Raw genomic sequence first — 56,049 nt, forward strand, 5'->3', positions numbered from 1 at the left:
TTTTTCTTCAAATGATTTGCGAGTTATTAAAGAATTAATAAATAGCAGCCCATAGAAAAGCGTTACTACGCCTAACTATCGGTGCTTCCGCTACGCTTCGAGATCGCTTACGCGACTCTCGCTCGGGCTATGCCACATTTTGCTTTGTCACTCGTCTTGCTAAGCAAGCCTCGCGCCAAGTCCTTCGGACGCGCAAAACGTCGGAACACCTTGGACGTTAGACGAAAGTCAGGAAAATTTTATGGATTACGAAAAAATAAAAGACTATTTTAATTCGAATGAATGGGAATTCGCAACCTTTCTCGATAATAGTAAACTTGTATTTCGCAAATTTGAGGATTTGGAATCTTTCATAAGGAAGGAGCGTACGGCTTGGTCATATTTTGAGTCAGGAAGGCTTAGTGAAATATGGAACTTTTATAGCAGTCTCGAAAACGGAATTAACGCGATAAGCCAATATATTATTCAAAATAGATTCGATATGGTTCAGAGCCAATTATCAAATATACGTAATCAACTTTTATCTCCTTCTTATCAAAAGATTGTTTCAACTTCGAAACTTGGGTCATTTTTGTTTACGTTTGATAAAACTGACCACTATGGCATGAGCGGTGCTATAGATTGCTTAACTGGTATCTTTAATGGGTCTTCAAAAGAATATTTTTTCGGTTACCTTAAAACTTTATTTTTTCTTAATCCAAAGATTCTTAATGAAAAGTTTGACGAGGTGTTAAAAAAATATGACGCGAATTACATTCATTTTCAAGAATTAATTACTAAATATAGATTGGAAAGCACAAAGGAACTTTCAGAATTCAAAAAAGATATTCAATCGAATAAAGATAACTATGCTGCTGAATTTACTAAATTTAAATCTGATGTAAATCAGGCAAAAGAAGTCGAAGTCGGCAAATTCGTTGATTTGCGAAAACTTTATGAAGAAAAAATCCGAATAGAGGGTCCTGCAGCATATTGGCAGGAACTTGAAACGCATTATGAAAAAAAGGGAAAACTCTGGAGATGTTGGGCAGTTTGGGTCTCTACTTTATCTGTCGGTTTTCTTACCTTTATATTTTTCTTCTATCCGGAAAAGTATCTAAATGCGCAAAATGGGTTTAGCTTGGATGGTTTAAAAGGGACCTTGCTGCTCGGAGTTATTATTTCGATTTTGATATACTTGGTCCGATTCTTTATTAAGCTTTCCTTAAGTAGTTATCATCTCTCTTTAGATGCAAAGGAAAGATATCAACTTAGTCATTTCTATCTATCTCTTATCAAAGAAGGGACCTTACAGAAGGAGGAAAGAAACTTGATTATTCAATCTTTGTTTGGAAGAGCCGATACTGGTCTACTGCAAGGTGAAAGTGCTCCTACTTTGCCAATAGATATCGGAATTTTTAAAAAATAGTATACGTCCTGACCTTCGTCTAACTTTCGGTGCTTCCGCTACGCTCGGAGATCGCTATCGCGACTCACTCGCTCGGGCTACGCCACATTTGCTTCTGTCACTTCGTTTGCATGAGCAAACTCGTGCCATTGCAAACGTCGGAACACCTTGGTCGTTAGGCGCAATCAAATTATGGAATTAGATCTTCATAAACAATTGTACAGAATTATTGCTCATGAAGATAGTTTTTCATTGGGTACAAAATACTTTGAATTTATAAATAATAAGGGTTATATATCGAAGGGGAAATATTATCATTATACGACTTTAGATACATTTAAGTTGATTCTAAAATCTGAATCTCTCTTGTTTAGTAATATCAGCACGATGAATGATCCGTATGAATTCTCTTACGGATTACATTTGGCTAAAAATGTGCTAAAAGATGTGTATAAAGATACTTCAATAGGAACCGCGAATCGAGCTATATATAAAGGCTTGTTGGATCTGATTGATATGGAACTTGTTAAGGTTAAGAAATCCTTCTACACTGTATCGTTTTCAAATATGCCTGACTCTCTGCCACAGTGGATTGCTTATGGTGATGGTGGCGGAGGAGTCAGTATTGGAATCACGCCGAATACACGATCATTCATAAACTTGGATAAGCTGATATTCAATAAAGTAATATATAATCGTGAAATTCAGTCAGAATTAATCGATTATTCTCTAAATTTCTTTGAGAAGTACATTAGGGGATTTAGCTTAACTTCCTTTTTCGCAGAATTACAAGCAGATATTTATGTTAGTAGAAAGAAATTATATACAAAGTATAATTTTGAATCTTTTTCAAAGGAATTACTTAGTAAATTATCGATATTGCTAAATTATATGAAGATAGATCATTACTCACACGAAAATGAGTTCCGATGGTTATTGAAAACTGAAGCTATTCCTAAAAGTTATGGTCTCAAAAGTGGTTTTCTTAGTAAAGATATAACTGGGAAGAGACTTCCAATAAAAGAAATAGTGTTAGGGCCAAAAATTGCTAATTCGACACTCTATTGGAAAGAAATTGAGAGGCTCCTAAAGAAGAGTGGATATAGCGATGTAAAGATTAAGTTTTCGAAAATCCCTTTTCGATAATAATTTGACTGCGCCTAACTATCGGTGCTTCCGCTCCGCTCGGAGATCGCTAACGCGACTCACTCGCTCGGGCTTCGCCACATTTGCTTCTGTCACTTCGCTTGCAAAGCAAACTCGTGCCGTTGCGAACGTCGGAGCACCTTGGTCGTTATGCGCAATCGCCTAAAATTATTTTATTTATAAAGAACAAAATTTGCAGAACTTCTTAGGGATTTTTGGTTTCACGAGTTTGTTTTGAAATTCGATGCATTTGCTTAATCAGAAGAATTAATCAGTAAATGGACTTTTTTTACTTACTAAATTTTCCTTATGTTCAAGACTCTCTTGACCTTGCAGATTTTTTCATTTGAAGCTTTAGGTGCGGATGATAGCTTATTGTTTTGAGCTAGTGCGGCGTGCTATGATAGTGGTTAGGCAAGTATCTGTGTGTGAAATTTGCTGTTTAATCCGGGATCCATTTTGGGATACTTTTTGACCTTCTGTATTACAATAGGCGACTCCGCATAACTTACGGTGCTTCCGCTCCGTTCGTGGATCGCTAACGCGACCACTCACTCGGGCTACGCCACATTTGCTTCTGTCACTCGTCTTGCAAAGCAAGCCTCGCGCCATCGCAAACGTCGGAACACCTTGGTCGTTAGGCGAACAGCTCTGCACGACATTCTTTTTAAGTTTTGCGGGCTTCCGTGCCCGCCTTATCTACGAGTTCTTAATTTTTAAATACACATAAAAATATGCATAATTATATGTATTGACAAAGATTTAGCCAGTGCCTATTCTCTATATAGATGGAGTTTGAATGGGACCCTGCAAAGAACGAAGAAAATCTGCGGAAACATGGACTTGATTTCTTTGAGGCACAACGGGCATTCTTGGACCCAAACAGGGTTATTACTTTAGATGTTACTCATTCTTCTGAATCTGAAAAGAGATATTATTGCTTTGGTCTCATTGATTCGCATGTTTCGACAGTAAGATTTACTGTTAGAAATAACAAGATCAGAATTTTTGGGGCAGGTTATTGGAGACAAGGTAAGAAAGTTTATGAAAAAGAAAATAAAATACACTGATGCGCCAGTATCTATATCATCTTCTATCAAATCTTCCATAGTAGTTGATGATTTTCTACCTCCTCCGAGTAAGCTTGTTTTGAAAGAGGACAATTCCAGAATAACTATAGTCTTAAGTAAAAAGAGCATTTCGTTCTTTAAAAAGGAATCTAAAAGATCTGGTGTGCCTTATCAGACGATGATAAAAAAGGTTCTGGATTTATATACGGAGCATTATGCTCATAAATAATTACTAACGCCATCCGTGGCTTAATTTTGTTGTATTAGCTGCAGAGCCGTCGCCTAACTTACGGTGCTTCCGCTCCGTTCGTGGATCGCTAACGCGACCACTCACTCGGGCTACGCCACATTTGCTTCTGTCACTTCGTTTGCAGGGCAAACTCGCGCCATCGCAAACGTCGGAACACCTTGGTCGTTAGGCGAAACGATTTGAATCTTTTTTAATTATGAAATTAATTTTCTCAAAATATTCAGCTTGCGTATTGGATGCTATTTGTTTGTTTTTGATAGCGATATGCATACGAATATTTTCTGATAAGCTATTTGAAGAGATTAATAATGATTTATTTAATTTTCTATTATTCCTGCTCTTTCCGCTTGTGATTTTCATATTGTTAACGATTCGATTAAACTTCGAAATATTGCCAATCGGCAAATACGCATTTTATTCATTCTTAACTTATTCACTTATTAATTTCATCTTCTTTCTTATTTCTCTTTCATCAGTGATTTATCGATTATTTAATAGAGAAGCTTATGCGAGAATAATAATTGTCTTTTTAATCATTTTATTATTGCTGCTTCTTAACCTAAAGATGATAAGCTCAATTATAGGACTTTATCAGAGGAAGTTAATTTTCTCAGAAGTAAGAATGAATATAAATAAGTATTTTGGATCATTATTGCTGATTAGTTTGGTTTTGGTATTTCTTTCTTTAATTTCTAAAGGCTAAATTTAAAGAAGCTTCCATCAACGTAATGGTATTAGTGATTTAGGGAAGAATCTAAGAGCAAATCGCATCGCCTAACTAACGGTGCTTCCGCTCCGCTCATGGATCGCTAACGCGACCACTCGCTCGGGCTTCGCCACATTTTGCATTGTCACTCCGCTTGCAGTGGCAAGCTCGTGCCAAACGCAAAACGTCGGAACACCTTGGTCGTTATGCGCCATTATCAATAAAAAATTAGAAGGAAAATCATAGAAAATGTACTACAAAATATTTTCAGAAATACGTTTCCCTGCCGCGACAGATTTTTTTGACGTTAAAGGGAAGATGCTAAAAACTTATTGGCCAGAAAGTTTTTCACATTTCCAAATGGATGACAATTCGACTATTCTTAGATTTCATAATGCACAAGATATGACTTTTACGGGTCTGTTCCTTAGTAATGATATATTAGCTATTAGTTTTAAAAATTTTGTTTTCAGCGTTGAGGCCCCTCCTACTGAGAATTATTTTTTGGATAAATATAAAAAACATATCAAAGGATTTACCAAAATTATCGATCTGGGGAAAATAATTCGTTTGGGACTACGTGGTGTATTTTGTATAAATGAAATAGATTTTAAGACGGTTGTTTCGAGGGTAAATAAGGGTAAGATATTTCAGCCAAATCTTATCAACTCACTTGGCGAGGGATTTCAAATAGAAGATTTCGCTATAACATTTCAGCAAAAAGATAGCAGAATTCAAGCAGGACCTATGAAAAAGTCTCAACAGCATCCGAGCTTACTCAATAATTTTGCGTTTATTGATAAGGTCCCTGAAGAATTTCTTTATCTAGATATAGATGTTTCTGTTCGAAATATTGAATTTCAAAAATTAAATTCCCATTTACAAGCTCTATCGAATGATCTTTGGTCAAAGATGGAGGGTTTTAAAAATGAACTGTTAGAGGCTTCTAAGGATTAAAAAATGTCAAAACGTAAACCGATAGACCGCGGTTACAAGCCGTATACTCAATCTGCTTATGAAGATATAATTGATGCGAAAAAGAAAAAACAACAAGATCCTGAAGACGACTTTACGAATAAACCAGGGCATATTCCACGCGATGACGAATACGAACAAGAAGGTTTGTCAACTCCGCTAAAAAAGGATATTTTAGAACGGTTAGCTAGTAGGCAGTCTGTCGTTCTGGCAATTTGGGTGGGTGTAATCTCTGCGTTAGTTTTCTTTATTACAATAAGTTTTTCAATTAACACTTTTCTTGCTGAAGTCAAGAGCTCTATTAATAGCGTCGATTCAAATACTAAGAAGTTAGATTTAGCGATTGAGAAGGTAAATAATAGGTTAGATATGTTAATTGATAAAATATTTTATTCATCAGCCGAAATCAAGAAAAAACAATAACGGCGCATAACTTACGGTGCTTCCGCTCCGTTCGTGGATCGCTAACGCGACCACTCACTCGGGCTTCGCCACATTTGCTTCAGTCACTTCGTTTGCATAAGCAAACTCGTGCCATTGCAAACGTCGGAACACCTTGGTCGTTATCCGACATTCCAGCCAAAATTAGTTTTTTGTTTGTTTTTTAATTTTGAAGTTTTTGTTCGTTAAACTCGAGCATCTGGTAATTTGCAAATAAATTAGCTGCTTTTTCTTAATAGCCGCCATATTTTGAAGTGCATCTTTCGATTCCGGCTTTTCACTCCGTGTGGTCTGTGGTGTTTGATGATAGCGTAGAGAGGCGGACAGAGTTCGTCTTAGTAAATCCTTCAGCTCCGTAGGGTCTGAATTTTTTTAGTAATAGTGGCTGAAACGTCGGATAACTTCCGGTGCCTCCGCTCCGCTCGGAGATCGCTTCGCGACTCGCTCGCTTGGCCTTCGGCACATTCGCTTCCGTCACTTCGTTTGCAAAGCAAACTCGTGCCGTTGCGAACGTCGGAGCACCTTGGTCGTTATCTGCCATGCCGCGCCCCTTTCATTTGAGCGCCTGCCGTCCGTGGCAGGCTACTACTTCATCAAATCGTTTATATTTAAAACTAATTCAAAGAGAAGACAAATGACAATTATAAAATCTATAGAAATAACCGGTTCTCCATTTTTCATTGATTCAAAAATGGAGTTATCTCCAAATTTGAATTGTATAATGGGAGGTAGAGGAACTGGTAAAACTACAATATTAAGTTTTATTAAATCAACAATATATGAGAATTCAGAAAGCGAAAATAATATTTCTAAGATACTAAAAAGCAATCTTGGTACTGGAAAGATCGTAATTGAGATACAAAGTTCTGATAATATCACGTATAGAATAGAAAAATCCTTTAACGATACCCCTCAGCCATACTCAATGCCGGATTTGGAATACGTTGAAATCGAAAAAATACTACAATCAATAGAATGCGATATATATGAGGCAGGAAAAATCGAAGAAATCGGAAGAAGCAGTCTTGATCGATTGAATCTTATAGATAAAAAAATAAAAATTCAAATTTTAGATTGTGAATCAAGAATTGAAAAGATTCAAATAGATTTAGATTCCAATGCACAAGATATAAAAACCGAAAATCGACGTATCGCCCAATTCGACACATTGCTTGAACAATATGTCGGTATAGATAAAGAATTTGAGGCACATAAAGAAAAGCAAGTCGGTGGGTTTACGGAAGATGAGCGTAAGGAATTTGAAGCAGCAGACGCAAAAGAAAAAGTTAGGAAATTAGAAAAAAGGTTCTTAAGTAAAACTATAGATTCCTTAGTTGATATACGAAATTTCAATAGTAGAAGAAAAGAGGAATTTGTTGAGCACCAAGCTGAACTATCTGAAGACGCTAATTTATACTATAATAAAAATATAATAAATAAAGCAATCCAGACGGCGAATGAGGCGAAAGAAGAAGTAATAAAAAGTTATGAATCTCTTGATAGAAATTTACTAAAGTTTCAAGAAAAAATTTCTTTGATGTCGGGCGAATTGGGGAAACTTCACGAATCGCAGCAGGCAGAATTTATAAAACTTAAGCTAAAATACGAGAGCAGTAAGGAGTATATCAACAAATATCAGGAATTATCGAAGAAATTAAACGAACGAGATACTGTAGCAAAAGACAAGAAAGAACATCAGAAAAAAATAAAGAAGATAAAAAAAGAAAGAGCAGAATTATTAAAAAAGTTCGGCGAATTAAAAACTGAAATATATCATGCTCGGCTTGAAATCGTTAACGAATTAAATAAAGAATTTGGCAAAGATATAGTAATCACGCTTACTTATGGAGGTATCACTGACGATTTTCAAGAACATTTAAAGAGTGCCTTACGTGGCTCTAGGATGAGATATAATGAACTAGTTCCTAGGATTGCAGAAAGCTTTGGTAATACGAAATTTGCTGAAATAATTCACAAAAAAGATGCCGAGAGTCTTAAGTCTATTCCCCAAATTGATCAAGCACGAGCAGAAGCTTTAATCGATACCTTATACGAAACTGATGAAATTTATGCAATAGAAAGTCTATATTGCCAGGATTACCCAGAATTCTTGCTAAAAGTAGCTGATGATTCAGATACTAAAGAAGATAACTACAGAAGCACGGACGAGCTCTCTATGGGGCAACGTTGTACAACTATTCTTCCAATAGTTTTTGCCGTATCGAATAACCCACTGTTAATTGATCAACCGGAAGACAATTTGGACAATAAATATATTGCGCAGAGTATTCATAAGTTGATCAGAAGACAGAAATCCGATAGACAACTAGTTTTTATTACTCATAATCCGAACATCCCGGTACTTTCAGATGCTGAAAAGAATATATTCTTAAAGTATGAGAATAGGACAGCTGAAATTGAAGCTTCCGGTAAAATTGATGAAGTAAAAGACCGCATTGTAAATCTTCTTGAAGGTGGTGAGGAAGCCTTTAGACGTAGATCGGAAATATATGGGTTGGATAAATGATTCATATGAAAGAGGTCGATAAGGAAAGAATTAAGACAGAACTAGAAAGTTTGCAAAAAATAGCGTTTGAAGGTACCTCAATAAATATTGGCGCAATAGAGGAAATCTACGATCTATTAAGAAAAATTCCCATAAGTCAAAGAGACCACTTTGAAAAATATTATAACGCTATTAAGAACGACCTCTTCGCGCGTGGCGCTGATATCAAAGGACTTCCCAATAACTACTTTAGAAAGACTGATTCTTCTACTGAAGAAATTAACAAAAAGGAGAAAATTCAAGACAATATATTTGTTTCAGAAGTTAAAGAAAACACAATTAACCGGAAGCCTCTAGATTTTTTAAAAGACTTTGTAGAGAAATGTTCAAAGGATTTTAATAATCTTCGAGAATATTATATATTAAAACTTATTTCTGAAGAATATTCAGAGTTTAAAATACTATTTATTCATGACGGAGATAGTTACTTTCAGTCGTTCAAGAAGAAAGTCGAGGTCCACTTTGGTAATATTGAAATAGAATCAATTTCTAATTGGAAGGATAGAATTGATAAAGGGGATTATGAGGGGTCAAGTTATATAGTGATCCTCTTTTTATCGCACAAGAAAGTTGAACTCATAAATGATATTGTGGCCAGTATCAAAAGTGCGATAATGAGTTTTGACACCTTTAGACATGCGAAGCTTCGCTTTAAAGAGAATTTGCTAAAGCCAGAAATAATTGAGCACAATGATGTGGATGAGTTTATCGATATTTTGAAATGTAATTCTTCCATAATGTTAGTTAATTCAGAATTATCTAATGATGAGGTCGGCCTGATAAAAAAGCTCTTTAACTCCGTCGGAGGCGAAAGTTTGGACTATAAGGTAATTAAGTCAGGAAAAAGCGGGGCCAAAGTTCTTGAAGTTAGGCCGAAGAAGTCATATGCGGAAGATTCGGCAAGACGATACGTTGTAAAGTTCGGAAAACGAGATGAAAGTAAGAAGATATCTATCGAGTCAGAAAGATTTGCTAAGCATGTTGAACATTATAGCTTAAAAAATGAATTAACTCAACATTATGATAAAAATACCAATTATGAAGGCATAAAATATACTTACGCATCTAGTGATAACATTCAAGAATCGATTTCATTTTCCGAAATAATTTCGGATGATAAGAATTCCTACTTTGCAGAACTTAACAAAATTACAGAAGAATTATTCGAATCTAAACTATTTGAAATATGGCAAGAATCTGTAGAAGAGGCTAAATTTAAGATAAAAGATGTATATAGTGAATATATAAAAATAGAAAAGTTATACTCTCAGGTAAGAAAAATTAAGAACTTAGATAATTTAGACAAAGACACCTTTATTAATATTTTCGATAAGATTTACAATTTGGAAATAGATTTGAAAACGAAAGTTTGTCACGGTGATTTACATACAGAAAATTTTTTTAAAGATGGAGAGGGGATCTATTTAATAGATTTCGGTTTTACGGACAGAAGGCATGCATTAATTGATCACGTTTCTTTAGAATGTTCGATTAAATTTAGACATATACCTCGATATATTGATCTCAATGTTTTGGAGACATGTGAGCGAGAACTTTTAAATGATTCTTCTTTTAACAGTGCAGCGCCCTTCTCTTCGGTTAGAAAAGATTTACAAGTATATTTTAGTTTGATCAAGACCATTAGGAGTAAGTCATTTAATTTGATGAAGAATAATTCGACATATTTAGAATACTTTGTTTCACTGTTTATTATTACCAGTCGGCAGATTCAATACGACGATTTAAATCAGTTATATGCTTTGAAATCCGCCGAGATAATAGGAAATCATATTTTGGAAATTCTGAGTAAATAGTAATGAAACTATTTAAATCAATTGAAACGGTTCATTACGAGCCGATGTTGCCCGAACGCTTCGCGATCGGGACGCTAAACCCTTAGTAATCTCGCTCCGAATGCCCTCGTTAAAACTGCTTCGCAGATTTTACTCGGGCTTAATCTATCTGTTCAACAAGATCACTTTTGATAAAGGCTGAATAGAAATAGATAGTTGGCTTTCCATAAAGCTTATATAAAACTAAAAACTCATCCATAAATAATCGCCTTTGTCCTAATTCAATTTTAGAAATATGACTTCGACTTCGTTTTAATTTCTTAGCTACTTCAGCTTGAGTAAGCCCAGCTTCCTTCCTTGCGGCTTTCAAAGCTCGATAAAAGAATTCTTTGTCTTTCTTTGAGACTTTCCATTGCGGAAGGGCACTAGCAAACATTGTGACCTCGGAATTTGCTAGCTTTTGGGCATTCGAAGGTCTTAGAATCGGTCTTTTTCTGCTTTGCGTATGAGGTGATGCCATAGAAACTAATTCTGCGCCCGTTTATCGGTAAATACATTGATACACCATAAGTGAATTAATGTCAACGAAAAATAAATTATTAGTGTATTTTTAATGACCTCAAAGAAAACTGAAAAACTAATTGGAAAGAAGGTACAAACAGTTATAGAAGATCATGGTGAAAGCCAGAAAGAAGCAGCTCCTGAGCTAAATATTTCTCCAGCAGGATTGAACAATATTATCCAAGGTAGAGTAGAATCGCTTTCTCAAGCATTTCTAACTACTTTCAAAGAAAGATATAAGGTAAACCTCGACTGGCTTTTAGATGATTCCAAACCTATTAAACCTGTTCTGTATTCTTCTTCTGATGAAGGGCAGGTTTTTCAGATGGATGAGGATAAAGTTTTATTCAGTAAGATCAAAAGCACAAAAGGCGTGAAAGAAATCGTAAAGACACTCTTACAAATTTCACCTGATCAGAGAAAGATCATTGCTGATGTAGCTTCTGAATTTGCAAAAAAGAAGTAATCTTTCAAATCTTAAATAACAATTCTATTGGCATTCCCTAACCGGCTACGCCTTCCGTGGCTTCGCTCGGTTAGACATTAGGGGCGCGGCACAGCAGATAACTTCGGCTTATCGCTTCGCTTCGGGGTTCACTTCGTTCACCCTTGCTCGGGCTTCGCCACATTGGTCTCCGGCACGCTTATTTGCAAAAGCAAAAAGCGCGCCGACGGTAACGCCTGCATAGCAGGCTCACCTACGACCAACGTCGATAAGCCTTGGGTCGTTATGCGTCATTTTTATAAGTCATTTGCAAAATGAATAACTTAAATTTTCTAACAATATTATATACGATTGGAATAGTTTTAATAATAACAATTCCAATCGTATATCTGTTCTTTAGGTTGATGTATTCACAGTTTTCAAGCGCAATAATTGCAGAAGTTCTTAAGGATCAATCACATCGACAGTTGAGCGACGATCTTAAAAATAGTATTTTAGATAATGAAAAAACAATTTCGGAACTAAATTATTCCTATGATCAAGTATCAAGCATCGTGCAAAATGAATATGAGAGATACATCCAGCAATATAAAATCAATAAGAATGCAAGATTACTTCTGGGTTATTATCAGATTATGTTCATGCATTTTTTTAGGATAGTTACTCTATTCAATAGAACGAAAAATAGATTTAGAAGAGCCGAAAATATTAAGTTCGAAGAAGTAAATGATGGCATATCCTTAATCTTGAAAGAACTCAAACTCGATTTTCCTCATTTTATGAGGACAATAAGATCAGTTCGTCGATATGACCGGTCTATAAGGGGCAGTGATACAACCTTCGAGAATATACTTGTTGAAAAACTCTATTTAGATACTTATACAAACCTTGAAGTGTATTTGCAAAATATCGCATCAATATTACTCAGTTGCTTCCCAGTATATTTGACTAAAACTGAGTTAAAGCTAAAAGTAGAGAATGTATTTCGCGATGATGTTGAAAATATTCAAGATCTAAAAAGCTTCATTATCCAAGAAGAAATATCTTCGATTTTTCATTCCAAAAATATTGCAGATGTCGTTCTTCTGCTTTTGAAGAAGTTTAAGATTGATTTTCAAAATGAATACGGGAACAGTTTAAATGAATTGTTCTTTTACTCAAAGATTAGAAATCATATAATTCATTCTACTGGTCTTATTAATAAAAAGTTTTTAGCTGATTTAAGCTCTAGAAAAATTGATCATGAATTAGCGGAAGGTGAAAACTTGAAGACTATTTTAAAATCAAAAATCGAAGTCTTTGCAGATGTTTCGCATCATATAATGCGAACTACAAATTCGTTAGTTTATAAAGATCTTCATAGAATGTATAACCATAATCGATCAAATAATAAAAACGACGCATAACTGTCGGTGCTTCCACTCCGCTCGTGGATCGCTAACGCGACCACTCGCTCGGGCTACGCCACATTCGCGTCCGTCACTGCACTTGCTTGAGCAAGTTCGTGCCGTTGCGAACGTCGGAACACCTTGGTCGTTATGCGACAGTCCAAAAATCGACAGGAAACGTTAAATATATAGGGCAAGATGTAAAAAGTATGATTAGATTATTTATTAGTATAGTTGCTTTCATATCGACGATTAGTTGTTCTCAAGAAAATGAAAAATTTGACTCAATTTTCAAATTGATCCTGTCTGATAAAGTAATTTCAGAAAGTGACTTATCGAGCTACACGAAATCTTCTGATCTTCGAATAATTAGAAATTCAATTTTTGCAAAACATGGCTATATATTTAAGTCTGATGAACTCAAAGATTTTTTTGCAAAGAAATCGTGGTATAAAGTTAGATTTCATAATGTGGATAACTTGCTATCTCAAAACGATAAGAGAAACATAGAGTTAATTTCCTATAAAGAATCAAATTCGGAGATTCAAGAATTTATAGCAGTTGATGCTGACGTTAAACCTTCCCAAAAAGATGAAATGTACTTCGGATTTTGGCATGACTCTCCTGTTGTCGCTTCGGGTTGGGGCGATACGCTATCGTTGTTTCCAAATGGAAAGATAATTACTAGATTTAATACGATGGATTGTGCAAAACGAGTGATGGCATATGCCGGGTCGTGGGTAATCGAAAAAAATATTCTTATCATAAGGTATTCTCTCAAACAACATATTGAAGGCGGAGAATTCGAAACTGCTTCTGGCTCTTGCGGTTCTGATAAAGAGTTGGTCAATGGACAAGTTAAAGTATTAAAATTAAGTCCTAGCATGAAAGTTGAATATAAAGTATCTAGTGTGTCAATTGATAATAATGATTATTCCCTTCAGGGTTTGCCGGTCATTTCTGTTGAAGATGCGAGATATTGGAAATTGAATGACAATCCGAATTATTACTAAATAACTTTGGACCGTCGCATAACTGTCGGTGCTTCCGCTCCGCTCGTGGATCGCTACGCGACCACTCGCTCGGGCTTCGCCACATTTGCTTCTGTCACTCGCCTTGCAGTGGCAAGTCTCGCGCCATCGCAAACGTCGGAACACCTTGGTCGTTAAGCGAAAGCGTCATTAAACTTATTTAAAGTATAAAATATGAGCACAACACAATATTTTTATATCGATCCGAAAGTGTTTTTAAATCTCCCAGGGTTGTTCGCCTCAAAAAGAAGTGGTGTTCAGCTTGTTTTTAATGAACCTGCTTATGGATATGTTCGTTATTTGGAATTGGAAGGCTATATTCCTTCAGGATTTTCGAATTTTATTCAGAAATCAATTCAAGATAGAATCATAATCTATACTGATGACATATTGAATCTGCGACCGTATTCCGACTCGGAATATATTCAATTTTTTCCCTTGTCGATTGCTAAATCAAAAAGCAATTATCCTGGCATTACGCTGGTTACAGACGATTCGATATTCAATGACCATCTACCGCTGTATAATATAAAGACAATCGGGTCAAAGGAGTTTAGTAAGAAATTTCTAGACAACGAAATTGAAGGACCAAGAAATAATGAAAAAGAAAGTATCGATTTATCAAGGAAAAAATCGATCGGTTCAAAGTTAACTTTTCTATATGGGTTATTGGTAGGAATATTTTTTGGATTTTCTATGTTCATTTATCATTGGATTATCCTTAATGTAAATAGGATTGTTCTGATATTATGCGCATTGTTACTTTCATATTTAATGTTCGTCTTAAGAGATCGCAAAAGAAGGGCTTACGGTGTTGCTGAAGTAGTCGTTGGTTTTTCGACGATTCTCACTTCCTTTCAATCTATATCGGATATTAATGCATCTACAAGTTCAGTTTTATCTGCGTTAGCAGGAATTTATGTCATAATACGAGGACTTGACAATATTGATGGAACAATGAAATATTCGAGTCTAAATTCGTTTTGGAATTGTTTCTTTTTCCGAAAGAAAAAAGTGCAAGAATGACGCCATCGCTTAACTGACGGCTCTGACGCTTCGCTTCGAGATTGCTGCGCAACTCTCGCTCAGCCTTCGGCAAATCGCCTCGGTAACTCAAATTGCAGAGCAATTTTCGTTCCCGTCTTCACTTCGCTCAGCACGGCGACTTCGTCAAGCCTTGGTCGTTATGCGCAATGCGGCTACGAAGGACTTGACGCTTTAACAATACTCATCTGATACTATGCAATTTATAAGGTGGCAATCTGAGATGCAGTTAGTAAAGATTCTATTGAGTACTTTGGCCTACTTTGTTTCAAGCTTTCTCATACAGGGGGTTCTTGCTGCTATAATTGCTTCAGATTATTTTAGTAATATCCCAGTATTCCGGATTGAGCCAATATTTTTATTTGAGTATGGGCTCTACTTTTCTAAGCGGAATTGGTTTCACTGCTCTTTTCCCAATCACCCATTTTACAGGTTCATGGGTGATTAAGGGACTAAAATATGGACTTCTTACTGCTCTTATTATAGTTCCATTTATTGCGTTCGATTTGCCTGGTCGTTTTGCAATACCAAGCACTGAAAAATGGATTCTTATTCAGGGTTTATTAGGCCTAACACATTCCTGTGTCGCAGGAGTTTTAACCAGCTTGGTTTATAGAAATAATTGAATGGATGGTTAGTATCGGCTCCATATAGCGAGCCGCACTTCGCATAACTGTCGGTGCTTCCGCTCCGCTCGTGGATCGCTAACGCGACCACTCGCTCGGGCTACGCCACATTCGCGTCCGTCACTGCACTTGCTTGCGCAAGTTCGTGCCGTTGCGAACGTCGGAACACCTTGGTCGTTATACGCCATAAACAAAATATTTATTAGAGTGATGGAAGGACTCGTTTTGAAGAGCAGAGAAAAAATTATAGAAGAAATCAACAATTTAACTATTACTGCTGCAGAAATAGAAGAATTAATCGAAATAGAAAATACAAAATTCATTTTTGCATATCAAACTTGGTATTCCTCGGCTCTAAAAGTAGTAGAGTTACTTGCACCCGATAGATACGATGAATTCAGATCTTATTATGAAATAGATCCGAATAGAAAGACATTTGGTTACGGCACTTATGTAATTCAAGATTTCATTAAAAATATCGTACCTGCAAAGATAGCAAATTTTGATTTCATCTTGCGAACAAAAAATAATTTTAATAATCAACATGCAATACTTCTATCTATCAAAAAAAGAGCAAATTCTATTATAGATAATATTAATTTAGCTCTCTTAAGTGAGTTACAAGATGAGGAATTAGAAAATGCCAGAAAAATATTACTGGTAAGTCCTAGGGCAGCAGGGGCATTAGCTGGAGTAATAATAGAATATCATCTACAAAAAGTTACAGAAAAAAATAATATCGAAATTAAGAAGAAAAATCCAACCATAAGTGACTTAAACGATCCTTTAAAAAATCAAGGTATTTATGATACCGCGTCGTGGAGAAAAATTTCATATCTTGCCGATATAAGAAATCTTTGCTCACATAAAAAGGAAATTGAGCCTACGAAAGAACAAGTTGGAGAACTCATTGATGGTGCAAATTGGCTAATAAAAAACATTCAATAAGTTTGTTTACGGCGTATAACTATCGGCTCTGACGCTGCGCTACGGGATGCTTCGCACCCTTGCTTGGCCTCCGGCACATTTCGCTTTGTCACTCGCCTTGCAGGAGCAAGTCTCGCGCCAAGTGCTTCGCACTCGCGAAACGTCGTCAAGCCTTGGTCGTTAGACGCCATATTCTTCAATAAAATCTATTAAGGGAAAAATGCTCAAAATGGAAAACGCGTTTAATAAATGGGATTTAAACATTTACCTAACTTATATGAGAAGTGATTCAGCCTCTTCGGATGCTTCAATAGTCGCCAATTTATTTCTTGTATTATCTAGTATACTTTATGCTACCACTCTGAATTCACTTGGAAGATATAAATTGTTCGAAACTCATCGAATTTTTTCTCTAAATTTTTCAGGTAAATCGTTCTTAAGATTTTTAGTAGGAAATATTATGAATTTTGTAGGAATTGTAGTCCTGATTACAGGGTTATTATTTTTCTTAAAATTGAAAACATCTTTTGGAAATCTTTTCGCAGCGTGCATATGGGCGTTCTCTATTTTTTCTATTCCGAGGTTTATTCACGCTATTTGCGCTACGTCTTTATTAAACACTTTCTATGGCGAGACTTTAGCTCAAGAAGTGAGACGGAGATATGATAGACAACATTCTGGTACTTTCTTATCTCATTTTATACCAGCCTTTCTGTATTTACCTGGTCTTCCTCTTCTCTCAATACTCATTTCAAGTTAAAGAATACGGCGTCTAACTATCGGTTCTGACGCAGCGCTTCGAGATCGCTACGCGACTCTTGCTTGGCCTTCGGCACGTTCCGCTTTGTCACTCGTCTTGCGAAGCAAGCCTCGCGCCAAGTGTTTCGCACGTGCGGAACGTCGTCAAACCTTGGTCGTTATGCGCAATCGCCTAAAATTATTTTATTTATAAAGAACAAAATTTGCAGAACTTCTTAGGGATTTTTGGTTTCACGAGTTTGTTTTGAAATTCGATGCTTTTGCTTAATGAGAAGAATTAATCAGTAAATGGACTTTTTTTACTTACTAAATTTTCCTTATGTTCAAGACTCTCTTGACCTTGCAGATTTTTTATTTGAAGCTTTAGGTGTAGATGATAGCTTATTGTTTTGAGCTAGCGTGGCGCGCTATTATAGTGGTTAGGCAAGTATCTATGAGTGAAATTCTGACGTTTAATCGAAGATCCATTTTGCGATACTTTTTTACCTTCTGTATTACAATAGGCGACTCCGCATAACTGTCGGTGCTTCCGCTCCGCTCGTGGATCGCTAGCGCGACCACTCGCTCGGGCTACGCCACATTTCGCTTTGTCACTCGTCTTGCATAGCAAGCCTCGCGCCAAGTGCTTACGCACATGCGAAACGTCGGAACACCTTGGTCGTTATGCGACATGACTGAATGTCTTATATGAGATTAATATGTTGATAAAGAAAATTGGAATTGAAAATTTTGGATGTTATAGAAAGGAAACTAAGTTTGCTTTTAACGACGGATCTTTCCTTATAGGTGCAAATAATTCAGGGAAGTCTTTTGTTTTAAAGGCAATTGAAGTATTCTTTGACAGTGATAAATTTAATTCTGACTTAATAAATAAATCCGAGTATACAAATAAAGGAAAGAACTATAATAAATCACGAATTGAAATTGAATTTAATTTGGGAAAAATTAAATCCGATGCCTTAAAGAAAAGGTTAAGAGATCTTCTCGGTAAAAACGAAAAAATCGTAAAAACTTTTACCTTTCGTGAAGTCTCAAAGACAATTTTAATTGAATATACGATACAGAGTAAAAAGTATACTGATGAGAATTTACATGAAGACATTAAGAAACTCTTAGGCTCTATTTCTATCTCCTACATACATCCCCAAGAAGGTAGAGAGATTCTACTCAATGCTCAAGCAAAATTAAAGGAGCGTTTGCTTGCAAATTGGGGGAGACATTCATCGATCTCTGAAAGTATTGATCAGCTTAAAAATTCTTGGTTGGAACTCCGCGAAAGAGCGAATTCCTACTTATCAAGTTCGTTAACGGCAAATTTGAAAAACATATGGCCTACTTGTGAAATTAAAATTAACCTCCCGCAAAATATTGAGGAAGTATTGGCCATTTCTGACATAGAGTTTCGAGGAGATCCGACTTTGCCAGAGATAAACATTACTTCTCAGGGGACAGGTGCGCAAACGACTATACTTTTCCAAACTCACTTCCTTTTGGATAGTGATAGAAGCTTGCATCGAGGTGAATATCATCCGGTTTGGCTGTTAGAAGAGCCTGAGTCTTTCTTGCATGCTGATATTACGATAAAACTAGGAAAATTACTCAATTCAAGCGAATGGCTAAAAAATATTCAAATTATTACCACTACACATTCTCCATTGTTGATTGCTACTTCGAATATCAATTCATCAAATATTAGATGGAGCTTATTGGAAAAAGCTGAGATAGTGAAAACGGAAACTTCTGATCGGTGGTCAGAGTCTGATATAAAAGAAATGGGAAAGATGCTTGGCGATTCCAATTTTCTAACATATTTCGAAACTATAAATAAAGATAGCGCATTATTCATTGAAGATACTCGAAAAGAGACTATCGAAATGTATTCGAGTGTGGGTATAGAAATTAAGAAGGCTTTAAATGGAATAGGAGAAGTAAAGAAATATATTGAAGTAATTGAATCATATTCTGACCATCTTAATAGCCCGATTTTTTTCCTTGTTGATTGCGATGAAGGAAAGTCGCAAATAGAAATTTTCCTAAAAAATCAAAAAAGTGAAAGAAAAGGAGTGAAACTATACGAGTATAGAAAAAATCTATTTATAATACTCTTACCCCCCACGTTTGCGATTGAAAACCTTTTCGAAGAATATGATTCGATTGTAAAAAGAGGAATTGCGCATATAGTTGATTCTAATCTTAAACCTGTTCAAGTGGTAGCATCAAATTTCTCTCGAGCCCATGGGCATATGAGAGGTAAAAAATACACAAATGAGCAGGAGGTAATACTAGATCTTAGAAAACAGCAAGATTTTAAAGACTATTTTTGGGCTGAAGTGAAAAAGAATGCTTTAACTATTTCAAATGATTATGTTGAAATTATTAAAGAGTATTTATCTTATCGTTAGTCACGTCGCATAACTGTCGGTGCTTCCGCTACGTTCGTGGATCGCTAACGCGACCACTCACTCGGGCTACGCCACATTTCACTACTGTCACTCGCCTTGCAGAGCAAGTCTCGCGCCAGTGTGAAACGTCGGAACACCTTGGTCGTTAGACGAAACTATCGGAAAATTATGACAAAAAATAAAATCACGTATTATTTAGGCGCGGGTGTGAGTGTTGATACTATTCCAGTAGTGGAAAAGTTTACCGATGATATGGATTCGATTGCTGGCTTAATTGATCATTTTATACACGGCGGTAAAAGCCATTCAGCAAAAGACCCGAATTTGTATTTCAAAGAGGACGGTAAAAGCCGCTATAAGCTATATGAAGATTTGAAATCTCTAAAATCGATTTTAAGCGAACATGCATCCTTTGATACCTATGCAAGAATTCAGTATCTTAGAAAAAACTATCAAGACTTAAAACGGCTTAAGTATATGCTCAGTTTGTATCTAATCTTATTGCAATTAATGAAGAAAACAAACAAGCGATATGAATCGTTCTTAGCTAGTATCGCAGAAGTAGATGATAATAGCAGTAAATTGAGTCTTCCAGAGAACGTAAATTTTATATCCTGGAACTACGATATGCAGCTTGAAAAGGCGATCACTGAATTAATGGGGCACGAGGCTCATAATACTGTTTATCAAATATTAAATGTAATGCCTTCGATATACAATGTCCTTAAAGAAGAAAATCCGTTTCTCATTAAGCTTAATGGGACGGCTTCCTTTCACTATATTTTTGACCAATCGAGAGATTTTGTAGAATATCTATTTTCAAAGAGAAATTTTAACGGTATTAAGGAATTGCTAAATTATTATGAAGATATAATTGCAAATCCCCTAATGAACGCTCCTTTTGCATTTTCTTGGGAAAGAGAAGATTCAATGGTAGAGAGTTGCAGAGAAAAAGCTAAAGAATTGATGTCGCAGACAAATATCTTAGTTACTATTGGTTATTCTTTTCCTGTTTTTAATCGCAAAATTGATCGTGAATTACTCAATATGGGAAAAAATATAACTAAAATCTATGTCCAAAATTTAGATAATTCCGGTATTATTGTTCGACTTTCGAGTTTAATTGATCGGCCAATCGATATAGTCTCAATAACTGACGTTAGCCAATTTTATATTCCATTTGAACTTGTGTAAGATCCGATAGCTTCGTCTAACTGTCGGTGCTTCCGCTCCGCTCGGAGATCGCTAACGCGACTCACTCGCTCGGGCTACGCCACATTTGCTTCTGTCACTCGTCTTGCAGTTGCAAGCCTCGCGCCATTGCAAACGTCGGAACACCTTGGTCGTTATGCGAAATGTGGGGTAAAATTGCCCCCTTTCTCATAAGTACTATTGGTAGTGTTTGCCTTTGATTTCAAGATTATTTTTACAAAAATGGACAATATTTAAACTAGAATCTTTGTATTGACATTAGGCACACGTCTAATAGTATAGATAGGTGATCTTTGATTGGGATAATGACAAGAACGAAACCTTAAAATCTGAGCGAAATATAAGCTTTGAGAGGGTAGTTGTTGAAATTGAATCCGGATCAGTTTTAGAAATCTTAAAGCATCCGAATAAGAAAAAGTATCCTAATCAAATCTTACTAATTGTGGAAATTGATAATTATGCTTGGGTAATTCCTGCAATTGAGAGCAAGGATACGTTCTTCTTTAAAACAGCATATCCTTCAAGGAAATACACTAGTATATATTTACCGGAGGCAAATTTATGAAATATAAACTTAGCCAAGAAGAAAAAGATTTAGAATCTTCTATTGAGAGAAATGAATGGAAGCCGGTTGATAATAAAGCTCAGTATTTAAAAAAATTCAAATCTGCTGCCAAGAATACTTTGTTAAAAGATAAAAGAATGAATATCAGGATAGCTGGAAAAGATATTCAATTATTGAAAACCAAAGCATTAGAAATTGGAATTCCTTATCAGACTTTGGTTTCAAGTATATTGCATCAGTATGTTACTGGTAAATTAACAGAGCGCTAAACAAAACCCCACACTTCGCATAACTATCGGTGCTTCCGCTCCGCTCGGAGATCGCTAACGCGACTCACTCGCTCGGCCTTCGGCACATTGGCTCAGTCACTCGAATTGCAGAGACAATTCTCGCGCCTGTCTTCGCTTTGCTCAGCGCGCCAACGTCGTCAAGCCTTGGTCGTTAGTTGCAATTCTGGCTTAAAGACGATTTTGATCCGAAAAACTTAAAATCAAATATGAAATGAATCCATACTTAGTTTTTTCAAAGATTTAATGAATTCTTGATCAAAAGTAACAATTCGCGCTTCTAATACTTTACCGGCAGCAGCCAAAACTCCATCGCCATAATCTTTAATATTTTTTGGCCACAATGATAGTATTATTTCTGGATAATACGCCGCCTCAAAGGTAACGCCTGGATTTGCCAAAAGATCTTGAACTATCTGGTTTATTTCTTTTTGCTCAATAGAATAAATACTTTTGAAAACAAAAACAATTTCTGAAATATTATGAGAGGTTAGAATGACCTCATATTCTAATCGCGAGATTCTTTCCCAAAATAAGACCATTTTTTCATGTTGTTCTTGGTTTCTCTTATTTAAGAATGATATATAACAATTAGTATCTAGAATGAGTTTCATTTAGAGTATTTCTTAGCTCTTTCTCCCCAGGCTTTCTTAATGTCTGATTTAATATCAGCGGATCCTTTATTGAGAAACCCTTTGTATTTAAGAAATGGCTTATTTGCCGATTCTATATGGATTCCTTGCTCATCAATAGACCATTCAATAACATCTTCCATAGAGAGTTTCAGGGAATCTCTTATTTCCTTAGGAATTGTTATTTGGTATTTTGAAGTGATTTTGGACCTAAGCTTCATGTCCTTACAATAAGATAAAAGGTAAGGAATTGTCAAGGCGAAAAAGCCAGAACTGCAACTAACTGTCGGTGCTTCCGCTACGTTCGTGGATCGCTAACGCGACCACTCACTCGGGCTACGCCACATTTTGCTTTGTCACTGCGTTTGCAGAGCAAACTCGTTCCAACGCAAAACGTCGGAACACCTTGGTCGTTATGCGAAAGTGGCGGGTAATGTATTCTTTGCGCGCAATGAAGAAGTTCATTTAAGAGTTTGAATTCTGTATTGAAAACTTTCGAAAAGAACTTTACATATATATAGCTATTTTTATGCTTAAAAAGTGCGCTTTGAATGGGATGTCGAAAAAGAGAAAGTAAACCTTAAAAAGCATGGTCTTAGTTTTACTGAAGCAGCTTTTGTTTTTACCGACGCCAAAACAATCTATTTACCCGACCCAGATCATTCGATAGGTGAGGAAAGATTAGTTGCTTTAGGCAAAATCAGAGATTTGACCATTGCCGTTGTAATTTTTGTTGATAAATCGAAAAATGATGAAGAAATTATAAGAATAATTTCGGCAAGAAAAGCTACTAAGTCTGAAGAGCAACAATATTATTCTAGCGAAATTGATTGATATGAGAGAAGAATACGATTTTTCCAAAGGCAAGCGCAATCTTTACACAAGATCTTTGAAAGATCTTCATTTTCCGGTGTATTTGGATCCGGCATTAGAAGAATACTATCAAAAGATCGCGGCGAAAAAGAAGAAAGATTTAAGTTCGATTATTAATTCCATTTTGCAAAAGGAAATGGAATTACATGATTCTTTATCATAGTAAGCAAATCTTATAATTCATCTTCTAAATCCGCCACCATCGCATAACTAACAGCTTGTCGCTGCGCTTCGGGCCTGCTTCGCAACCCTCGCTTGGCCTTCGGCACATTGGCTTCTGTCACTCGTCTTGCAGGGCAAGTCTCGTGCCAGCCTCTAACGCCTCCTTCGGGGCTCAGAGTCGCCAACGTCGGCAAGCGTTGGACGTTATGCGTAATCGCCTAAAATTATTTTATTTATAAAGAACAAAATTTGCAGAACTTCTTAGGGATTTTTGGTTTCACGAGTTTGTTTTGAAATTCGATGCTTTTGCTTAATCAGAAGAATTAATCAGTAAATAGACTTTTTTTACTTACTAAATTTTCCTTATGTTCAAGACTCTCTTGACCTTGCAGATTTTTTATTTGAAGCGTTAGGTGTAGATGGTAGCTTATTGTTTTGAGCTAGCGCGGCGTGCTATTATAGTGGTTAGGCAAGTATCTATGAGTGAAATTTTGACGTTTAATCTAGGATCCATTTTGCGATACTTTTTTACCTTCTGTATTACAATAGGCGACTCCGCATAACTGTCGGTGCTTCCGCTCCGTTCGTGGATCGCTAACGCGACCACTCACTCGGGCTACGCCACATTTGCTTCTGTCACTTCGTTTGCAGGGCAAACTCGCGCCATCGCAAACGTCGGAACACCTTGGTCGTTAGGCGAAATTTAGCTAATTGCTGTTATAAAACTAAAAAACAATGAAGGAAATGAATGAAAATGAAGTATAAAGTATATATATTGATAGTTTGGGTGACTATGGTTTCTTGCGTTAAGCATTTCTATAAAGAACCTAAGATAGTCAACGATAATAGCCTACAGGAAATTAAGAAGAATCGTATAGCTCTCGTTGGATTCCTTCCGTTTGAGGAAACGGGGGGAAATAGAGTTAGAATTGCTTCATTAGATTATAAAAACTCTTTAAAAAAATATGTTAAAATAGGAACCCCGATTGAGCAAATTACAGAGAATGGTATCGATTTATCTGTACCAGCAGAAAATGTAAATAGATTTGCCAGTTTGTATCTTGAAGAAGTTAAAAAGACAGGTTTAGATGAAATAAACAAAGTGTTGCTTATTAAGGAATCTACTAATGGTAATAAGCAAGGATTTCTAAGAAAGCGCGATGTGGATTTTTACGTAGTTGCGATTCTTGGGCCTCCATTTGCTAGACCATCTGTCTCCGGTTACTTCCTCAGTTTGTTAACGTATGTTCCTTTTTTGCTTTCATTAGGCACAGTTCCAAATTGGGGAATCATGGAAAATAAGTCTACATTCTTAATATTCGATTCAAAATTAGAACTTCTGCAAAAGAAGGAATATGACTCTTCATATCATTATTTGATTTCTTGGTTTGTTCCAAAGGAGGGCAATAGAGCCTTTGATGATAATTCCAGGGCGATAGAACCATATCTCGCAGACATTAGCGAATTTGAAACGGAATTTTTGGCTGATATTCAAATGCGCAAAGGGAGTGATTAGAAAAACATTTTATTTAATACAGCTAAACTTCGCCTAACTATCGGTGCTTCCGCTCCGCTCATGGATCGCTTCGCGACCACTCGCTCGGGCTACGCCACATTTTGCATTGTCACTGCGCTTGCAGTGGCAAGCTCGTGCCAAACGCAAAACGTCGGCAAGCCAACGTCGTTAGGCGCCATAACGCTTGAAACGTATGCCGGACATCCTTGTCCGGCTTGATTTAAAGGATTTTATTTCCAAGAAAGATCAATTTTTTTATGTTTAGAAGCGCATTCAGCTAAATATAGATTAATTAGATTTTGGTATGGAATGCCTGTTTGATCTGATAAACCTTTGAAATAACCTATCGTATCTACATCGACTCTGATGGTAATAGGCTTTTTCAATTTCTTTAAATAAGGATTTTTCTTGGACTTTGAAAAGTCATATTCTTTTCTCATAAAAATGTCTCGTATTGTTTAGATTCAGATTTTGTAGCTTTTCGTGCAGAAATAATTCGTATGATATCTTTTGACGATCTATAGCAATGAGAAACCATTAATAGATTAAGCTTGTAGCTAAATCCTAAAATAATGAATCTTTCTTCCTCTTCGGAATGTTCTGGATCATTAATGACCCTGGCATTTTCATCAAAGAAGACAGTTTTAGCTTCTTCGAATGAAATTCCATGCTTTCTTTTATTAGATAGGTTTTTAACTGAATCCCATTCAAAGTCAATTTCTGACATATGTATATTATCAATATACTATACATATATACTGCGTCAATAAGATTTATGAGGAAAGAATAAAGGTTAGGGGATCCTCAGAGCGCCATCCGTGGCGCATTTGAAGCGTTACGGCTGCCTAACTATCGGTGCTTCCGCTCCGCTCGTGGATCGCTAACGCGACCACTCACTCGGGCTATGCCACATTTGCTTCTGTCACTCGCCTTGCAAGGCAAGCCTCGTGCCATCGCAAACGTCGGAACACCTTGGTCGTTAGGCGTAATAAACCTTGCAAACTACTTTAATACCTCCCGGACATCCATGTCCGGGTATGAAAAATTTATCATTTTTTGAGATTGACTATACTTACAATTTCTGTAAGTATAGGTAAATTGATTAAAAGTTTTGAGAATAAGGATACTGAAAAGATCTGGAAGGGTTTATTCGTTAAATCAATCCCAAATCAAATTTCGGAAATAGCTCTTAGAAAACTGAGGATGATCAACAACGCTCAAAGTGTTGAAAATCTGAAATCGCCGCCAGGAAATAAGTTAGAATTACTTTCTGGAAATAGGAAAGGGCAGTATAGCATCAGAATAAATGATCAATGGCGAATTTGCTTCCGATGGGATGAAAAAGATGCCTATGACGTTGAGATTGTCGACTATCATTGAATTCTCTAGTTTGTTTTTATATAGGAAATTAATAGCATGAAGAAATGGATAAAAAACCCGCATCCAGGAGATATTCTTAATGAGGAATTTCTTAAACCTTTAGGTTTGAGTGCTTATCAACTCTATAAGGATACCGGTATTCCTCAGTCACGTCTTAGTGAAATAATGCATGGAAGAAGAAGTATTTCTGCAAATTATGCATTAAAGTTAGGTAAGTATTTTGATCTTCCTCCTCAGTTCTGGTTAGGTTTACAGAATGATTTTGATCTTTTGGAAGCTGAAAGAAAGATTCATAGTCAGTTATCAAAAATTAAGAAATATACGGCTAAAAAAGTTAAGACGCCATCCATGGCTTAATTTTCGCTACAAGCCCAAGGTTTACTACGCCTAACTATCGGTGCTTCCGCTCCGCTCGTGGATCGCTAACGCGACCACTCGCTCGGGCTACGCCACATTTGCTTCTGTCACTTCGTTTGCATGAGCAAGTCTCGTGCCATCGCAAACGTCGGAACACCTTGGTCGTTAGGCGTCAGTTTTTTGAAGCGGCATCATATTGTTTGAAAGAATTCTATTTTTTCGAGTTTTGTATTTAGCAGGAAAGGATGAACATTACAGACGATTAGTGTTTGACAATCATCTGATAAATGTGTAAATTAGATCTGTGAGTTCAAATCTATTAAGTCGGATCACTTTAAATCCTGAAGTATGCCATGGGAAACCTACCATCCGGAACCAACGGTATACTGTTGAGCTTATACTTGACCTTTTATCTTCTGGAATGTCTGAAGATGAGATTATTTCGGATTACCCATCTATTGAAAAAGAAGATATCTTAGCTTGTCTTGAATATGCTTCGAATTTGGTAAAAGTTAAATCAATATATAAAGCTTCTGCATGAAGTTCTTTATTGATGCTCAACTTCCTTTTAGCTTAATTCATTTATTCAAAGAAAAGAATTTTGAAGTCTTTCATACTGAGCATCTCCCGTTAGGAAATAAAACTTCCGATTCTGATATCATTTCATATTGTGATTCGAATGATTTAATTTTAATCACAAAAGATTCAGATTTCTTAGACTCTTATCTTATAAGAAAGAAGCCGCGCAAGTTATTAGTAGTAACTACTGGGAATATAAAAAATAGAGAACTGTTTTCACTATTTCAGCAATTTTTATCGAAAATTGCGGAAGAGTTTGATGATAGCGATTGGTTGGAATTATCAAACAAAGGCTTAATAGTTCATCAGGATTAGATTTGAACCGCTTCAAAAAACCGCTGCGGCCCTTCGGGCACGCCTAACTATCGATGCTTCCGCTCCGCTTGTGGATCACTACGTGACCACTCGCTCGGGCTACGCCACATTTGCTTCTGTCACTTTGTTTGCAGAGCAAACTCGTGCCATCGCGAACGTCGGCTAGGCTTGGTCGTTATGCGACATCAGCCAGAATTTGTTTTTTTCATTTTGAGGTGTTCGTTCGCTAAATTTGAATGGTTGCTTGCTTGGTAATTAATTAGTTCCTTTTTTCTAATAGCCGCCATGCTTTTAAAGTGCATCTTTCGATTCCGGCTTTTCATTTCGTGCGGCTTGTGGTGTTTGAGGATAGCGTTGCGAGGCGGACAGAATTCGTCTTAGTAAATCCTTCAGCTTCGAATGGTCTGAAATTTTTAGGAATAGGGCTGAAACGTCGGATAACTTCCGGTGCCTCCGCGCCGCTCGGAGATCGCTTCGCGACTCGCTCGCTTGGCCTTCGGCACATTCGCTTCCGTCACTTCGTTTGCAAAGCAAACTCGTGCCGTTGCGAAACGTCGGAACACCTTGGTCGTTAGGCGTAATGCCCGTGCATCTGTCTTTATTCAAGGGAAACGAAATTTCTGCAAATTGATAGAATTTTTAATTGACCCAGGTATAACTCGAGTTATACTTATTTTATGAAGACTGCTGTCTCAATTCCTGATGATTTATTTAAAACAGCGGAAAAAACCGCCAAAAGGCTGGGGATTCCTCGAAGCCAACTTTTTGCAAAGGCATTAGAAGAGTTTATTCAATTACATAGTAAAGAATCAGTGACCGAAAGATTAAATAAAATTTATACAAATAGAAAAGATAGCTCGAAAGACAGTATCAATAATCTATCTGTTGAATCACTGCGCAAGAGTTTAAAGAATGATTCGTGGTGAAATTTGGTGGGTGGATTTAGGAATTCCATTCGGCAGTGAACCTGGCTTTAAGCGTCCTGTTTTAATAGTACAAGATGATTCTTTTAATGAAAGTAACATTAATACAGTAATTGTAGTTTCAATTACATCAAATTTGAATTTAGCAGAAGCTCCTGGGAATGTAATTCTATCTAAAAAAGATTCTAATCTTTCAAAAGACTCAGTTGTAAATGTTTCTCAATTAGTAACTTTAGATAAGGAACGATTTCTTGATAAAGTTGGTAAATTGAAAGCAGGCAAGATGGCTGATGTTGAAGAAGGGTTGCGGTTAATTATTGGCCTAAATTAACGGGCACTGCGTATAACTAACAGCTTGCCACTGCGCTTCGGGCTTGCTTCGCAACCCTCGCTTGACCTTCGGCACATTGGCTTCTGTCACTCGCCTTGCAAGGCAAGTCTCGTGCCAGTCTCTAACGCCTCCTGCGGAGGCTCAGAGTCGCCAACGTCGGCAAGCGTTGGACGTTATACGCCATGCTTTAAATATCATTTAAAGCAATAAAATTCATTAGCTCTGCACTTGACAAGATTTGTAAAATTTTATAGAAATTTATAAATAATGGTGATTGACACCAGTGGTGACCAGCGCTATTATAGGTTGTGATTCTATCATTCTACGATAAAGAATCTGAAATTATTTGGTTAGGTAAGTTTTCTAAAAAGTTTCCGAAAGAAATTCAGAGAACAGCTAGAAGGAAATTAATTCACATAGATAGCGCAAAGAATATTGAAGATTTAAAAATTCCTCTCGGAAATAGACTTCATGCATTGTCTGGGGATAGGCAAGGCTAAGTATAAATATGCAATATCGGATATGCTCTTCTTGGGAAAATGGGAATGCTTCAAATGTTGAGATAGTCGATTATCATTAGGCAGAATAAGTGATGAATAAAGAATTAATGAATATCCATCCCGGCGAAATCTTGTTAGAAGATTTCTTGAAACCCATGGGAATAACTGCCTATAAGCTTGCTCAATCAACTCATATTGATCAGAAACGAATTAGTGAAATAGTTCATGGTCGTCGTTCTATTACTGCAGACACTGCACTTAGATTTTCTAAATTTTTTGGTAATTCTCCAGAGTTTTGGTTATCAATACAGGCCCATTATGATTTAGAAATTAAGCAGTATGAGCTTAAAAGTGAACTAAAAACGATTAAGAAGTTTCAAGAACTTCAAGCTAGTTAATAAATAAAGCACGGCGTATAACTGTCGGTGCCTCCGCTCCGCTCAAGGCTGCTTCGCACCTTTCGCTCGGGCTTCGCCACATTCGCGTCCGTCACTTCGTTTGCAAAGCAAACTCGCGCCGTTGCGAACGTCGGAACACCTTGGTCGTTATACGAAAGTGCCAAAAAAATAATTCTGCATATATAAAATAGTTTAAAGAAGATAGGCAGTGTTTGATGACTAATAAGTCGTCTAAATTCTATTTGACAATAATTGATTGAAAGCCTAAATATAAATCATGTCTTCGACAAAGCAACAGGCTCTTAATCTTATCGAGAATTTGCCAGATGATTCATCATTTGATGATATCATGGAGGAGCTTTTTTTCTCAAAGAAAGTTCAGGAAGGCTTATCAGATTTAGATAGCAATAAAACGATTTCGCATAAACAAGTTTTAGAAGAAATAACTAAATGGCGAAAGAGATAATTTGGTCTTATAGGGCCAAATCGGATTTACAAGATATTTACGATTATATTGCTAAGGATTCTGAAGTTTACGCGTTAAACGTTGTAAATAAAATAATAGATGTTGTAGAGAATATACCAACCTTTCCATTAATGGGTAGGGTAGTTCCTGAATTCAATATTGAAAATCTCCGGGAACGATTTTCTGGAAATTATAGAATAGTCTATAGAGTTGGCAATTCCCAAAATATTGAAATTGTTACTATTCATCATTCAGCTCGATTATTAAAATAATCTACTTAAATATGTTGGCACCTTCGCATAACTGTCGGCTCTGACGCGTCGCTTCGAGATCGCTTTCGCGACTCTCGCTCGGGCTACGCCACATTTACTTCCGTCACTTCGTTTGCAAAGCAAACTCGTGCCGTTGCGAAACGTCGGAACACCTTGGTCGTTATACGAAATTGGGCAAAGACTTTCTCTTATAAGTAGATACGGTATATATATCCGATTGACAGATATATCTGTATGGCGAATATATGGTTAAATGATCAAATCTTTCGGAGATAAAGAGACTGAAAGGATCTTTCATCAAGAATTTTCAAAGAAAATACCTCCGGAAATACAGAGTAGGGCATTAATCAAACTTCTGATCTTAGAAAATGCTGAAAAAGAAGAAGATTTAAAAAGTCCGCCTGCTAATCGATTTGAGCATTTAAAAGGTAACTTAAAGAATTATTGTTCTATCAGGATAAATGACCAGTGGAGAATCACATTTAAATTCTCTGAGGGAAATTGCTTTGATGTGTCTATAGTTGATTATCATTGAGGAGACTTACTATGAAAACGAAAAGAATTCCCACACCAACAGTCTCTCAAATCCTCAGAGAGGAGTTTTTGGATCCGTTAGAAGTAACTCCGTATAGACTAGCAAAAGAGCTACATGTTTCAACCTCTACAGTATTGGAGATTTTACACGATAAGCGCAAAATCACAGTAGATATGTCTTTGAGATTAGCTAAGTTTTTCGGAATGTCTGATAAATTTTGGATAAATCTTCAAAATGACTTAGAAATCAGAAAACAAAAAGAGAAACTTAAACTCAAATTAAATAATATTCAAACGCTACAAAGAACGGGCTGAGTTCGTTGCCCAACTTCGTATAACTGTCGGCGCCTCCGCTACGCTCGGAGATCGCTAACGCGACTCACTCGCTCGGGCTACGCCACATTTTGCTTCTGTCACTTCGTTTGCATAAGCAAACTCGCGCCATCGCAAACGTCGGAACACCTTGGTCGTTAGCCGACATGCGCTAAAAATATATTTTAATATGAAGTTAAGCAATATAAGGATAAAAATCCTGTTCCTACTAATATTTTCGTTCTCGAATTGTTTAGCGTTCCAGAATAAATACATTAATAAAATAGAGTATTTTCCTCAGCCGAAGAAATTGACTGTTGATATTACTTTGACTGATGGTGGAGAACTAAATTTAGCGATCCTAAGAAAAGAGCTGGATTATGAGTTTAGAATGAATTTTGTCTATGAAGGTCAAAATTTAATAATTGTTAGAAAGTTGATTATGTTAGTAGATGGAGTCGAAAAAGAATTACTAGTTTTGCATAAAAGTACGAGATACCATAGATCTGGAAAATATGGTGTGATAACTGAACGAATGTCATTAAAAGCAGACAGAGAGTTATTAAATCTAATTTTTAATTCCAAATCACTCAAATTTAAACTAATAGGCGAAAATGGTATTTTAAATTCTGAATTAGAAGAATCTGGGCAAGAACTTATAATAAATTTTAAATTAGAAAGTGAAAAGTTATTTCAACTTACATATTAACTTTCAATGGGAGCACACGGTCGGCTAACTAACAGCTCTGGTGCGTCGCTTCATGGATCGCTAACGCGACTCACTCGCTCGGGCTACGCCACATTGGTCTCCGTCACGCTTGTTTGCAAAAGCAAAAAGCGCGCCGACGGTAACGCCTCTTCGAGGCTCACCTACGACCAACGTCGACAATCATGCGTCGTTAGACGCAATGAAAATGAAATTATTTTTAATGTAAAGATTTAAAAAGTATGTATAACATAAAAACCAAGCTAATATTTCTTATTATCTGTTTTTCGCTGCCAATTTTTTCTAAAGAAGATCAAGAGAAAGGAAAACAGAAATGCATAGAACTTTCAGAAAGCAAAAAATTTCAAGAATCGATTAATTGTTTTAAACTTTTAATCGAAGAATATCCTAATTCTTATAATCTCTATGACAGCATAGGCGTGACATATGCTTTATTTGGGGATCTAAAATCCTCTAAAAAGAGTTTTGAAAAAGCGATTCAGATGATGCCAATGGATCCTGGTCCACATAGAAATCTTGGTTACTTGTATTTAGAAACTAAGGATTATGTAAATGCTATAAAGAGTTTTAAGAACGTTATTAAAACTTCATATAATGATATTAAAACAATGGATCTTGTTGCCAATCTTAGTATGGAAATAAAAGATTATGAGTCAGCGATTCTATACTGGGAAGAAATATTAAAAATAGAAAATGCTCCTGTTTTATACCTTAATATCGCTATTGCTTACGATAAGTTGGGTGACAAGAAAAACTATATGAAGTATTTAGAAATAGGGTGCAAAGAAGAAAAAGCTAAGATGTGTGAAGATCTTAACAAATAGTCATGTTCACTACGTCTAACTTTCGGCTCTGACGCATCGCTTCGAGATGCTTCGCACTCTCGCTCGGCCTGCGGCACATTGGCTCAGTCACTCGAATTGCAATGGCAATTCTCATGCCTGTCTTCACTTCGTTCAGTGCGCCAACGTCGGAACACCTTGGTCGTTATGCGAAAGTGCCAAAAATGTTCCTTCTAAGATATTTCAGGTAGACAAAGAGAAGTATGATAAATTACGAAATTGAGTTATCGGATTACTTAAAATTTTTAAAAAAAATGACAGGAATAGAAGCAAAATTGGAAAATGATCCACCGTATGCAGTTATTTCTATCCACGACTTTCCTTCGAAGAGCCTTGTTACATTGGTTACTTTTGGTATTCACCCCTATATTTATACAATGTGGCGAGGAAAAAAAAGCGGCTTTGAATTGACCATAACTATTCCAGAGAAGAATAAAGAGGACTTTGTCAAATTGATTCGTGATATTGTTGTAAGTAATATTGATATAGCTAGTCATGAATCTCGAAGGCCTTCGGTTGAGTATAATGGAGTGTATGCTCCAGGTTATCCACCACACTTCTTCTTTTGTGAGCAACTTTCGCAGTCGCCTAAACTTGCTGGTCAGTTAAAAGTAAGTAACTCATATATCAGGTTTTTACCAGCCATTCCTATTAATGATAGGGAATTGCGTTTATTTGATAAAAGTCCGACTTTGCTCATCGAAGAATTGTCAAAACATTCTGATTTAATTGATTGGGAAAAGCGATGAATACGGTGACGATGGGCTTGGTGTATTATTTCATTTAGTTTCAATTGATAGATTTTAAAGTTTATTCTTGGCACCTTCGTATAACTTGTCAGCGCTTCCGCTTCACTCGCTCGCGTTTGCTCAAACAAACTCGTACCAACCGCAAACATTGGACATCTTTAGTCCATTATACACCATTACCGATTGATTGTATCTAAAAGGAGAATCATATATATGAGTAATTACGATGAAAATGAGATAACGGACTTTTACGAAGAAGAAGACAGCGAAGTCTTTGAAGATTTTCCCAAAAATAGAAGAATCATATGGCAGCCCAAAGACTATAGTATTAGAGAATTTTTTACGATGAAAGGGGATTCTGAACTTATCTTACAACCTGAATATCAGAGAGAATATGTTTTTGATCCCAAAAGATCTAGCCGATTAATAGAATCCATATTAATGGACGTCCCTATACCTGTTATATACTTAGCTGAAGAAGAGAATGGATCCTATAGTGTGATTGATGGACAGCAACGCCTAACTACATTTATATCATTTTTGGAAGGAAAATTTCCTGATGGAAAAGAATTCAAACTTAACGGTTTAAAAATATTTCCGGAATTGAATCGAAAAAGTTTTAATGAACTAGATAAGAAAGATCAGCATAAAATTAGAACTACTACTATTCATTCGATAATAATTAAGAAGGAATCGGATCCGGACATTAAGTTTGAAATTTTTGAAAGACTAAATACTGGGTCCGTAAAGTTAAATGAAGATGAAATTCGAAATTCCGTCTATCGAGGCCCATATATTGAATTATTGGCTGAACTTTCCGAAAATAAACATTTTAATGAAATAATCAACAAGCCGAATTATAAAAAGCGAATGATATATAGAGGTATGATCCTTAGGTATTTTGCATTAACGGAAAGATCATATTTAAATTATCGGCCTTCGATGAAGAAATTTTGTAATTCGCATCTTAACGATTTTAAAAACTTGAGTGAACAGAAAAGGCAAGAATTTAAAGATAAATTTTCAAAATCTGTAGATTTATGTTACTCGGTTTTTGGGAAAAACGCTTTTCGAAGATTTAAACCAGGTCACTCGGATCAGAATCCTAATGGAAATTGGGGAGCAAGCCGCATTAATATGGCAATATTCGATATAGTAATGGTTTGTTTTAATAATTACTCGAAAAATACCATCATGAAATATGCTGATGATATTAGAGAAAGTTTAATTGATCTAATGTCAAATAATGAAGAGTTCATCGATGCAATTGAAACTAAAACAAGTGATTCCGAAAGTACTAAGAAGCGATTTGTTGTTTGGTCCCAGATTTTAGAGAATTTAATTTCAGAGCAGAAAGAAAAACGTACATTTTCATATAAGGTGAAAAAGGACCTGTTCTCAGTAGATTCCACATGCAAATTATGTAACCAACGTATTATGATTATTGATGATGCGGAAGTAGATCATATATTGCCGTTTTCAAAAGGTGGGTCGACGAAATTGGAGAATGCTCAAATTACACATCGATTTTGCAATAGAAATAAGTATAATAAGATCAATAACAGTTTATAACCGTATTATGATTAATTTTATCTTAAATAGTTTCAGATATACATAAAAGACCATATTTCTTTTTTCGATCGGGTTTAAACAATGCTTTCCAGCTTTCCGTTCGGACAATATATAAGTAAGACCTATGAGAAAAGTTGTTTTTGCGATTAATATTACTACCGATGGATGTTGCAGCCACATGGACATGGTCCCCGACGATGGGCTGCACAAATACTTCACAGATCTACTTCGTACTGCAGGTGTCATCCTTTATGGGCGTATCACATACCAGCTGATGGTGCCTTTTTGGCCTGAAGTTGCAAGAGGCCAATCGGAGTCAGAAATAACGAATGAGTTTGCCCAAGTGTTCACTTCGCTTGAGAAGATCTTATTCTCCAATACATTAAAACAAGTTGATGACCAGAATACTAGACTGGCGCGTGAAAGTCTTGCAGACGAAGTAATTGCTTTGAAGAAGCAGTCAGGAAAAGATATTTTTGTGGGTAGCTTGAGTCTCGCTTCTCAACTCTCGGAACTTAATTTAATTGATGAATATCGTTTTGTAATTCATCCGGTGATTGCCGGAAAAGGTCCTAAGTTATTTGATACGATCAAACTACAAGAAAGACTTCTGTTAGACTTTCTTGGTTCGGAAACTTTACAATCTGGGATTACCGCGCTTCATTACAAAAGAAGTTCTTAACAAGTAATTTTGTCTTCCGAGTCAGCGCCGTTTTTGCATGTAGTGTAAACAGTGCCGGTTGTTATTACCATTGTTTGTTTTTAGTGGACCGCAAAATCTCTGGGAATTATCGTATCATCAGCTTTCATATTTTTCCTCCGATTTAATTTTTTGTAATCTTTTGTTTGAATGTAAAGAAAGGTAAAAGCATAGGAACGACTCGTTTATATCTCAGATATTTTTCTCCGAAATTGCGGACCAGATCTCTTTCCTCAAATAATGTTCCTACGATGATATATAAGGTCATACCGATTGAGAGAAGAAGATGGCCTGCGTTCATTAGAGGTGTACTCCATAGAACCAAGAGCATTCCAAACATCATCGGATGTCGTACTAACTTATAAAGTGAAGGGGTGACAAATTTCGTCGTATGGGGTTCTGTTTTTGTTGGAAAATTCCAAGCCTGTTTTAATCCAAAAAGTTCAAAGTGATCTATCAAAAAAGTAGAAACAACTGCCAACAGAAGTCCTATTAGGAAAATGGAATAAGTCATATATATTCCGAAATTAGTTTTAATATTCCAAATCTCGAAATAGACGGGCTGCCATAGACATGAGAGCAAGATTAGAGTAATGCTGGTTAAGAAAACGTAGAAACTTCTCTCTATCGGCAAAGGGATCATTCTCCGACAATATTTTTTGAAATCCTCTCTGGCCATGACGCTATGAGGGATGCTGAATATTACGATTAACGCTATGTCTAAAAAAATCGATCCAATTAATCCAATTTGAAATTCGAATGTGATGGCCTCCATGAATTGAGTGGCATCGAGCAGGCGGAAGACAAAAACGACCGTACTAAAAAGGTAGATCATATAAGAAATCAAAGCGAATATTAGATAAATGATTCTCGTAAGTGTATTATTTGTATGCAAAGGCTCTCCCCAAAATGCTTGGTATTCAAAGCTTTTTAAAAATTCTCAGTTAAGGTGGAAAATCGAGAATCGTTATTGTAAATAATAAATCACAGAAGTTCTTTTGTTGATTGGCAATATTGCTTGGTATTCAAAGTAATTTTTAGTATATATAAAACTTGCTCTTAAGAAAGTAGAGGAAGGGCTTCAAAAGAATGAAACAAGATAGATTGTTAGTCCTGGTTACTGCATTGCGAGATCAAATTCTAGACGAAGTAAAAAAAGATTATTTACGTTTTGGGCTGACGAATGTAACTCCTGCCATGGGCGCCGTTCTTTGCGCTCTTAAAAATGATCACCCGCAATCTATGAAAGAGATAGCGAAACAGATCTTTAGGGACCAATCTAGCGTTACTCCGTTAGTACAAAAGCTGGTCGATTTAGATCTTGCAATCCAAGAACGCTCATCTTTGGACGCAAGAGAATCCCAGGTTCGATTAACGACGTCCGGAAAAAATACACGTTTAAAAATAATTCGAGCGGGCAGAAAGATGAATGCACGTTTGTATAAAGGAATGTCTGCTGTTGATCGAAAACAACTTATTTCATTATTAGCCCAGCTTAAAAAGTAAACGGGTTTTGATCCTTAAAAACGGAATGAATAATATAATATCGCTACCTGAGAGTTTAAGTAAAGTTAATCTCTTATTCTCTAAAAATTGTAATATAGAGATCAAAAGCTATCAGCTAGAAAGAGAAAGCTTAGATTATAATGCCGCTCTTTTTAATTTAGATAAAAAACAAGCTATCTTCAGATTAGCGAAAATTACCCCTAAAAAAATCGGGTTCTTCGTTACTCTTTGGAAAAGAAATAAAAGAGGGATCACTGTACCTTTTGATAAAAACGATGATATTGATCTTATCATCATTGAAGTTAGAAAATTGAATAGAATTGGGCATTTTGTTTTTAGCAAAAGTCTTCTTATTGAAAAAGGAATTATTACTTCTAAGAATGAGGGTAAAAGGGGATTTAGGATCTATCCTCCTTGGGAATCTCCTTCAAGTAAACAAGCTATTGTATCTCAAAATTGGCAGTCACTCTATTTCTTTGAACATGGAAAAATGGATATAGATGATAGTGTGCGTCTTAAAAACTTCCTGTTTTAACCTCACCTGCACGTTTATAATTCGCAATAATGACCCCATTTGAAGAAATTTGGCTTTCAATCACCTTGAACGTCGCAGGAATTGTGCCGCCTTCAAACAATCGTTTCCCGCTACCCAACGTTAGCGGATATATCTTTAACCAAAATTCATCTACCAGATCATTCTTCATGAGTGTTTGTACTAGATTTGCGCTTCCGTAAACGTGTAAATTTGGTCCTTCTTCTTTTTTGAGTTTGGCGATCTTTTCCACAATGTCTCCGTTTAAAAATACGGAAGGTTTCCATTCGCTAGTGGTCCTGGTATTGGAAACTACGTATTTAGTGACCGACATGACGGGAGGCCAAAAATCGGAATGTTTAGGCCAATAGGGTTCCCAAATATCAAAAGTTTTACGTCCTAAGAGTAGATCGAACGGAAGGTTCATCTGCTTCTGCATGACTGTTCCGGTAAGATCATCAAACATTGGTGCCTGCCATCCGCTATATTTAAAGCCGCCACTTGTATCTTCTTCTTGGCCGCCCGGGCCTTGTATGACTCCGTCAAGAGTGAGAAATTCGAGTACGATAATTTTTCTCATGGTGATATTCCTTATAAAGTATAGTTCAACGCAAACTATTTGGAGCAAAAATTTCATATACGTCAATAGCATTTAGCCGGCTATTTCAAATCATCGTCTGTAGTCCTTGTCATGAATATCTTATCAATCGAGACACAAATTTTGTTATGCAGATTGATCTATCATACGTAGCATCGGAAAAACTTATTAGTTTGGAGGTCATCTATGAAACGAGTTACAGGTATTGGTGGGATTTTCTTCAGTGCTAAGGATCCTGCTAAGCTAGGTTCCTGGTACAAAACTCATCTTGGAATAGATGTCCAGTCTTGGGGTGGTGCAGCATTTCGTTGGGTCGATTCTGCCGGTAATCCTACAAATGGCACAACTGCTTGGTCAGTTGGAGACGGTTCTTATTTTGCACCTAGCAAGTCAACGTTTATGATTAACTATCGAGTGGAAGATCTTCATGGGTTATTGAAAGTACTTCGGGAAGAAGGTTGTCAAGTCCTGGAGAAGGTAGAAGAATCTGAATACGGGATATTCGGTTGGGTCATGGATCCGGAAGGAAACAAGGTTGAACTCTGGCAACCACCTGCGGGCCAATAGATATATCGTAAAATAAAGGCAGCAGTATTCAATCTAATACATGCTGCCTTGAAAAATAAGAGATTTATATTATCCGAACAAAGAGTCCGTTATTAATTGGCCTCTGTATACTTCTTGAAATTATTAAGTATCGCCTGCCAGCCGTCTCTCTGCATTTCAATGGGGTTTAATGATTCCGGATCAAAAATTACTGTTACAATAGTTTTGTTATCTTTATTCTCAAAGTTAACTGCTGCCTTTCTACCATCTCCCATCGTATAAGCAAAATTTTTCTGATCAACGACTGTATCGTAAATTGCTTCAAACTCGAAGCCGAAACTTCCATCCTTAGCTTCCATTCTTGCGCTGTACTTGCCGCCCGGCTTCAGATCATTTTTTGCCCAAGGGCATTGCCAATCGTCAGTTGCAAAATTCCAATTGATAATATGCTGCGGATTGGTGTAATAGTCCCATGCTTTTTTAATGTCTGCTGCAATCGCAGCCTGAATAGTGATTTGTTTTGAGTCCATTTTAGGGAATCTAACAGACTATTCTTCATAGGAAAGCATTTTCGGTATCATTTAATGTCGTTTTAAAGAAAAATTGAAACAGGACCGAATATATACATTATAAGTAAAAACCCAATGATATCCTTAGACAAAGTAAGAAAACTTGCATTAGCTCTTCCGGAAGCAAAAGAAGAACCTCATTTTGAAAAAATTTCATTTAGAGTGAGTAAAAAAATTTTTGCAACGGTTGATCAGGAGAATAAGAAGATAGTTCTTAAATTTGATCGGAACGACCAAGATTTCTTCTCAGCAGCATCTAAGGGCTCCGTTTATCCTATAGAAAATAAATGGGGACAGCAGGGTTGGACCTGTGTGGAAATGAAATCTACTGATCTATCTTTATTTAAAGATATGTTAGCGGTTTCTTATTGTGGAGTTGCTCCAAAAAGACTCATGGATGCGGCTCGGCAGAATTTGAAACCCAGCAAGAAACCATAACTAATCTCTAAGGATCACATGAGCATAGAAGCCATTTCAAATAGAAATCTGGACGAAGTTCTTCCTTTGATCCGCAAATACCAAGAATTTTACAAAATAGAATCTATCGATAATGAGAAGAATAGAATATTTTTCTCTCAGTTTGGTGAAGGCAGCAGTTTAGGTTGTTTATTCGGATATAGGACAGAAGGAAGAATGGCCGGCTTTGCTACCGTATATTTCTCATATGCGTCCAGCATTATAAGCAAAGTAGCTATTATGAATGATCTTTTTACTTTGGATGAATTCAGAAAGCAGGGAATAGGCGAATCTCTTATTAATCATTGTGCAAAATATGCAAAATCTCAAGGAGCTGTTAGACTACAATGGGTGACTGCTCCAAGTAATTTAACTGCTCAGGCTTTATATAAGAAAGTAGGGGCCATGCAAAGCACCTGGGAATTTTTTTCCTATAATTCACCCGCATAAACAAAGTAATTTTACACTTGCATTGTTTTAATGAGCCTATTAAATCATTTATTTTTTTGAATGGTGGAGCATTAGATCATGAATCCTTATGTTATAAATACTTTAGCCGTGATTGCAGGTTTTCTTCTTGGAAGCGTAGTAAATATGGGACTTATTACGATCAGCGGGCATATTATTCCTCCTCCTGAAGGTGCTGATGTGACTACGATGGAAGGATTAAAGGCATCCATTCATTTATTCCAACCTAGACATTTTATATTTCCTTTCTTAGCACATGCTCTTGGAACTTTCGTGGGAGCCTTGGTAGCAGCTGGCATTGCGGCGAGTCATAAAATCAAATTTGCATTAGGGATCGGCGTTCTTTTTCTTGCGGGCGGTATTACTAATATCCTAATGCTTCCTGCACCTGCTTGGTTCAATGTTTTAGATCTGGCGGGTGCTTATATACCTACAAGTTATCTTGCAGGTATATTGATCATTAAGAAAAAGTGAATTAGATCGAACGGACCTTCTTCCGGTCAAATATCTCAGGCCTATTTATGGATAAAACAAAAAGCACATTCCAATCGATCGACGAGTACATCAAAACTTTTCCGAAAGAGGTCCAGTCCATTCTTCAGGAACTCCGGAAAGTGATTAGAGAAGAAGCTCCGGAAGCAAGCGAGAAGATCAGCTATCAGATCCCGACTTTCTACCTGAATGGAAATTTGGTACATTTTGCCGCTTATAAAAATCATATCGGTTTTTATCCGGGAGCAAGCGGTATCGCTAAATTTAAGAAAGAGATCGATAAATACAAAAATGCAAAAGGTTCCGTTCAATTTCCGATCGATCAATCTTTACCTTTCGATCTGGTCCGTAAGATCGTAAAATTTAGAGTAGGTGAATTTAAGAAGAAGGTCCCTAAAAAAACGAAAAAGAAATAATTTCCAAAAATTTACCAGCGGTGAGTAGTCGTCTTTGTTACAAACATTCAATTGTTGTGAAATCGAATTCAAAATTCTTGTAATAGTTCTTGAATTTTTCCGCTGAAAATCCTAGAATTGCCCTCTCATTTGGAGGAAATATAGAATGGGATCTGAAAACGTTTCGAAAGGCCAGCTCTGGACCGGTCGAGTGCTCAGTGGATTAGTTGTACTTTTTCTACTCTTTGATGGTGTATTAAAATTTTTCTTAGATAAAATGCCGCCGGAAGCTCAGGCAGAAGGAGCTAAGCTCGGCTATCCGACTGAGGTAATGCCTTACTTGGGAACGATCCTAATCGTCAGCACTTTGTTATACGCGTTTCCTAGAACTGCAGTTTTAGGGGCAACTTTACTCACCGGTTATTTGGGTGGAGCGGTTGCCACTCATGTTCGAGTTTTGAATCCTTTAGGTTCTCATATCTTATTTCCTATTTATTTGGGAATCATCTTATGGGCGGGCTTATATCTTAGATTTCCTAAATTGAGAGAAGTAACTCCTTTACAGAAATAAATAGAGAAGTCACGATGCGGATGATTCGGGCGACGAAAAATTTGTATCGTGACTGTTCTTTCGATTTGAAGTATAAATCCTTAATATTCTGTTTTCTATTCTTATATGTCGGTTGCGGCACTACGATACAAGTTGTCCAAGATCCCTTTAGAGATGTTACCGTAGTTAAAATGGACATGGATCACGAGGCCAAGGTAGACAACCCGAACAAAAACGTTTATTCTTACGGCGGTCAGTACGCGAAAGAGATTAAGAATGGTGTGATTTCACAAATCGTTCTGATCATCAGACTCCAAGGTTCTGAAACTCTTGCCTCTTTAAGTCAGGAAGCTTATATAAAAATTGATCGCAAATCTACGAAACTACTCCTATCCGATTCGAATTATTCCGCAAATCAAGTAACCGTTCGCACTCAAGTTCCTACAGTTATGGGGTCCGGAATCGGTTTTGGATACGGTTACGGCGCGGTTCCTATGACTAACACCAGGACTTCTACATTAACTTCTAATATTCTTTCCGGTAGATTGACTTTTACGAAAGAAATGGAGAATGATATTCTTTCTGCGAAATCGCTTCAATATAGATTGTATAGTGCGAATGACGGGATCGATCTATTCGTTTCCGATTCCCAGTTGGAGATCATCCAAAAGTTTATTAAGAATAGGGGAGAAGTCCCAAAATGAGTTTTTATTTCCGGGAGAATGCGGAGAAAAAATATACCGCAGGCTTTTCGTATAATTGATATAACTTTAAGAATATCTCCACTTCTAAAGAGATACTTCCTGACTCTATTTTAGAAATGAAACTTTGACTGGCCCCAATCTGCTCGGCGACTTCTGATTGAGTGAGCCCTGCTTCGATCCTTGCCTGTTTCAGGGACTTTAAGAATTTTTTCTTTTGTCTGTCCGTTATTTTCAAGGATCTGCCTGGTTTACCAACTTAGTGATAAATCTAGGATTTTTGCGATTCTAATTTTGATCTTCCCCCGGAATCTTCATTTTCGTTATAAAGCCTTTCCATTTATTCCAAATCTTCCTTAAAATTCCTTGCCTCCATCTTACTTTCTTTTTTAACTCCAATACATACAAATCCTAAAACTTTTGGTCCTGAACTATGACCCAAGAATTAGAACTTAGGCTTTTGCCTGAGATCGCCGAACAATCGGATCGACTCACAGAATATATTTCCAAATCCAAAAAGATCTCTTTATCGGATATTAAACATATCGAGGTCTTAAATCATTCTATTGATGCCAGACAAAAAACCGTCTTCGTCAATCTCAAAGTCAGAGTTTATATCAACGAAGAATTTGTGGCAGAAGAGATCCATCTGCCTGATTATCCCGATGTCAAAAATTCTAAAGAAGTGATCGTGATCGGAGCAGGGCCCGCCGGTTTATTCTCCGCTTTGGAACTGATCCAATCCGGTTTGAGACCTATCGTTCTGGAAAGAGGAAAGGACGTTAAATCAAGGCCTAAAGATCTTCAAAATATCAACGCTCATCATATCGTGGATGAGGATTCCAATTATTGTTTCGGGGAAGGTGGAGCAGGCACTTATTCAGACGGGAAACTTTATACAAGGTCCAAAAAAAGAGGGAATGTCCGCCGCATTCTGGAATTACTTGTAGGTTTTGGAGCAAATCCTAATATTCTAATAGAGGCTCATCCTCATATAGGTACAAATAAACTTCCTAGTATCGTTCGTAGAATGAGAGAAACCATCCAAGAAAGAGGCGGAGAAGTCCATTTCAACCAAAGAGTGACCGATCTGATCTTAGAAGGTAATTCTATCAAGGGTGTCGTCACGAAGAATGGGGATCGTTTTCTTTCCGACAAAGTGATTTTGGCTACCGGACATTCCGCTAGAGATATATTCGAGTTATTGCATCATAAAGGAATCGAGATCCATTTAAAACCGCTCGCTGTAGGTGTCAGGGTAGAACATAAACAATCTTTAATAGACTCTATCCAGTATAGCTGCGCAGACAGAGGGCCTTTTCTTCCTCCTTCTCCTTATAGTATTGTAAAACAGATCCAAGGTAGGGGAGTGTATTCCTTCTGTATGTGTCCCGGAGGAGTGATTGCGGCTTGCGCTACAAAACCTGGAGAGGTTGTGACAAATGGTTGGTCTTCTTCCAAAAGAGCAAGGCCTACTGCAAATTCCGGGATCGTGGTGGAACTAAGGCAAGAGGACTTTCTACCTTTCCAAAAATTCGGTCCTTTGGCTGCGATGGAATTCCAAAAAGAAATAGAACAGAAGGCTTGGATCGCCGGAGGAAAAACCCAAACTGCTCCTGCCGCCAGACTCGTGGATTTTGTAGAAGGTAAAATTTCTGCAGATCTTCCTAAAACCTCCTATCCTCCCGGAATTATATCTGCGGATCTTTCTTCTGTTCTTCCTAAATTTGTGATGAATGCGCTACAAAATGGATTCAAAGAATTTAATAAATCTATGAGAGGATATCTGACTAACGAGGCAGTGGTCCATGCTCCGGAGACTAGGACTTCTTCTCCCGTCAGTATTCCAAGAGATCCTGAAACTTTGGAACATATTCGTATCAAAGGTTTGTATCCTTGCGGAGAAGGAGCCGGATACGCAGGTGGGATCGTGTCCGCCGCTATGGACGGGATCAGATGTGCACAAGCATGTGCGGTTCATGTTTAGAATATTATACTTGTAGGAATTCCTACAAGGGTTACCTAAGAAATACCCATGGCCCAAAAAAAGGATCAGTTCCAAAAATTCACTAATTCAGATGTAGCGGAAACATTCTCAGAATATTCCCCCTTTATGAGAGAGAAATTATTTCGTTTAAGAGAACTTATATTCGAAACTGCAAAAGAGATCCAAGGAGTCGGTAAGATAGAAGAAGTCTTAAAATGGGGACAACCCAGTTATATCACTCCCGAATCCAAAAGTGGAACTACGATCCGAATAGACGCGCTAAAAGGGGAGTCGAAAGAATATGCGATCTTCTTTCATTGCCAAACGGATCTGATCCCCAGATTTAGAAAATTATACCCTAAAACATTCCATTTCGAAGGAAATAGAAGTATTATATTTTCTGAAAATACTAAGATCCCGGAAAAAGAATTAAAACAATGTATCTCTTTTGCGCTGACTTATCACTCGGATAAAAAGAAAAAGTCAAATTAAAAAAAAGAGATATACTTTGTTTTAGTGCACTCTTTAGAACCAGGATTTAAAAACATCCGGAATATTACTAACTGTTCTAGTAGCATAATCCATGAACACGAGTCCAGTTTTTGCATTACATACGATCTTGCCGTTGATCGGTCCGTCCGTATGGATCATTCTATAATATAGATCGCAGCCTTTTGCGCTGAAATCTCCCGCTCCGATCTCCACTCTGACCTGGTCTCCGAAAAACGCTTCTGCTTTATATTCCACTACCAGATCTGTGAGAATGATGCCATATCCGTTTACATCCAATTCAGAAAATCCTTTCTCTTTGAATAATCTCGCTCTGGATTCATGTAAAAGAGAAACCACTTTGTCATGAGCTAAATGTGCCGCAAAATTTGTATCATAAATCCTGATATTTAAGCTGGTGGACCAAGCCAATTTTTCGGGCAGATCCAGTTGAACTCTTGCCATTATTTATCCTTTTTGAATATACTAGTTGTCATAGCCCTTTTCTTTACGGGCTTCTTCTAATTTTCGGATTACATCTTCTGCTTCTTGTATCTTCTCCCTTTCCTCTTCCGGAGTCATCGTTTCCGGCTGGGCGGGGAGGGTTAGATTGTCCATTTGTGTATCATCTTTTAGGAAAAATATCCCGTAAGAGATCAGTCCTATGATCAGGCCTGAAATAATACTGATCCTTTGTCCTGCTTCTATTCCATAAAATAGGACTAAAATAACTAAGAAGGAAAAGTATATAAAGAATATCAAATATATGATAGATCCAAAAATCCCGGTAAATCCGAAGAATATTAGAAGTCCCAAGATCAAAAAAGAATTAGAAAGTTTGGAACTCAATTCTAATCCTCTATTTGTATCGAATGGATAAGAGAAAATTTTAGAAATTCCCAAAAGTATTCCTGTTCCGGCACCCAGATAAATTGTAGTAAAGAGCAGAGCGTATAAAGTTCCGAAAAATAAATCAGGTACAATTACTCTCGTAATCATATTCAGAATGGATCCGCCTAAGAACACATACTGCAAGCCTAGAGCTTTAAAAGAAAGGTGTGCGAAAAAATATCCGATCAAGATCGGGATAGAAGTTTGGATAAATAAGATGGAATATCCGGGGAAGGGCGCTTTTTTTTGAAGTTCTTCTTTAGGAGAACGAAGAAAGTTCCAGAAATTTTTGAAAAAGGATGAAATCAGTTTCATTCGGGTCCCGCAAATATTTACAGGGACCCGGCCTAATGCAAGCGATTTAAAAACTAACCGAGTGCAGTGATATTACTCGTGTAATCCATCATAGTGCTGAATTTTACGGGAGTTCTTTCGTATTCCAAAACTTCGGTCAGGGTCCTGAATCTATTTTGACCCGCTCCGATCTCTATATCGTTCCCTGTAAATTGAAGAGGGTGTTCATATCCACATGCATGGGCCACGGATAATAATTCCTTTCTAAACCCTTTGATATAGTTTGCAGCACGTTTTGCTTTTAGATCCACATCCAAACCTGCTTGTAACCATTTACTTTGTGTAGCCACGCCCGCAGGACAATGCCCAGTATGACATTTTTGTGCTTGGATACAACCGATAGACATCATAGTCTCTCTTGCTACGTGGATGAGATCACAACCCATCGCGAATGCAACTATGGCCCTGTCCGGAAAACCTAATTTTCCGCTGCCGATCCAAACAACTCTATCTGCAATCTCGTACTTTTGAAAAATCTTATATACTCTAGCGAATCCCACCTTAAAAGGAAGAGAAACGTGATCGGTAAAAGTTAATGGAGCCGCTCCTGTTCCTCCTTCTCCTCCGTCGATAGTGATGAAGTCAGGTCCATGGCCTGTTTCTTTCATTCTACCCGCAAGTTCCTCCCAAAATTTAGATTCTCCCACTGCACTTTTAATCCCTATAGGAAGCCCGGAAGCGGATGCTAATTTTTCTATAAATTCGATCAGGCTTTTTACGTCGTCAAACTCGGTATGTGCGTTAGGCGAAATACAGTCTTGCCCGGGTTTGATCCCTCTGATCTCCGCGATCTCTTTGGTTACTTTCGCTCCAGGTAAGATCCCTCCTTTCCCGGGTTTTGCCCCTTGAGAAAGTTTGATCTCTATCGCTCTTACGTTCGGATTTGCATCTAAACGTTTTAAAAAATGATCTAAGGAAAATTTACCTTTTTCATCCCTGGCACCGAAATATCCTGTGCCCAGTTGCCATACGACATCCGCGCCGAAATTATGATAGGGAGAAAGCCCGCCTTCTCCCGTATTATGATAACAACGTGCGATTTTTGCTCCTTTGTTCAATGAGGATACCGCTCTTTCTCCCAATGAACCGTAAGACATTGCGGAAATATTTACAACTGATGCGGGTCTATATAATTTTTTTCTGTTCCTGAATTCTCCCATTACTTTGAGAGAAGGGATCATGGAACTGTCACCTTCTATAAACTTTGCTTTGCTGTCGGAAAAAGGGAAGGCGGAATGTTTGATGATAGGATAACCCGCATCGTATAATAATTCGGTAGTTCCGAAACCGAAATTATTATTTTGCATTTTGGCTGTGGCGTATACCCAGGATCTTTCCGCCCTGTTAAAAGGCATCTCCTCTTTGTCGTTCGCCACCCAGTATTGTCTGAGTTCCGGTCCTATTTTTTCGAATAGATATCTGATATGGCCAACTATCGGAAAGTTATGTTTGATCGTATGTTTTTTCTGGAATATATCGTGGATAAAAACGCAGAGTAAAAAAAGAAAAACAACTCCAGACCAAAAAAGCCAAGCGTGCTCATCTATCAAGTTCAGATATTCTATCAATAGTTCTTCGGACATGCGCCGAAGTATAGCCGACAGGCAAGAAATTGCAAATTAGTTTTTAGAGATTCGGATCCTAAGCTATGAGTGATGCGGCAATATCAGAAAACAATCAAACATGTAAGACGAATTCTTTTTTGAATTCTTTTCTGGCAGTCATCCGAATTCCGGAAAATTTTTTGCCGTCTTGGATCACAAAACTATTACTCTTCACCCAGTCCCCCGTATTGATGATGTTCATTTTAGGGATACATAAAAAGTCGTGGGTATGGCCCGAGATCAATACCTTCTTATCTTGGTGGGTAAGTTTGGAAAGTTTTTGGTAATAATGTAATGTTTCTTCGACAGTGCTTGGATCTTGTCTGTTCAGATGTTTATGGTAGAAATTCTCCGAAAATTTGAATAATCCCGGAAATGCGGACGCGAATATGTGAAGGATCCTTAATACAAGAATGGAACCCATCCAGGTAAATTTATTGTATTGGCCTTGGTGGCCATGGATTGCGATCAGAGTTTCATTTTCCGCCTTCTCGCAGATGATCCAGCCTCTTTCGATCAAATAATGTTCTACTTTGGGGGTAAGCCTCATCAGGTAAGAAGTAGTGTCGTGGTTCCCTACAATATAATATTTTCTCCCGTTACCGGAAGAAAGCCTATCCAGACGTTCAAAAAGTTTATTAAATCTTTTTTTGCCTTTTACTCTTTGTAACCTTCTGTCCGCACTGAAAAACCAGTTTTCGATAATATCGCCGACCAGATACAGATTATCGAACCTGACTTCTTTTTTGTTCAGATGGTCTAATAATTGAAAAAGCTCTTTGTGTTTGTGGGATTTGATCTTCTTATTTAGAAGATAATGGATGTCCGAAATGAAAAACGCGTCGTAAAGTCTTCCTCTTCGAAATTTCATCTAGCAGAACGATACCTTCCTTCCATAAGATGAAATCCTGTAAGAATGTCAACGGATTCGAGGCTCGGATCGTCTCTCTAAAAACTTTCCGAGATGAAAAAACGATTACATTTTTTCCGAAGCTTACTCCTGCTTTTATAAAAATACTTGTATCTGGGCTCGGATCCTATGAGAACCCAGACTGTCCACATATCCTCCTTCCAAATAAGCGTAATCCGCCTGTATTTTCAAATTATGATCCTTTAGATAATAGGAGACCGCAAGTCCTCTTTCTCTGGAATAAGTAAGTTTCGGATCCGTTTTTCCCCAAGGCCTGTATTCTGAATATCTAAGAGCGACCCCTAGATTGTTCTTAAAAAGATATCCTAATTGAAAAAATCCTCCCTTAACGGATCTGGAATATTCGGTTAGAGTTCTATTCCCGATCTCTTTTTCCATAAAAGGGGAGTTCGCTCTTCTGGTCAGATATTCTCCGGAAGCGGAGAAACCTTTCCATTTAAATAAGAACTCTGCTCCTGTATTTGTGTAATCGAATCTTGCAAATTGATAAGTGTCTCCATGGGTGGAAAGTTCTCTATTCGTATTTTGATTATTCGCCGCAGCGACTGAGAGTGCAAGTTTCGGCTTTTCAGAATGTTCCAGATCCGGTTCTCCATTATCTGAAAAAACTCCCAAAGGATAATAGGTAAGTTTCCCGCTTGTGAGTACTCCACTTGAGTTGGAGCTCCTATTTCTTCCTTCTCCGCCGAAAACGCCCGTGGAATATCCTAAACAATTCCATCCGAATAGATTGGAAGAAGAGACTAAAACGCCCACGTCCCTGTCCAGATTCAATTCTTCATTCGAAACCGTTCTATCTACGAATTCCTGTAAACCGTCGGAGATGAATCTTTGGCGATTAAAAGGCACTTTCATTTGCCCGACTTTGATATTCGCATTATTAAATTTTGTATAAGATAGAGAAGCGTCCCTTAAAGGAACAGGTCTGTCTTTTTCCATATCTAAATTAGAAAAAGATAATTGAACGTAATACTGCCAGTCCTTGCCTAAAAAATTCCCGGAAAAAACGAGCCTGGCCCTTCTGGCTTGGAATTCCAAACCTTCCGTTTGTTTTTCTCCTTCTTCTTGCTCGATGGTTTCCACGGCTCTTTCCTGGAAACGAACTCTCATGTTCAGGAAATTTTGTTTATCGGAAGTTTCGAAAGAGAGCCCTTTCCCGAATCCCATACTAGTCAATATATGTTCTTGTAATTCTTGTTGCGGGTTCGGATTCGTTTCGGAGCTTTCCGTTTGGCGTTGACGGACCTTCTTCTTTTTGACCGATTTAATAGATCCAGCGTGGATTGATTGGGAAAATAGAAAGAATAGAAGTGTGAAAAATGAATAACGGGCTTTCATATTTTTCTTATCTTCAAAATTGGAACCTAGGTTTAGGGTGTCGTTCCTTTTTTAAAGATAAGAATTCGAAAGAATTTTCGAAAAATTTGGAACTAGGTGGGAGGTCTGTGGTCCCACTCTAGATTGAGTATGATAATGCAGGAAACGAGCACGCTCACTGCCATTGCGAATAATAAACCCCCGTCGTCATCTACTACGATCCCTAAAAATAGAAGATGAGATAATACCGCTCCTATCATCAAACCGAAACCGACTAAGGCTCCTACGAATCTGGATGCTGGGAAAATTAAAAGTGCTGCTACAAAAAATTCGACCGATCCTGTTCCGATCCTTCCCCAAGGTTCTATTCCCAAAGTGGAAAAGATATGAACCGATTCATCCTGCCCGGTGAATTTAAAAAATAAGGTCTGCAAAAATACAAGAGCCGAAAAAACGGAAAGTATCGTGGACAATCGATTCTTTACTGTTTGGGTCAAAACCGGCATAAAATCTCCTTTATCTTGGATTCGATCTTTACTCGGATTCGTTACGCCGAATGGAGTTTTATCTGAATAATTCATCTATTTGATTCTTATATTTATCCGAGACGACGTTCCTCTTCACCTTCATAGTCATGGTTAACTCGTCTCCAGGTTCGAATTTTTTGGGAAGAAGGTAAAAATTAGATACTTTTTCGAAATTTTTAAAACCGTTTTTAGAGGAAACTCTCTCTTTAATTTCCTTTTTGAACAATTCTCTCACGTCAGGATCGGAATTCGGATCGGCGATTTCTTGTAATAATTTGGATTTCCAATCCCGTAACTGTTTGTCTAATGCTTCCCAATCCGGGACAAGAAGGGCGCTTAACGTTTTTTGGTCGTGGCCCACTATCATTGCCTGCAGGATCAACTCGCTTTGGGTAAGAGCGAATTCGATAGGCTCCGGCTCCAAATTTTCTCCGCCTAAAAGTACGATCGTGTCCTTGGCTCTTCCCGCGTATTTTAACTCTCCTTGGGAGGTCCAAAGAAGAAGGTCCCCTGAATTCAGCCAGCCGTCCTTCATGGTCTCCGCAGTTTTTTCAGGATCCAAATAGTATCCCTGCATAATATGACCGCCTTTATGCCAAGCGATCCCTTTTACCCCGGGTTCGTGTATCTCTTCTCCCTTCTCATTTAAGATCTTAATTTCCACACCTGGGATACACCTTCCCAAGGTGCCAACTGTGATCTTATCTAATCTTCTTCTGGTGGAAGCTCCGCTCGTTTCGGTCATTCCGTATCCCTCTAAGATCGGAATTCCTATAGAATTAAAAAATCTATCTATATACTCAGGAAGTGCTCCTGCTCCTGAGATCGCGAATTTTAATTTTCCACCCAGGCTTTTTCGTATTTTAGAAAAAAGTAATTGAGCTAATATATTCGGTGCGAACCAGAAGAGTGTGCCGAATAGTCCGCTCATTCTATGGAAAAATTCTCCGAAAAAAGATCTAGGTTTTAAAGCGAATTCCAGACCAAAAAGTCTGCTCTTATATTTATAATAAGAATCTGCTACCGACTGGAAACTTTTGAAAATGAATTTAGCGACGGGAGAAGCATCCTTCAGTTTATCCTGTACCTTATTATAAAAACTTTCCCAAACTCTAGGTACTGAAAGAAGGAATGTAGGTTTGATATCCTGCAGATCCTGTCCCAGACTGGAAATTGAAGTGAATGCTTCCGAGGCTCCTGCTCTGACACATGCAGTCTCGATCAATCTTTCCGCGATATGCCAAGGAGGAAGATAGGCCATGGTCCTGTCTTCCGGAGTGATGCGAACATCGTCCAAGGCCAAGGACATATTCACGTTAAACACTATGTTCCTATGAGTCAGCATCACTCCCTTAGGACGACCTGTGGTCCCGGAAGTATAAACGATAGTTGCAAGATCGGACTCTTGGATGGATTCTCCTCTAGAATGAAATTCTAATTCTCCTTTTTCTTGGATCCATCTGTCTCCCGAAGAGATTAGATCATCTAGATGCAAAAGTTTGAATAGATGTCTTTGCTCGGAATGATGAGAAGATTCGAATAGAATGACTGTTTTTAAATGAGGAAAAGATGCGGAAGAAGAACCGATCTTACGGACCACTTCCGAATTTCCCGCAAAACAAACTTCCGCTTTGGAATGGTTTAAAATATAGATCAGATCTTCGAGTGTGGAGTCGGTTCCTCTAGGTACATCCACACTTCCGATATTCGTAATACCCATACTCGCCCAGATCCAACGATGTCCTGAATCTGCGATTAAACCTACATTCTCTCCTTTTTTGACTCCAATGGATATAAGACCCAAACCGATCCTAGTCACTAGTTCACCCAGCTCTTTAAAATTTAAGGATTTATAAGTTTTACCATCCGGTTTAAAAAATTGAGCAGGATGTTCCTTAAAAGAATCCGTAGAAGATTTTAAAGTCCAATATAATGTCTGAGAGTTTAAGAAGGGGAGTTTAAGAGGTTCCATGCGGGGACCGATTTTAATCCCAACTAGGCCAAGGGTCCAGGAAAAATTAAATTTTCATGATTTTCCCGAATGTCTTTCTCGAACGATTGTTTCGGAAAGGATCAATGACGTATATGATTTCGACCGAATGCTTTGGAATCGTATAGGTTTTTATCAGCTAATCCCAATAATTCTTGGTAAGAATGGATATCACGATCCGTATTACTGGAAACACCAATAGAAACGGTAACTCTAGTGAATGTACTCTCTGAATGAGGTATCCCCATATCTTCGACTGTCTGTAACATGTTCAAGGCAACTACAATGGCACCTTCGACAGGAGTGTCAGGAAGAATAACGGAGAATTCCTCTCCTCCGTATCTTGCGATCATATCGGAAGAACGATTTAAACATTCTTTTAATGCTTGGGCCACTTGGAAAAGAACTTGGTCCCCTTTTAAATGTCCGTAGGTATCGTTATACGCCTTGAAGAAGTCCACATCTATCATTAAAAGAGAAAGTGGTCTTTCCGTCCTAACGGATCGGTTCCATTCTCGCTCCAATTCCTGATCGAAAAATCTTCTGTTGGCGACACCCGTTAAAGGATCCATTAGAGAAAGTTCAAATAGTTTATCCGCTCTTTCCTTATATTCCTCTTTTTCCTTCTGGAAGGTATTGATCCTATCCACAAGTCCCAAAGAAAGAAGAATAACGTTACTCAAAACTCCTATCTTCAGCATTCCGGAAGCCATCTCTTCCGAATCAAAAAGCCCTAGCCTATTCAGTGAGAATATGAATACTCCTAGTAAGCTGAATATCCATGCACTTAAAAAGATCCTGGCCTTTCTATCCTTTCGAACACTCTGTACCAGCGAAATGATCATCAATACCAAGATCTCCAAAATAGGAAGGATCGCAGTAAAAGGCATTAGATATCTTAAGGCTATGAATACAGGCAGGATCGTAAGAATAGACCATACGATCGTAAGCCCTCGGATGAATATATGCAGGATCGGATAAGTATCCCTTGTTTGTAGATATTCCTCCGCAAATAGACCCAAAAATATCATTGCGATACATGTTGCCACGATAAAGGAAGAATTCACAAATTTAGGGGAATTCGGGACCAGAAACCAGAATCCATAACCTGAACTCATGATCAAAAAGTAGGTCACTGCAAAAATTAGAATTACATAATATATATATGTTTTCTCTCTGATCCCTAAAAATAAGAAAAAATTATAGAATACCATCACTCCCAGTGCGCCGAAATAGATCCCGTCTATAAGTAATGAGATCCTGGAAGAATGTTCCAGATTGGATTTGGTAACCAAATGAAGAGGAAGAGTGAGAGATCCTTCCGTCTTGACTCGGATGAACACTTCTATCTTTCCCTTGTCTTCTAAGGTTAAAGGAAATACGAAATATCTCTCTGCGATCGGTCTTTCTCGGAATGGAAGCATGTCTCCCGTATGGAATTCACCTTCTCTCCCTTTGGAATCTTTCCAATACACATCCACATAATCTATATGAGGATATTCTAAGGTAAGAAAACGTTCTTCCGAAAGAGATTCTTCCGCTTCTACAGAGAACTTAAGCCAATAAGGAGAAGGGTCATAGCCGAAGTTGGGCATTCTATCCGTATTCTTTTTGAATTCAACTTCCGAATCGGAAGCGGAGATATCCTCCCAGGTAAGTGTTCCTTCCATATCTTTGAAATAAGAGATCTCTTCTCTAAGAGGGATTTTACCGGCAGAATGAGAATCTAAATGAAGCACAGGACCCTGTTCCCGAACAGGGTCCGCAAAATAAGAATAGGGGAGGGCGAGAGAAAGCAACGCCGTCCATAAAACAAGAGGAAGGCGATTCCGAGTCTTGGATGTTTCGATCTTTTCGAATGTCTCGGAATCTTTTGGCATACCGAAAATATTCTTACCTACCTAGAGATGTCAAAAAACTTTCGCGGAAACGATACGATTTTGACGGTTCTTCTAGATAAAATATAACTTTAGAACTTCCGCAAACCTAAAAATTTATCTGAAATAGGTATTTAGTCGGGGTCTTTTTTAAACTCTTTTCTATTTACGAATAAAAATTGAGTTTCACTTCTTTTGCCGGAAGGAGTTTTGCCAATCACAGTCATGGCCGGATAAGTAGTCTTTTTGAATTCAGGAATTCTAATGATATATTCTGTATTCGACTTTCTTTGGGCGATACCTTCTTTGCCGCTGATCTTGATCGCCACAGACTTAGGGTCTAGACCTTCTACTATAACCGGAAAAGTATCTCCTGGTTTTACCCAAGAACCATCCAGGACTCCTAGTTGGATCTTAACAGGCGGAGAAGCGCTTAAGATAGAATTGAACCTGGACTGGGACATTCCCCAAGTTACCAAGGATCTATGGATCGTATAAGCATAAGTACCGGGAACGTTCTTCCCAGGATTTACAGTGAATGCCATTCTATAACCTGCGGCCTTTGCTTCTTCTATCACTCGAACGTCGAATAATCCGAATGGATAAGCGAGGTCCTGGATCTTTCTTCCGGTTTTAGCCTCAAGAGTTGCCTTGGAATCTTTGAGCTGGCTTCTGATCTCCGCTCTAGACATTGCAGGTAATTTAGGATGGTATACCGTATGAGAGCCTATATCTAAAACTCCACTGTCCAAAGCTTCTTTCAATTGGGCCCAGCTTAGATAAAATTTGTATCTAGGATTGGAAATCACGGTTGGATAAATAAAAACGGAAGCTCTCATCCCATATTTTTTCAATAAAGGAACAAGCACATCTCTGTGAGTTAAAGACCCGTCATCAAAAGTTAAAAGAACAGGACGAGAAGGGAAATCGGAACCGGTCTTTCCCTGTTGGTATTGGTAGAATTGGTCCAGACTGATAGTCTGGTAACCTAAAGACTTGAGATACTTAAATTGTTCTTCTAAAAGGCTGGGATCTAAATTATATCCACCCATTGGATCCTGGTTCCCAACCAAGTGATGATAACATAAAACAGGGATCCCTTTTCCATGGCCTAATTCCGCATTTGTATTCGGGTCTTTAGTATCGTATTCGGTTTTAGGAGGAAGTCCTGAAACTCCAGGAAGAGAATTTTCGTATTTCTTAGAGGCAGTTTCTTTTTCCTTCTCTTTAATCTCCTGCTTTTCCTTTTTAGAGACCTTGTTTTTCCCTTTTTTCCTGCGCTGTACTCTTTTGGATTTTTGGGAAGAAGGTTCCGCAGAAGCCACAGATTCTTCTTTTTCTTTTTTAACCTTTGCTTCTATCTTAGGAGAAGGTGAAGAAGTTTCTTCCGATCTAGGAATTTCTCTTTTAGGAGCGGAAGGTTTAGGACCTTCTTCCTCTTCTTGGTTCTTTTTGGACTTAGAGTCGGAACTTAAAAATTCACGTACAGGTCCTGCAGAAAGTACGGAAGAAGTGAAAATCACTAGAACGAGTAAAATGGAAAAGCGG

At 37.5% G+C, this 56,049-nt stretch carries 64 protein-coding genes and 1 pseudogene (1 of these 65 only partly in view); 47 read left to right on the forward strand and 18 right to left on the reverse strand.

The window, feature by feature from the left end:
- The first annotated feature begins 241 nt into the window (after positions 1-241).
- The 7 genes from EHR06_RS07745 (at position 242) to EHR06_RS07785 (ending at position 10,355) form a co-directional block, all read left to right on the forward strand.
- On the forward strand, positions 242-1,408 hold the full coding sequence (locus EHR06_RS07745) for a DUF6161 domain-containing protein (RefSeq protein WP_135756471.1): 1,167 nt from the start codon (positions 242-244) through the stop codon (positions 1,406-1,408).
- A gap of 171 nt (positions 1,409-1,579) precedes the next feature.
- A complete protein-coding gene (locus EHR06_RS07750) occupies positions 1,580-2,533 on the forward strand; it encodes a DUF2971 domain-containing protein (protein ID WP_135756472.1) in 954 nt (317 codons plus the stop codon).
- A gap of 788 nt (positions 2,534-3,321) precedes the next feature.
- Positions 3,322-3,603, forward strand: coding sequence for a BrnT family toxin (locus tag EHR06_RS07755; protein ID WP_135756473.1), 282 nt, complete (start codon positions 3,322-3,324; stop codon positions 3,601-3,603).
- A gap of 1,205 nt (positions 3,604-4,808) precedes the next feature.
- Positions 4,809-5,516 carry a hypothetical protein gene (locus tag EHR06_RS07765; RefSeq protein WP_135756475.1) on the forward strand — a complete coding sequence of 236 codons (708 nt, stop codon included), beginning with the start codon at positions 4,809-4,811 and terminating at the stop codon, positions 5,514-5,516.
- 3 nt (positions 5,517-5,519) lie between these two features.
- Positions 5,520-5,957: a hypothetical protein gene (locus tag EHR06_RS07770; RefSeq protein WP_135756476.1), complete on the forward strand. Its 438-nt coding sequence runs from the start codon at positions 5,520-5,522 to the stop codon at positions 5,955-5,957.
- 652 nt (positions 5,958-6,609) lie between these two features.
- Entirely contained in the window at positions 6,610-8,502 is a 1,893-nt protein-coding gene (locus tag EHR06_RS07780; RefSeq protein WP_135756478.1) for an AAA family ATPase, read from the forward strand.
- A 5-nt stretch (positions 8,503-8,507) separates the two neighbouring features.
- The gene (locus EHR06_RS07785) at positions 8,508-10,355 is read left to right on the forward strand and encodes a phosphotransferase (RefSeq protein ID WP_135756479.1); all 1,848 of its coding nucleotides are present in this window, start codon (positions 8,508-8,510) and stop codon (positions 10,353-10,355) included.
- Positions 10,356-10,494: 139 nt separating this feature from the next.
- Here the strand turns inward: EHR06_RS07785 and EHR06_RS07790 are convergent, their stop codons facing one another.
- Positions 10,495-10,854, reverse strand: coding sequence for a helix-turn-helix domain-containing protein (locus tag EHR06_RS07790; protein WP_244288542.1), 360 nt, complete (start codon positions 10,852-10,854; stop codon positions 10,495-10,497).
- Positions 10,855-10,947: 93 nt separating this feature from the next.
- On the opposite strand from EHR06_RS07790, the gene EHR06_RS07795 reads away from it, so the two are divergent.
- The 9 genes from EHR06_RS07795 (at position 10,948) to EHR06_RS07835 (ending at position 21,563) form a co-directional block, all read left to right on the forward strand.
- Positions 10,948-11,361, forward strand: coding sequence for a helix-turn-helix domain-containing protein (locus EHR06_RS07795; RefSeq protein WP_135756480.1), 414 nt, complete (start codon positions 10,948-10,950; stop codon positions 11,359-11,361).
- Positions 11,362-11,807: 446 nt separating this feature from the next.
- Positions 11,808-12,746, forward strand: a complete 939-nt coding sequence (locus EHR06_RS07800; RefSeq protein WP_135756481.1) for a hypothetical protein — start codon at positions 11,808-11,810, stop codon at positions 12,744-12,746.
- A 191-nt stretch (positions 12,747-12,937) separates the two neighbouring features.
- Entirely contained in the window at positions 12,938-13,741 is an 804-nt protein-coding gene (locus tag EHR06_RS07805; RefSeq protein WP_135756482.1) for a YARHG domain-containing protein, read from the forward strand.
- Between the two features lie 192 nt (positions 13,742-13,933).
- Positions 13,934-14,785, forward strand: coding sequence for a hypothetical protein (locus EHR06_RS07810; protein ID WP_135756483.1), 852 nt, complete (start codon positions 13,934-13,936; stop codon positions 14,783-14,785).
- Between the two features lie 869 nt (positions 14,786-15,654).
- Entirely contained in the window at positions 15,655-16,377 is a 723-nt protein-coding gene (locus tag EHR06_RS07815) for a hypothetical protein (RefSeq protein ID WP_135756484.1), read from the forward strand.
- 1,436 nt (positions 16,378-17,813) lie between these two features.
- Positions 17,814-19,517 (forward strand): ATP-dependent nuclease, encoded by a 1,704-nt coding sequence (locus tag EHR06_RS07820; protein WP_135756485.1) that lies wholly within the window; start codon positions 17,814-17,816, stop codon positions 19,515-19,517.
- A 168-nt stretch (positions 19,518-19,685) separates the two neighbouring features.
- On the forward strand, positions 19,686-20,711 hold the full coding sequence (locus tag EHR06_RS07825) for a hypothetical protein (RefSeq protein ID WP_135756486.1): 1,026 nt from the start codon (positions 19,686-19,688) through the stop codon (positions 20,709-20,711).
- A 304-nt stretch (positions 20,712-21,015) separates the two neighbouring features.
- Positions 21,016-21,294, forward strand: coding sequence for a DUF4258 domain-containing protein (locus tag EHR06_RS07830; RefSeq protein ID WP_135756487.1), 279 nt, complete (start codon positions 21,016-21,018; stop codon positions 21,292-21,294).
- Entirely contained in the window at positions 21,291-21,563 is a 273-nt protein-coding gene (locus EHR06_RS07835) for a hypothetical protein (RefSeq protein ID WP_002756875.1), read from the forward strand. Before EHR06_RS07830 ends, EHR06_RS07835 begins: the two co-directional genes overlap by 4 nt.
- Before the next feature lie 221 nt (positions 21,564-21,784).
- Here EHR06_RS07835 and EHR06_RS07840 read toward each other — a convergent pair whose 3' ends face one another.
- Both EHR06_RS07840 and EHR06_RS07845 read right to left on the reverse strand, forming a co-directional pair.
- Positions 21,785-22,195 (reverse strand): type II toxin-antitoxin system VapC family toxin, encoded by a 411-nt coding sequence (locus EHR06_RS07840; RefSeq protein WP_135756488.1) that lies wholly within the window; start codon positions 22,193-22,195, stop codon positions 21,785-21,787.
- Positions 22,192-22,434, reverse strand: coding sequence for an AbrB/MazE/SpoVT family DNA-binding domain-containing protein (locus EHR06_RS07845; RefSeq protein ID WP_135756489.1), 243 nt, complete (start codon positions 22,432-22,434; stop codon positions 22,192-22,194). Before EHR06_RS07845 ends, EHR06_RS07840 begins: the two co-directional genes overlap by 4 nt.
- A gap of 319 nt (positions 22,435-22,753) precedes the next feature.
- Between EHR06_RS07845 and EHR06_RS07855 the strand changes: the two genes are divergently transcribed.
- The 3 genes from EHR06_RS07855 (at position 22,754) to EHR06_RS07865 (ending at position 24,764) form a co-directional block, all read left to right on the forward strand.
- Positions 22,754-23,047 carry a BrnT family toxin gene (locus tag EHR06_RS07855; RefSeq protein ID WP_135756491.1) on the forward strand — a complete coding sequence of 98 codons (294 nt, stop codon included), beginning with the start codon at positions 22,754-22,756 and terminating at the stop codon, positions 23,045-23,047.
- 1 nt (position 23,048) lies between these two features.
- Entirely contained in the window at positions 23,049-23,249 is a 201-nt protein-coding gene (locus EHR06_RS07860; protein WP_135756492.1) for a toxin-antitoxin system, antitoxin component, read from the forward strand.
- Between the two features lie 753 nt (positions 23,250-24,002).
- Positions 24,003-24,764 (forward strand): Lp29 family lipoprotein, encoded by a 762-nt coding sequence (locus EHR06_RS07865; RefSeq protein WP_135756493.1) that lies wholly within the window; start codon positions 24,003-24,005, stop codon positions 24,762-24,764.
- A gap of 230 nt (positions 24,765-24,994) precedes the next feature.
- On the opposite strand, the gene EHR06_RS07870 is transcribed toward EHR06_RS07865, so the two are convergent.
- Positions 24,995-25,204 (reverse strand): CopG family antitoxin, encoded by a 210-nt coding sequence (locus EHR06_RS07870; protein ID WP_118955403.1) that lies wholly within the window; start codon positions 25,202-25,204, stop codon positions 24,995-24,997.
- A complete protein-coding gene (locus tag EHR06_RS07875; protein ID WP_135756494.1) occupies positions 25,201-25,491 on the reverse strand; it encodes a BrnT family toxin in 291 nt (96 codons plus the stop codon). The genes EHR06_RS07870 and EHR06_RS07875 overlap by 4 nt, the downstream gene beginning before the upstream one ends.
- Before the next feature lie 371 nt (positions 25,492-25,862).
- On the opposite strand from EHR06_RS07875, the gene EHR06_RS07880 reads away from it, so the two are divergent.
- The 17 genes and pseudogenes from EHR06_RS07880 to EHR06_RS07965 all read left to right on the forward strand — a co-directional run bounded on the left by EHR06_RS07880 (position 25,863) and on the right by EHR06_RS07965 (position 35,703).
- On the forward strand, positions 25,863-26,144 hold the full coding sequence (locus tag EHR06_RS07880) for a type II toxin-antitoxin system RelE/ParE family toxin (RefSeq protein ID WP_135756760.1): 282 nt from the start codon (positions 25,863-25,865) through the stop codon (positions 26,142-26,144).
- A 36-nt stretch (positions 26,145-26,180) separates the two neighbouring features.
- Positions 26,181-26,501 carry a HigA family addiction module antitoxin gene (locus EHR06_RS07885; protein ID WP_135756495.1) on the forward strand — a complete coding sequence of 107 codons (321 nt, stop codon included), beginning with the start codon at positions 26,181-26,183 and terminating at the stop codon, positions 26,499-26,501.
- Between the two features lie 304 nt (positions 26,502-26,805).
- Positions 26,806-27,042: a DUF433 domain-containing protein gene (locus EHR06_RS07890; protein WP_135756496.1), complete on the forward strand. Its 237-nt coding sequence runs from the start codon at positions 26,806-26,808 to the stop codon at positions 27,040-27,042.
- The gene (locus tag EHR06_RS07895; RefSeq protein ID WP_135756497.1) at positions 27,039-27,395 is read left to right on the forward strand and encodes a DUF5615 family PIN-like protein; all 357 of its coding nucleotides are present in this window, start codon (positions 27,039-27,041) and stop codon (positions 27,393-27,395) included. The genes EHR06_RS07890 and EHR06_RS07895 overlap by 4 nt, the downstream gene beginning before the upstream one ends.
- A gap of 677 nt (positions 27,396-28,072) precedes the next feature.
- On the forward strand, positions 28,073-28,321 hold the full coding sequence (locus EHR06_RS07900; RefSeq protein ID WP_008588815.1) for a CopG family transcriptional regulator: 249 nt from the start codon (positions 28,073-28,075) through the stop codon (positions 28,319-28,321).
- Positions 28,308-28,649: a type II toxin-antitoxin system PemK/MazF family toxin gene (locus EHR06_RS07905; RefSeq protein WP_008595960.1), complete on the forward strand. Its 342-nt coding sequence runs from the start codon at positions 28,308-28,310 to the stop codon at positions 28,647-28,649. Before EHR06_RS07900 ends, EHR06_RS07905 begins: the two co-directional genes overlap by 14 nt.
- Positions 28,650-28,957: 308 nt before the next feature.
- Positions 28,958-29,229, forward strand: a pseudogene (locus EHR06_RS07915) (type II toxin-antitoxin system RelE/ParE family toxin).
- A 12-nt stretch (positions 29,230-29,241) separates the two neighbouring features.
- Positions 29,242-29,547, forward strand: a complete 306-nt coding sequence (locus EHR06_RS07920) for a HigA family addiction module antitoxin (protein ID WP_086445628.1) — start codon at positions 29,242-29,244, stop codon at positions 29,545-29,547.
- Between the two features lie 277 nt (positions 29,548-29,824).
- Entirely contained in the window at positions 29,825-30,013 is a 189-nt protein-coding gene (locus tag EHR06_RS07925; protein WP_135756499.1) for a hypothetical protein, read from the forward strand.
- Complete coding sequence (locus EHR06_RS07930) at positions 29,998-30,285, forward strand: type II toxin-antitoxin system RelE/ParE family toxin (protein WP_135756500.1); 288 nt, start codon at positions 29,998-30,000, stop codon at positions 30,283-30,285. The genes EHR06_RS07925 and EHR06_RS07930 overlap by 16 nt, the downstream gene beginning before the upstream one ends.
- A gap of 253 nt (positions 30,286-30,538) precedes the next feature.
- Complete coding sequence (locus tag EHR06_RS07935; RefSeq protein WP_135756501.1) at positions 30,539-30,820, forward strand: type II toxin-antitoxin system RelE/ParE family toxin; 282 nt, start codon at positions 30,539-30,541, stop codon at positions 30,818-30,820.
- Between the two features lie 11 nt (positions 30,821-30,831).
- Positions 30,832-31,134: a HigA family addiction module antitoxin gene (locus EHR06_RS07940; protein WP_135756502.1), complete on the forward strand. Its 303-nt coding sequence runs from the start codon at positions 30,832-30,834 to the stop codon at positions 31,132-31,134.
- A 307-nt stretch (positions 31,135-31,441) separates the two neighbouring features.
- Complete coding sequence (locus tag EHR06_RS07945; protein ID WP_135756503.1) at positions 31,442-31,840, forward strand: hypothetical protein; 399 nt, start codon at positions 31,442-31,444, stop codon at positions 31,838-31,840.
- A 239-nt stretch (positions 31,841-32,079) separates the two neighbouring features.
- Positions 32,080-32,682, forward strand: a complete 603-nt coding sequence (locus EHR06_RS07950) for a tetratricopeptide repeat protein (RefSeq protein WP_135756504.1) — start codon at positions 32,080-32,082, stop codon at positions 32,680-32,682.
- A gap of 221 nt (positions 32,683-32,903) precedes the next feature.
- The gene (locus tag EHR06_RS07955) at positions 32,904-33,449 is read left to right on the forward strand and encodes a suppressor of fused domain protein (RefSeq protein WP_135756505.1); all 546 of its coding nucleotides are present in this window, start codon (positions 32,904-32,906) and stop codon (positions 33,447-33,449) included.
- A gap of 213 nt (positions 33,450-33,662) precedes the next feature.
- Positions 33,663-35,021 carry a GmrSD restriction endonuclease domain-containing protein gene (locus EHR06_RS07960; protein WP_135756506.1) on the forward strand — a complete coding sequence of 453 codons (1,359 nt, stop codon included), beginning with the start codon at positions 33,663-33,665 and terminating at the stop codon, positions 35,019-35,021.
- Between the two features lie 124 nt (positions 35,022-35,145).
- Positions 35,146-35,703, forward strand: coding sequence for a dihydrofolate reductase family protein (locus tag EHR06_RS07965; RefSeq protein ID WP_135756507.1), 558 nt, complete (start codon positions 35,146-35,148; stop codon positions 35,701-35,703).
- A gap of 142 nt (positions 35,704-35,845) precedes the next feature.
- Here the strand turns inward: EHR06_RS07965 and EHR06_RS07970 are convergent, their stop codons facing one another.
- Positions 35,846-36,556, reverse strand: coding sequence for a methyltransferase family protein (locus tag EHR06_RS07970; RefSeq protein ID WP_135756508.1), 711 nt, complete (start codon positions 36,554-36,556; stop codon positions 35,846-35,848).
- A 254-nt stretch (positions 36,557-36,810) separates the two neighbouring features.
- Here EHR06_RS07970 and EHR06_RS07975 point away from each other — a divergent pair, with 254 nt between their 5' ends.
- Entirely contained in the window at positions 36,811-37,227 is a 417-nt protein-coding gene (locus tag EHR06_RS07975; protein ID WP_135756509.1) for a MarR family winged helix-turn-helix transcriptional regulator, read from the forward strand.
- Between the two features lie 7 nt (positions 37,228-37,234).
- The gene (locus EHR06_RS07980; protein ID WP_244288543.1) at positions 37,235-37,762 is read left to right on the forward strand and encodes a MepB family protein; all 528 of its coding nucleotides are present in this window, start codon (positions 37,235-37,237) and stop codon (positions 37,760-37,762) included.
- Here EHR06_RS07980 and EHR06_RS07985 read toward each other — a convergent pair.
- Positions 37,743-38,339, reverse strand: coding sequence for a dihydrofolate reductase family protein (locus EHR06_RS07985; protein WP_135756510.1), 597 nt, complete (start codon positions 38,337-38,339; stop codon positions 37,743-37,745). The genes EHR06_RS07980 and EHR06_RS07985 overlap by 20 nt on opposite strands.
- A gap of 204 nt (positions 38,340-38,543) precedes the next feature.
- On the opposite strand from EHR06_RS07985, the gene EHR06_RS07990 reads away from it, so the two are divergent.
- Entirely contained in the window at positions 38,544-38,924 is a 381-nt protein-coding gene (locus tag EHR06_RS07990; RefSeq protein WP_135756511.1) for a VOC family protein, read from the forward strand.
- Between the two features lie 92 nt (positions 38,925-39,016).
- Here the strand turns inward: EHR06_RS07990 and EHR06_RS07995 are convergent, their stop codons facing one another.
- Positions 39,017-39,433 (reverse strand): SRPBCC domain-containing protein, encoded by a 417-nt coding sequence (locus EHR06_RS07995; RefSeq protein WP_135756512.1) that lies wholly within the window; start codon positions 39,431-39,433, stop codon positions 39,017-39,019.
- A gap of 114 nt (positions 39,434-39,547) precedes the next feature.
- Between EHR06_RS07995 and EHR06_RS08000 the strand changes: the two genes are divergently transcribed.
- The 6 genes from EHR06_RS08000 (at position 39,548) to EHR06_RS08025 (ending at position 42,537) form a co-directional block, all read left to right on the forward strand.
- Positions 39,548-39,910: an MmcQ/YjbR family DNA-binding protein gene (locus EHR06_RS08000; RefSeq protein ID WP_135756513.1), complete on the forward strand. Its 363-nt coding sequence runs from the start codon at positions 39,548-39,550 to the stop codon at positions 39,908-39,910.
- 18 nt (positions 39,911-39,928) lie between these two features.
- Positions 39,929-40,378: a GNAT family N-acetyltransferase gene (locus tag EHR06_RS08005; RefSeq protein WP_135756514.1), complete on the forward strand. Its 450-nt coding sequence runs from the start codon at positions 39,929-39,931 to the stop codon at positions 40,376-40,378.
- Positions 40,379-40,456: 78 nt separating this feature from the next.
- Complete coding sequence (locus EHR06_RS08010; RefSeq protein ID WP_135756515.1) at positions 40,457-40,870, forward strand: hypothetical protein; 414 nt, start codon at positions 40,457-40,459, stop codon at positions 40,868-40,870.
- Positions 40,871-40,917: 47 nt separating this feature from the next.
- Entirely contained in the window at positions 40,918-41,304 is a 387-nt protein-coding gene (locus EHR06_RS08015; RefSeq protein ID WP_135756516.1) for an iron chaperone, read from the forward strand.
- A 145-nt stretch (positions 41,305-41,449) separates the two neighbouring features.
- The gene (locus tag EHR06_RS08020) at positions 41,450-41,854 is read left to right on the forward strand and encodes a DoxX family protein (RefSeq protein WP_135756517.1); all 405 of its coding nucleotides are present in this window, start codon (positions 41,450-41,452) and stop codon (positions 41,852-41,854) included.
- A gap of 20 nt (positions 41,855-41,874) precedes the next feature.
- Positions 41,875-42,537 (forward strand): hypothetical protein, encoded by a 663-nt coding sequence (locus tag EHR06_RS08025; RefSeq protein WP_244288544.1) that lies wholly within the window; start codon positions 41,875-41,877, stop codon positions 42,535-42,537.
- A gap of 4 nt (positions 42,538-42,541) precedes the next feature.
- Here EHR06_RS08025 and EHR06_RS08030 read toward each other — a convergent pair whose 3' ends face one another.
- Complete coding sequence (locus EHR06_RS08030; RefSeq protein ID WP_135756518.1) at positions 42,542-42,772, reverse strand: helix-turn-helix domain-containing protein; 231 nt, start codon at positions 42,770-42,772, stop codon at positions 42,542-42,544.
- A 195-nt stretch (positions 42,773-42,967) separates the two neighbouring features.
- Between EHR06_RS08030 and EHR06_RS08035 the strand changes: the two genes are divergently transcribed.
- Complete coding sequence (locus tag EHR06_RS08035) at positions 42,968-44,521, forward strand: NAD(P)/FAD-dependent oxidoreductase (RefSeq protein WP_135756519.1); 1,554 nt, start codon at positions 42,968-42,970, stop codon at positions 44,519-44,521.
- A 48-nt stretch (positions 44,522-44,569) separates the two neighbouring features.
- On the forward strand, positions 44,570-45,013 hold the full coding sequence (locus EHR06_RS08040; RefSeq protein ID WP_135756520.1) for a DUF1801 domain-containing protein: 444 nt from the start codon (positions 44,570-44,572) through the stop codon (positions 45,011-45,013).
- Positions 45,014-45,046: 33 nt separating this feature from the next.
- Here EHR06_RS08040 and EHR06_RS08045 read toward each other — a convergent pair whose 3' ends face one another.
- The 9 genes from EHR06_RS08045 to EHR06_RS08085 all read right to left on the reverse strand — a co-directional run.
- The gene (locus tag EHR06_RS08045) at positions 45,047-45,475 is read right to left on the reverse strand and encodes an acyl-CoA thioesterase (protein WP_135756521.1); all 429 of its coding nucleotides are present in this window, start codon (positions 45,473-45,475) and stop codon (positions 45,047-45,049) included.
- A gap of 21 nt (positions 45,476-45,496) precedes the next feature.
- The gene (locus tag EHR06_RS08050; RefSeq protein WP_135756522.1) at positions 45,497-46,216 is read right to left on the reverse strand and encodes a hypothetical protein; all 720 of its coding nucleotides are present in this window, start codon (positions 46,214-46,216) and stop codon (positions 45,497-45,499) included.
- Positions 46,217-46,269: 53 nt separating this feature from the next.
- The gene (locus EHR06_RS08055; RefSeq protein WP_135756523.1) at positions 46,270-47,838 is read right to left on the reverse strand and encodes an FMN-binding glutamate synthase family protein; all 1,569 of its coding nucleotides are present in this window, start codon (positions 47,836-47,838) and stop codon (positions 46,270-46,272) included.
- A gap of 94 nt (positions 47,839-47,932) precedes the next feature.
- Positions 47,933-48,730, reverse strand: coding sequence for a UDP-2,3-diacylglucosamine diphosphatase (locus EHR06_RS08060; RefSeq protein WP_135756524.1), 798 nt, complete (start codon positions 48,728-48,730; stop codon positions 47,933-47,935).
- Between the two features lie 135 nt (positions 48,731-48,865).
- Positions 48,866-50,128: a porin gene (locus tag EHR06_RS08065; RefSeq protein ID WP_135756525.1), complete on the reverse strand. Its 1,263-nt coding sequence runs from the start codon at positions 50,126-50,128 to the stop codon at positions 48,866-48,868.
- 92 nt (positions 50,129-50,220) lie between these two features.
- Positions 50,221-50,613, reverse strand: a complete 393-nt coding sequence (locus EHR06_RS08070) for a DoxX family protein (protein ID WP_207797613.1) — start codon at positions 50,611-50,613, stop codon at positions 50,221-50,223.
- A 58-nt stretch (positions 50,614-50,671) separates the two neighbouring features.
- Complete coding sequence (locus EHR06_RS08075; protein WP_135756527.1) at positions 50,672-52,606, reverse strand: AMP-dependent synthetase/ligase; 1,935 nt, start codon at positions 52,604-52,606, stop codon at positions 50,672-50,674.
- A 101-nt stretch (positions 52,607-52,707) separates the two neighbouring features.
- The gene (locus EHR06_RS08080) at positions 52,708-54,504 is read right to left on the reverse strand and encodes a sensor domain-containing diguanylate cyclase (protein WP_135756528.1); all 1,797 of its coding nucleotides are present in this window, start codon (positions 54,502-54,504) and stop codon (positions 52,708-52,710) included.
- Positions 54,505-54,635: 131 nt separating this feature from the next.
- Positions 54,636-56,049, reverse strand: the 3' portion of a protein-coding gene (locus tag EHR06_RS08085) for a polysaccharide deacetylase family protein (RefSeq protein WP_135756529.1). It continues 17 nt past the right edge of the window; 1,414 of the gene's 1,431 nt are visible here — the last part of the coding sequence; its start codon lies beyond the right edge, outside the window; it ends in the stop codon at positions 54,636-54,638.

Source organism: Leptospira dzoumogneensis (genome assembly GCF_004770895.1).
Classification (GTDB): domain Bacteria; phylum Spirochaetota; class Leptospiria; order Leptospirales; family Leptospiraceae; genus Leptospira_B; species Leptospira_B dzoumogneensis.

What these genes read in the sequence shown, in the direction of transcription:
- EHR06_RS07840 (WP_135756488.1), bottom strand. Translation starts at nt 22,195, where the DNA reads ATGAAACTCATTCTAGATACTAATTGTTATATATCATTCTTAAATAAG.
- EHR06_RS07990 (WP_135756511.1), top strand. Translation starts at nt 38,544, where the DNA reads ATGAAACGAGTTACAGGTATTGGTGGGATTTTCTTCAGTGCTAAGGAT.
- EHR06_RS07975 (WP_135756509.1), top strand. Translation starts at nt 36,811, where the DNA reads ATGAAACAAGATAGATTGTTAGTCCTGGTTACTGCATTGCGAGATCAA.
- EHR06_RS08010 (WP_135756515.1), top strand. Translation starts at nt 40,457, where the DNA reads ATGAATCCTTATGTTATAAATACTTTAGCCGTGATTGCAGGTTTTCTT.
- EHR06_RS07820 (WP_135756485.1), top strand. Translation starts at nt 17,814, where the DNA reads ATGTTGATAAAGAAAATTGGAATTGAAAATTTTGGATGTTATAGAAAG.
- EHR06_RS07805 (WP_135756482.1), top strand. Translation starts at nt 12,938, where the DNA reads ATGATTAGATTATTTATTAGTATAGTTGCTTTCATATCGACGATTAGT.
- EHR06_RS07795 (WP_135756480.1), top strand. Translation starts at nt 10,948, where the DNA reads ATGACCTCAAAGAAAACTGAAAAACTAATTGGAAAGAAGGTACAAACA.
- EHR06_RS07770 (WP_135756476.1), top strand. Translation starts at nt 5,520, where the DNA reads ATGTCAAAACGTAAACCGATAGACCGCGGTTACAAGCCGTATACTCAA.
- EHR06_RS07930 (WP_135756500.1), top strand. Translation starts at nt 29,998, where the DNA reads ATGGCGAAAGAGATAATTTGGTCTTATAGGGCCAAATCGGATTTACAA.
- EHR06_RS08035 (WP_135756519.1), top strand. Translation starts at nt 42,968, where the DNA reads ATGACCCAAGAATTAGAACTTAGGCTTTTGCCTGAGATCGCCGAACAA.
- EHR06_RS08050 (WP_135756522.1), bottom strand. Translation starts at nt 46,216, where the DNA reads ATGAAACTGATTTCATCCTTTTTCAAAAATTTCTGGAACTTTCTTCGT.
- EHR06_RS08075 (WP_135756527.1), bottom strand. Translation starts at nt 52,606, where the DNA reads ATGGAACCTCTTAAACTCCCCTTCTTAAACTCTCAGACATTATATTGG.
- EHR06_RS07935 (WP_135756501.1), top strand. Translation starts at nt 30,539, where the DNA reads ATGATCAAATCTTTCGGAGATAAAGAGACTGAAAGGATCTTTCATCAA.
- EHR06_RS08070 (WP_207797613.1), bottom strand. Translation starts at nt 50,613, where the DNA reads ATGCCGGTTTTGACCCAAACAGTAAAGAATCGATTGTCCACGATACTT.
- EHR06_RS07905 (WP_008595960.1), top strand. Translation starts at nt 28,308, where the DNA reads ATGATTCGTGGTGAAATTTGGTGGGTGGATTTAGGAATTCCATTCGGC.
- EHR06_RS08080 (WP_135756528.1), bottom strand. Translation starts at nt 54,504, where the DNA reads ATGCCAAAAGATTCCGAGACATTCGAAAAGATCGAAACATCCAAGACT.
- EHR06_RS07750 (WP_135756472.1), top strand. Translation starts at nt 1,580, where the DNA reads ATGGAATTAGATCTTCATAAACAATTGTACAGAATTATTGCTCATGAA.
- EHR06_RS07865 (WP_135756493.1), top strand. Translation starts at nt 24,003, where the DNA reads ATGAAGTATAAAGTATATATATTGATAGTTTGGGTGACTATGGTTTCT.
- EHR06_RS08025 (WP_244288544.1), top strand. Translation starts at nt 41,875, where the DNA reads ATGATTCGGGCGACGAAAAATTTGTATCGTGACTGTTCTTTCGATTTG.
- EHR06_RS07785 (WP_135756479.1), top strand. Translation starts at nt 8,508, where the DNA reads ATGAAAGAGGTCGATAAGGAAAGAATTAAGACAGAACTAGAAAGTTTG.
- EHR06_RS07825 (WP_135756486.1), top strand. Translation starts at nt 19,686, where the DNA reads ATGACAAAAAATAAAATCACGTATTATTTAGGCGCGGGTGTGAGTGTT.
- EHR06_RS07875 (WP_135756494.1), bottom strand. Translation starts at nt 25,491, where the DNA reads ATGTCAGAAATTGACTTTGAATGGGATTCAGTTAAAAACCTATCTAAT.
- EHR06_RS07920 (WP_086445628.1), top strand. Translation starts at nt 29,242, where the DNA reads ATGAATAAAGAATTAATGAATATCCATCCCGGCGAAATCTTGTTAGAA.
- EHR06_RS08005 (WP_135756514.1), top strand. Translation starts at nt 39,929, where the DNA reads ATGAGCATAGAAGCCATTTCAAATAGAAATCTGGACGAAGTTCTTCCT.
- EHR06_RS07745 (WP_135756471.1), top strand. Translation starts at nt 242, where the DNA reads ATGGATTACGAAAAAATAAAAGACTATTTTAATTCGAATGAATGGGAA.
- EHR06_RS07860 (WP_135756492.1), top strand. Translation starts at nt 23,049, where the DNA reads ATGAGAGAAGAATACGATTTTTCCAAAGGCAAGCGCAATCTTTACACA.
- EHR06_RS07765 (WP_135756475.1), top strand. Translation starts at nt 4,809, where the DNA reads ATGTACTACAAAATATTTTCAGAAATACGTTTCCCTGCCGCGACAGAT.
- EHR06_RS07985 (WP_135756510.1), bottom strand. Translation starts at nt 38,339, where the DNA reads ATGAGAAAAATTATCGTACTCGAATTTCTCACTCTTGACGGAGTCATA.
- EHR06_RS07755 (WP_135756473.1), top strand. Translation starts at nt 3,322, where the DNA reads ATGGAGTTTGAATGGGACCCTGCAAAGAACGAAGAAAATCTGCGGAAA.
- EHR06_RS07885 (WP_135756495.1), top strand. Translation starts at nt 26,181, where the DNA reads ATGAAGAAATGGATAAAAAACCCGCATCCAGGAGATATTCTTAATGAG.
- EHR06_RS08055 (WP_135756523.1), bottom strand. Translation starts at nt 47,838, where the DNA reads ATGTCCGAAGAACTATTGATAGAATATCTGAACTTGATAGATGAGCAC.
- EHR06_RS08045 (WP_135756521.1), bottom strand. Translation starts at nt 45,475, where the DNA reads ATGGCAAGAGTTCAACTGGATCTGCCCGAAAAATTGGCTTGGTCCACC.
- EHR06_RS07960 (WP_135756506.1), top strand. Translation starts at nt 33,663, where the DNA reads ATGAGTAATTACGATGAAAATGAGATAACGGACTTTTACGAAGAAGAA.
- EHR06_RS08020 (WP_135756517.1), top strand. Translation starts at nt 41,450, where the DNA reads ATGGGATCTGAAAACGTTTCGAAAGGCCAGCTCTGGACCGGTCGAGTG.
- EHR06_RS07790 (WP_244288542.1), bottom strand. Translation starts at nt 10,854, where the DNA reads ATGGCATCACCTCATACGCAAAGCAGAAAAAGACCGATTCTAAGACCT.
- EHR06_RS07995 (WP_135756512.1), bottom strand. Translation starts at nt 39,433, where the DNA reads ATGGACTCAAAACAAATCACTATTCAGGCTGCGATTGCAGCAGACATT.
- EHR06_RS07925 (WP_135756499.1), top strand. Translation starts at nt 29,825, where the DNA reads ATGTCTTCGACAAAGCAACAGGCTCTTAATCTTATCGAGAATTTGCCA.
- EHR06_RS07810 (WP_135756483.1), top strand. Translation starts at nt 13,934, where the DNA reads ATGAGCACAACACAATATTTTTATATCGATCCGAAAGTGTTTTTAAAT.
- EHR06_RS07970 (WP_135756508.1), bottom strand. Translation starts at nt 36,556, where the DNA reads ATGATCTACCTTTTTAGTACGGTCGTTTTTGTCTTCCGCCTGCTCGAT.
- EHR06_RS07940 (WP_135756502.1), top strand. Translation starts at nt 30,832, where the DNA reads ATGAAAACGAAAAGAATTCCCACACCAACAGTCTCTCAAATCCTCAGA.
- EHR06_RS07870 (WP_118955403.1), bottom strand. Translation starts at nt 25,204, where the DNA reads ATGAGAAAAGAATATGACTTTTCAAAGTCCAAGAAAAATCCTTATTTA.
- EHR06_RS07835 (WP_002756875.1), top strand. Translation starts at nt 21,291, where the DNA reads ATGAAATATAAACTTAGCCAAGAAGAAAAAGATTTAGAATCTTCTATT.
- EHR06_RS07780 (WP_135756478.1), top strand. Translation starts at nt 6,610, where the DNA reads ATGACAATTATAAAATCTATAGAAATAACCGGTTCTCCATTTTTCATT.
- EHR06_RS08060 (WP_135756524.1), bottom strand. Translation starts at nt 48,730, where the DNA reads ATGAAATTTCGAAGAGGAAGACTTTACGACGCGTTTTTCATTTCGGAC.
- EHR06_RS08040 (WP_135756520.1), top strand. Translation starts at nt 44,570, where the DNA reads ATGGCCCAAAAAAAGGATCAGTTCCAAAAATTCACTAATTCAGATGTA.
- EHR06_RS07895 (WP_135756497.1), top strand. Translation starts at nt 27,039, where the DNA reads ATGAAGTTCTTTATTGATGCTCAACTTCCTTTTAGCTTAATTCATTTA.
- EHR06_RS07955 (WP_135756505.1), top strand. Translation starts at nt 32,904, where the DNA reads ATGATAAATTACGAAATTGAGTTATCGGATTACTTAAAATTTTTAAAA.
- EHR06_RS07950 (WP_135756504.1), top strand. Translation starts at nt 32,080, where the DNA reads ATGTATAACATAAAAACCAAGCTAATATTTCTTATTATCTGTTTTTCG.
- EHR06_RS07900 (WP_008588815.1), top strand. Translation starts at nt 28,073, where the DNA reads ATGAAGACTGCTGTCTCAATTCCTGATGATTTATTTAAAACAGCGGAA.
- EHR06_RS07845 (WP_135756489.1), bottom strand. Translation starts at nt 22,434, where the DNA reads ATGAAGCTTAGGTCCAAAATCACTTCAAAATACCAAATAACAATTCCT.
- EHR06_RS08015 (WP_135756516.1), top strand. Translation starts at nt 40,918, where the DNA reads ATGGATAAAACAAAAAGCACATTCCAATCGATCGACGAGTACATCAAA.
- EHR06_RS08000 (WP_135756513.1), top strand. Translation starts at nt 39,548, where the DNA reads ATGATATCCTTAGACAAAGTAAGAAAACTTGCATTAGCTCTTCCGGAA.
- EHR06_RS08065 (WP_135756525.1), bottom strand. Translation starts at nt 50,128, where the DNA reads ATGAAAGCCCGTTATTCATTTTTCACACTTCTATTCTTTCTATTTTCC.
- EHR06_RS07965 (WP_135756507.1), top strand. Translation starts at nt 35,146, where the DNA reads ATGAGAAAAGTTGTTTTTGCGATTAATATTACTACCGATGGATGTTGC.